This window comes from Micromonospora sp. HM134, from assembly GCF_007833915.1.
Classification (GTDB): domain Bacteria; phylum Actinomycetota; class Actinomycetes; order Mycobacteriales; family Micromonosporaceae; genus Micromonospora; species Micromonospora wenchangensis.
Map to the genome: position 1 here is coordinate 7,499,542 of NZ_CP041061.1, position 57,671 is coordinate 7,557,212.

General features: G+C 71.9%; 49 protein-coding genes and 1 pseudogene. 28 read left to right on the forward strand and 22 right to left on the reverse strand.

Annotation, left to right across the window (positions count from 1 at the left end; translation table 11 throughout):
* The first annotated feature begins 32 nt into the window (after positions 1-32).
* A complete protein-coding gene (locus FJK98_RS34920; protein ID WP_370517102.1) occupies positions 33-485 on the forward strand; it encodes a hypothetical protein in 453 nt (150 codons plus the stop codon).
* 136 nt (positions 486-621) lie between these two features.
* On the forward strand, positions 622-1,866 hold the full coding sequence (locus FJK98_RS32725; RefSeq protein ID WP_145922439.1) for an ATP-binding protein: 1,245 nt from the start codon (positions 622-624) through the stop codon (positions 1,864-1,866).
* 10 nt (positions 1,867-1,876) lie between these two features.
* On the opposite strand, the gene FJK98_RS32730 is transcribed toward FJK98_RS32725, so the two are convergent.
* Positions 1,877-2,422, reverse strand: coding sequence for a GNAT family N-acetyltransferase (locus FJK98_RS32730; protein WP_145922440.1), 546 nt, complete (start codon positions 2,420-2,422; stop codon positions 1,877-1,879).
* Positions 2,423-2,624: 202 nt separating this feature from the next.
* On the opposite strand from FJK98_RS32730, the gene FJK98_RS32735 reads away from it, so the two are divergent.
* Positions 2,625-3,170: a DoxX family protein gene (locus tag FJK98_RS32735; protein WP_145922441.1), complete on the forward strand. Its 546-nt coding sequence runs from the start codon at positions 2,625-2,627 to the stop codon at positions 3,168-3,170.
* A gap of 204 nt (positions 3,171-3,374) precedes the next feature.
* On the forward strand, positions 3,375-4,817 hold the full coding sequence (locus FJK98_RS32740; RefSeq protein ID WP_145922442.1) for a glycosyltransferase 87 family protein: 1,443 nt from the start codon (positions 3,375-3,377) through the stop codon (positions 4,815-4,817).
* Between the two features lie 98 nt (positions 4,818-4,915).
* Here the strand turns inward: FJK98_RS32740 and FJK98_RS32745 are convergent, their stop codons facing one another.
* The 4 genes from FJK98_RS32745 to moaC all read right to left on the reverse strand — a co-directional run bounded on the left by FJK98_RS32745 (position 4,916) and on the right by moaC (position 7,640).
* A complete protein-coding gene (locus FJK98_RS32745) occupies positions 4,916-5,347 on the reverse strand; it encodes a molybdenum cofactor biosynthesis protein MoaE (protein ID WP_240763105.1) in 432 nt (143 codons plus the stop codon).
* Positions 5,344-6,603, reverse strand: coding sequence for a molybdopterin molybdotransferase MoeA (locus tag FJK98_RS32750; protein ID WP_145922443.1), 1,260 nt, complete (start codon positions 6,601-6,603; stop codon positions 5,344-5,346). The genes FJK98_RS32745 and FJK98_RS32750 overlap by 4 nt, the downstream gene beginning before the upstream one ends.
* Positions 6,604-6,681: 78 nt before the next feature.
* Positions 6,682-7,152: a molybdenum cofactor biosynthesis protein B gene (locus FJK98_RS32755; protein ID WP_145922444.1), complete on the reverse strand. Its 471-nt coding sequence runs from the start codon at positions 7,150-7,152 to the stop codon at positions 6,682-6,684.
* The gene (gene moaC / locus FJK98_RS32760; protein WP_145922445.1) at positions 7,149-7,640 is read right to left on the reverse strand and encodes a cyclic pyranopterin monophosphate synthase MoaC; all 492 of its coding nucleotides are present in this window, start codon (positions 7,638-7,640) and stop codon (positions 7,149-7,151) included. Before moaC ends, FJK98_RS32755 begins: the two co-directional genes overlap by 4 nt.
* Before the next feature lie 669 nt (positions 7,641-8,309).
* Here moaC and FJK98_RS32765 point away from each other — a divergent pair.
* From FJK98_RS32765 to FJK98_RS32785, 5 genes and pseudogenes are all read left to right on the forward strand, one after another.
* Positions 8,310-10,856, forward strand: coding sequence for a bifunctional diguanylate cyclase/phosphodiesterase (locus tag FJK98_RS32765; protein ID WP_240762518.1), 2,547 nt, complete (start codon positions 8,310-8,312; stop codon positions 10,854-10,856).
* Positions 10,853-12,148, forward strand: a pseudogene (locus FJK98_RS32770) (glycosyltransferase family 87 protein); the annotation flags it as partial. The gene FJK98_RS32765 and the pseudogene FJK98_RS32770, both read left to right, overlap by 4 nt.
* A gap of 18 nt (positions 12,149-12,166) precedes the next feature.
* Positions 12,167-12,799, forward strand: a complete 633-nt coding sequence (locus tag FJK98_RS32775) for a phosphoribosyltransferase (RefSeq protein ID WP_145923133.1) — start codon at positions 12,167-12,169, stop codon at positions 12,797-12,799.
* A 29-nt stretch (positions 12,800-12,828) separates the two neighbouring features.
* On the forward strand, positions 12,829-13,254 hold the full coding sequence (locus FJK98_RS32780; protein WP_145922446.1) for a zf-TFIIB domain-containing protein: 426 nt from the start codon (positions 12,829-12,831) through the stop codon (positions 13,252-13,254).
* Positions 13,255-13,384: 130 nt separating this feature from the next.
* Positions 13,385-14,068 (forward strand): maleylpyruvate isomerase N-terminal domain-containing protein, encoded by a 684-nt coding sequence (locus FJK98_RS32785; protein ID WP_145922447.1) that lies wholly within the window; start codon positions 13,385-13,387, stop codon positions 14,066-14,068.
* A 25-nt stretch (positions 14,069-14,093) separates the two neighbouring features.
* Here FJK98_RS32785 and FJK98_RS32790 read toward each other — a convergent pair whose 3' ends face one another.
* Both FJK98_RS32790 and dnaB read right to left on the reverse strand, forming a co-directional pair.
* Positions 14,094-14,807, reverse strand: a complete 714-nt coding sequence (locus tag FJK98_RS32790) for a hypothetical protein (RefSeq protein ID WP_145922448.1) — start codon at positions 14,805-14,807, stop codon at positions 14,094-14,096.
* Positions 14,808-15,019: 212 nt separating this feature from the next.
* Positions 15,020-17,347, reverse strand: coding sequence for a replicative DNA helicase (gene dnaB, locus FJK98_RS32795; RefSeq protein WP_205789334.1), 2,328 nt, complete (start codon positions 17,345-17,347; stop codon positions 15,020-15,022).
* Between the two features lie 388 nt (positions 17,348-17,735).
* Between dnaB and FJK98_RS32800 the strand changes: the two genes are divergently transcribed.
* On the forward strand, positions 17,736-19,391 hold the full coding sequence (locus tag FJK98_RS32800; RefSeq protein ID WP_145922449.1) for a hypothetical protein: 1,656 nt from the start codon (positions 17,736-17,738) through the stop codon (positions 19,389-19,391).
* A 252-nt stretch (positions 19,392-19,643) separates the two neighbouring features.
* Positions 19,644-20,978, forward strand: coding sequence for a transposase (locus tag FJK98_RS34490; RefSeq protein WP_240762089.1), 1,335 nt, complete (start codon positions 19,644-19,646; stop codon positions 20,976-20,978).
* Between the two features lie 136 nt (positions 20,979-21,114).
* Here the strand turns inward: FJK98_RS34490 and rplI are convergent, their stop codons facing one another.
* The 4 genes from rplI to rpsF all read right to left on the reverse strand — a co-directional run bounded on the left by rplI (position 21,115) and on the right by rpsF (position 22,762).
* Positions 21,115-21,561, reverse strand: a complete 447-nt coding sequence (rplI, locus tag FJK98_RS32810; protein WP_088643629.1) for a 50S ribosomal protein L9 — start codon at positions 21,559-21,561, stop codon at positions 21,115-21,117.
* A gap of 14 nt (positions 21,562-21,575) precedes the next feature.
* On the reverse strand, positions 21,576-21,815 hold the full coding sequence (rpsR, locus tag FJK98_RS32815; RefSeq protein ID WP_007073789.1) for a 30S ribosomal protein S18: 240 nt from the start codon (positions 21,813-21,815) through the stop codon (positions 21,576-21,578).
* A gap of 41 nt (positions 21,816-21,856) precedes the next feature.
* Positions 21,857-22,393: a single-stranded DNA-binding protein gene (locus FJK98_RS32820; protein WP_194822166.1), complete on the reverse strand. Its 537-nt coding sequence runs from the start codon at positions 22,391-22,393 to the stop codon at positions 21,857-21,859.
* 78 nt (positions 22,394-22,471) lie between these two features.
* Positions 22,472-22,762 carry a 30S ribosomal protein S6 gene (gene rpsF / locus FJK98_RS32825; RefSeq protein WP_088643630.1) on the reverse strand — a complete coding sequence of 97 codons (291 nt, stop codon included), beginning with the start codon at positions 22,760-22,762 and terminating at the stop codon, positions 22,472-22,474.
* 527 nt (positions 22,763-23,289) lie between these two features.
* Here rpsF and FJK98_RS32830 point away from each other — a divergent pair.
* Positions 23,290-24,072: a deoxyribonuclease IV gene (locus FJK98_RS32830; protein WP_145922450.1), complete on the forward strand. Its 783-nt coding sequence runs from the start codon at positions 23,290-23,292 to the stop codon at positions 24,070-24,072.
* 372 nt (positions 24,073-24,444) lie between these two features.
* Entirely contained in the window at positions 24,445-26,472 is a 2,028-nt protein-coding gene (locus FJK98_RS32835; RefSeq protein WP_240762519.1) for a hypothetical protein, read from the forward strand.
* Positions 26,473-26,502: 30 nt separating this feature from the next.
* On the opposite strand, the gene FJK98_RS32840 is transcribed toward FJK98_RS32835, so the two are convergent.
* From FJK98_RS32840 to FJK98_RS32850, 3 genes are all read right to left on the reverse strand, one after another.
* Positions 26,503-28,011 carry a glycosyltransferase family 87 protein gene (locus tag FJK98_RS32840; RefSeq protein WP_145922451.1) on the reverse strand — a complete coding sequence of 503 codons (1,509 nt, stop codon included), beginning with the start codon at positions 28,009-28,011 and terminating at the stop codon, positions 26,503-26,505.
* A 165-nt stretch (positions 28,012-28,176) separates the two neighbouring features.
* Complete coding sequence (locus tag FJK98_RS32845; protein WP_145922452.1) at positions 28,177-31,116, reverse strand: transglycosylase domain-containing protein; 2,940 nt, start codon at positions 31,114-31,116, stop codon at positions 28,177-28,179.
* Between the two features lie 197 nt (positions 31,117-31,313).
* Positions 31,314-31,760 carry a DUF5318 domain-containing protein gene (locus FJK98_RS32850; protein ID WP_145922453.1) on the reverse strand — a complete coding sequence of 149 codons (447 nt, stop codon included), beginning with the start codon at positions 31,758-31,760 and terminating at the stop codon, positions 31,314-31,316.
* Between the two features lie 175 nt (positions 31,761-31,935).
* Between FJK98_RS32850 and FJK98_RS32855 the strand changes: the two genes are divergently transcribed.
* Together FJK98_RS32855 and FJK98_RS32860 are read left to right on the forward strand one after the other, a co-directional pair.
* On the forward strand, positions 31,936-32,574 hold the full coding sequence (locus FJK98_RS32855) for a PadR family transcriptional regulator (RefSeq protein WP_145922454.1): 639 nt from the start codon (positions 31,936-31,938) through the stop codon (positions 32,572-32,574).
* Between the two features lie 23 nt (positions 32,575-32,597).
* The gene (locus tag FJK98_RS32860; protein WP_145922455.1) at positions 32,598-33,677 is read left to right on the forward strand and encodes an inositol-3-phosphate synthase; all 1,080 of its coding nucleotides are present in this window, start codon (positions 32,598-32,600) and stop codon (positions 33,675-33,677) included.
* A 105-nt stretch (positions 33,678-33,782) separates the two neighbouring features.
* Here the strand turns inward: FJK98_RS32860 and FJK98_RS33480 are convergent, their stop codons facing one another.
* The 5 genes from FJK98_RS33480 to FJK98_RS32880 form a co-directional block, all read right to left on the reverse strand.
* On the reverse strand, positions 33,783-33,956 hold the full coding sequence (locus FJK98_RS33480) for a hypothetical protein (protein WP_168222601.1): 174 nt from the start codon (positions 33,954-33,956) through the stop codon (positions 33,783-33,785).
* The gene (locus FJK98_RS32865) at positions 33,953-34,348 is read right to left on the reverse strand and encodes a peptidase inhibitor family I36 protein (protein WP_145922456.1); all 396 of its coding nucleotides are present in this window, start codon (positions 34,346-34,348) and stop codon (positions 33,953-33,955) included. The genes FJK98_RS33480 and FJK98_RS32865 overlap by 4 nt, the downstream gene beginning before the upstream one ends.
* 442 nt (positions 34,349-34,790) lie before the next feature.
* Positions 34,791-36,359, reverse strand: a complete 1,569-nt coding sequence (locus tag FJK98_RS32870; RefSeq protein ID WP_145922457.1) for a hypothetical protein — start codon at positions 36,357-36,359, stop codon at positions 34,791-34,793.
* A 35-nt stretch (positions 36,360-36,394) separates the two neighbouring features.
* Positions 36,395-36,661 (reverse strand): hypothetical protein, encoded by a 267-nt coding sequence (locus FJK98_RS32875; RefSeq protein ID WP_145922458.1) that lies wholly within the window; start codon positions 36,659-36,661, stop codon positions 36,395-36,397.
* Between the two features lie 562 nt (positions 36,662-37,223).
* Complete coding sequence (locus tag FJK98_RS32880) at positions 37,224-37,703, reverse strand: methylated-DNA--[protein]-cysteine S-methyltransferase (protein ID WP_145922459.1); 480 nt, start codon at positions 37,701-37,703, stop codon at positions 37,224-37,226.
* A gap of 161 nt (positions 37,704-37,864) precedes the next feature.
* Here FJK98_RS32880 and FJK98_RS32885 point away from each other — a divergent pair, with 161 nt between their 5' ends.
* Genes FJK98_RS32885 through FJK98_RS32900 form a run of 4 tightly spaced genes read left to right on the forward strand, consistent with a single transcriptional unit; the run spans position 37,865 to position 41,568 of the window.
* Positions 37,865-38,386, forward strand: a complete 522-nt coding sequence (locus FJK98_RS32885) for a SigE family RNA polymerase sigma factor (protein WP_145922460.1) — start codon at positions 37,865-37,867, stop codon at positions 38,384-38,386.
* Positions 38,383-39,468: a hypothetical protein gene (locus tag FJK98_RS32890; RefSeq protein ID WP_145922461.1), complete on the forward strand. Its 1,086-nt coding sequence runs from the start codon at positions 38,383-38,385 to the stop codon at positions 39,466-39,468. The genes FJK98_RS32885 and FJK98_RS32890 overlap by 4 nt, the downstream gene beginning before the upstream one ends.
* A 9-nt stretch (positions 39,469-39,477) precedes the next feature.
* Positions 39,478-40,020 carry a hypothetical protein gene (locus tag FJK98_RS32895; protein WP_145922462.1) on the forward strand — a complete coding sequence of 181 codons (543 nt, stop codon included), beginning with the start codon at positions 39,478-39,480 and terminating at the stop codon, positions 40,018-40,020.
* 27 nt (positions 40,021-40,047) lie between these two features.
* Positions 40,048-41,568, forward strand: a complete 1,521-nt coding sequence (locus FJK98_RS32900) for a flotillin family protein (RefSeq protein ID WP_145922463.1) — start codon at positions 40,048-40,050, stop codon at positions 41,566-41,568.
* A 60-nt stretch (positions 41,569-41,628) separates the two neighbouring features.
* Here the strand turns inward: FJK98_RS32900 and FJK98_RS32905 are convergent, their stop codons facing one another.
* A complete protein-coding gene (locus tag FJK98_RS32905) occupies positions 41,629-43,086 on the reverse strand; it encodes a CCA tRNA nucleotidyltransferase (RefSeq protein WP_145922464.1) in 1,458 nt (485 codons plus the stop codon).
* Between the two features lie 126 nt (positions 43,087-43,212).
* On the opposite strand from FJK98_RS32905, the gene murJ reads away from it, so the two are divergent.
* From murJ to FJK98_RS32940, 7 genes are all read left to right on the forward strand, one after another.
* Positions 43,213-44,964: a murein biosynthesis integral membrane protein MurJ gene (gene murJ, locus FJK98_RS32910; RefSeq protein WP_145922465.1), complete on the forward strand. Its 1,752-nt coding sequence runs from the start codon at positions 43,213-43,215 to the stop codon at positions 44,962-44,964.
* A 445-nt stretch (positions 44,965-45,409) separates the two neighbouring features.
* Positions 45,410-47,005: a protein kinase family protein gene (locus FJK98_RS32915; protein WP_145922466.1), complete on the forward strand. Its 1,596-nt coding sequence runs from the start codon at positions 45,410-45,412 to the stop codon at positions 47,003-47,005.
* A gap of 43 nt (positions 47,006-47,048) precedes the next feature.
* Complete coding sequence (sigM, locus tag FJK98_RS32920) at positions 47,049-47,831, forward strand: RNA polymerase sigma factor SigM (protein ID WP_145922467.1); 783 nt, start codon at positions 47,049-47,051, stop codon at positions 47,829-47,831.
* A complete protein-coding gene (locus FJK98_RS32925; RefSeq protein ID WP_145922468.1) occupies positions 47,828-48,844 on the forward strand; it encodes a hypothetical protein in 1,017 nt (338 codons plus the stop codon). Before sigM ends, FJK98_RS32925 begins: the two co-directional genes overlap by 4 nt.
* Positions 48,845-49,021: 177 nt before the next feature.
* The gene (gene trxB, locus FJK98_RS32930) at positions 49,022-49,972 is read left to right on the forward strand and encodes a thioredoxin-disulfide reductase (RefSeq protein ID WP_145922469.1); all 951 of its coding nucleotides are present in this window, start codon (positions 49,022-49,024) and stop codon (positions 49,970-49,972) included.
* 36 nt (positions 49,973-50,008) lie between these two features.
* On the forward strand, positions 50,009-50,332 hold the full coding sequence (trxA, locus tag FJK98_RS32935; RefSeq protein ID WP_088643651.1) for a thioredoxin: 324 nt from the start codon (positions 50,009-50,011) through the stop codon (positions 50,330-50,332).
* A 191-nt stretch (positions 50,333-50,523) separates the two neighbouring features.
* On the forward strand, positions 50,524-51,678 hold the full coding sequence (locus FJK98_RS32940) for an N-acetylmuramoyl-L-alanine amidase (protein WP_145922470.1): 1,155 nt from the start codon (positions 50,524-50,526) through the stop codon (positions 51,676-51,678).
* Positions 51,679-51,707: 29 nt separating this feature from the next.
* Here FJK98_RS32940 and FJK98_RS32945 read toward each other — a convergent pair whose 3' ends face one another.
* On the reverse strand, positions 51,708-52,373 hold the full coding sequence (locus tag FJK98_RS32945; protein WP_145922471.1) for a GNAT family N-acetyltransferase: 666 nt from the start codon (positions 52,371-52,373) through the stop codon (positions 51,708-51,710).
* Between the two features lie 297 nt (positions 52,374-52,670).
* On the opposite strand from FJK98_RS32945, the gene FJK98_RS32950 reads away from it, so the two are divergent.
* On the forward strand, positions 52,671-53,978 hold the full coding sequence (locus FJK98_RS32950) for a PLP-dependent aminotransferase family protein (RefSeq protein WP_145922472.1): 1,308 nt from the start codon (positions 52,671-52,673) through the stop codon (positions 53,976-53,978).
* Positions 53,979-53,985: 7 nt separating this feature from the next.
* Positions 53,986-54,981 carry a D-alanine--D-alanine ligase gene (locus FJK98_RS32955; protein ID WP_145922473.1) on the forward strand — a complete coding sequence of 332 codons (996 nt, stop codon included), beginning with the start codon at positions 53,986-53,988 and terminating at the stop codon, positions 54,979-54,981.
* A gap of 35 nt (positions 54,982-55,016) precedes the next feature.
* Here FJK98_RS32955 and FJK98_RS32960 read toward each other — a convergent pair whose 3' ends face one another.
* Positions 55,017-56,057 carry a hypothetical protein gene (locus FJK98_RS32960; RefSeq protein ID WP_240762521.1) on the reverse strand — a complete coding sequence of 347 codons (1,041 nt, stop codon included), beginning with the start codon at positions 56,055-56,057 and terminating at the stop codon, positions 55,017-55,019.
* Positions 56,058-57,671: the final 1,614 nt, after the last annotated feature.

Below are 57,671 nucleotides of genomic sequence, written 5' to 3' on the forward strand. Positions count from 1 at the left end.
CCCCGCCACCGGCGAAGGGGCGGGGCGGTCGGATCGCGCTGATCGTCGGGCTCGTGGTGGTCCTGCTGCTCTGCCCGTGTCTCGGGGTGGGCGGCTGGTTCCTCCTGGCCTCGGATGACGGCGACGGCCCGGCACCCTCGACGAGCATCTCCGCCGCCCCCACCGGGGACGGGCCGACGGAGAGCACCCCGACGAGCGCGCCGGAGCCGACCGGGGAACCGACGACGGCCGAGCCGACCCCCACGCCGACCAGGGCGGATCAGATCGTCCGGGGCGACTGCGTGGTCAACGACGGTACGGCCAGCGACGCCGAACTGCGCAAGGTGCCGTGCGGCCCGAACACGTACGAGGTGCTGTTGCGGATTCCGGCGTCCACGAACGGGGAGCGGTGCCGGTCGCTGGCGCCGGAGTCGAACGCCAACTACGTGCACGACAACTCGGTGGACATCTTCGACTACGTGCTCTGCCTGCGCAAACGGAGCTGAACAGGAAAGTATGGGGCTGTCTAGCATTCACGCTAGACAGCCCCATATTCCGGTCGAGGGCGGGTCGGCGACACGCCGGTAGCCCTGTCTACGCATCTCTAGTCCGCAGGCTAGAACGCCCGATACTGTGCGATGCGTGGATCCGGTCCGCAACCCGTACGCCCCGGGCGCCGGTCAGCGCCCGCCCGAACTCGCCGGGCGGGGGCGGGAGCTGGACGTCTTCGACGTGGTGCTGGAACGGATCGCCCGGGGTCGCCCCGAACGCAGCCTGATGCTCACCGGCCTGCGCGGCGTCGGCAAGACGGTCCTGCTCAACACCCTGCGTTCGCAGGCGATCAACCAGCTCTGGGGCACCGGCAAGATCGAGGCCCGGCCGGACCAGTCGCTGCGCCGGCCGATCGCCGCCGCCCTGCACATGGCGGTCCGGGAACTGGCCCCCCGGCACCGCGCACCGGACCGGATCGACGCCTTCCTCGGCGTACTCAAGGCGTTCGCGCAGCGCAGCGCACCGACCACCGGGCGGGCCGGTGCGGCCCCCAGGTTGCGCGACCGGTGGCAGCCCGGCATCGACGTGCCGGCCAGCAGCGGTCGGGCCGACTCCGGCGACATCGAGATCGACCTGGTGGAGCTGCTCACCGACGCGGCGGCGGTCGCCGGGGACGTGGGCACCGGCATCGCCGTCTTCATCGACGAGATGCAGGATCTCGGCGCGGAGGACATCTCGGCGCTCTGCGCCGCCTGCCACGAGCTGTCCCAGCTCGGCGCGCCGCTGATCGTGGTGGGCGCGGGCCTGCCACACCTGCCGGCGGTGCTCAGCGCCGCCAAGTCGTACTCGGAGCGGCTGTTCCGCTACCTGCGGATCGACCGGCTGGACCGGATCGCCGCCGACCGGGCACTGTGCGCGCCGGCCGAGCGGGAGCAGGTCGAGTACGAGCAGAAGGCCCTCGACCTGCTCTACGAGTCGTCCGGCGGCTACCCGTACTTCGTCCAGGCGTACGGGAAGGCGACCTGGGACCACGCACCCCGCTCCCCGATCACCGACGCGGACGTCCGGGTCGCCGCCCCGGAGGCGGAGGCGGAGCTGGCGGTGGGTTTCTTCGGTTCCCGGTTCGAGCGGGCCACCCCGGCCGAACGCGAGTACATGCGGGCGATGGCGACCCTGTCCCAGGTGGCGGGCGAGGCCGACGGCGGCGGTCGGGACGACATGGACGCGGCGGTGCCGACCGCCGAGATCGCCCGCGCGTTGGGCCGCAAGCCGGCGAGCCTCTCCCCGGCCCGGGACGCGCTGATCAAGAAGGGGCTGATCTACTCCGGGGAACGCGGCACGGTCGCCTTCACCGTTCCGCACTTCGGCCGCTACCTGCGCACCCAGCCGGCCTGATCCGCCGGGGTCAGACCCGGGACCAGGGGGGCGGGAAGACCACCTCGCCGCGCGGTGGCGGCGGCGCGTGGCTGACCTCCGGCGGCAGGACGAGCGCCTGCCACGGCTCCCCCAGCCCCGACCAGGGGCTGACCAGTCCCATCCGGTCGGCCCGGGTGAAGCCGAACCGCCGGTAGTACGCCGGGTCGCCGAGCACCACCACCAGCCGTTCGCCCAGCTCGGTGGCGGCTTCCAACGCGGCCTGCACCACCGCCGTGCCGTGCCCGACCCGTTGCCGGTGCGGGGCCACCGCCACCGGCCCGAGCACCAGCGCCGGAACCCGGACCCGGTCGGCCTCGACCTGCACCCGGGTGAGCAGCGCGTACCCGACCACCTCGCCGCCGTACTCGGCGACCATCGCCAGTTCCGGCAGCCATGCCGCGCTGCCGCGCAACTCGTCGACGAGCGCGACCTCACCGGGGGTGGTGCGGTCGGGGCGGGCGAAGGCGGCGGCCAGCACCCGGCGGACCGGGCCGGCGTCGGCCGGGCCCTCGGGACGCAGCCGAAGGGTCGTCACCCGCGCGACGTTACCGGTCGGAGCCCGTCCATCAGCGACGGTCGCTTCGTTCGGCGTGGCGCACCGCCTCCGGCCGCCGGTACGCGTGACCGTCCCGCGACGTGACGGACGACGACGCACCGATGCGGACCGTCGACACGCGGACCACTGCGGATCGGCCATTGCCCGGATAGTGGGGCGTCAAACGGGGTATGACTGAGCCATGAAACCCGTGCGCTCCCTCGCCCGTGTCATGTTGAGCGGCATTTTCGTGGTCAGCGGCGCCCGCAACTTTCAGCACCCCCACCGGCTCGTCCCGGCGGCGAAGCCGGTCACCGACCGGGTCACGCCGCTGATCCAGCAGGTCGCCCCGCAGCTCCCCACCGACACCGAGACGTTGATCCGGGCCAACGCCGCCGTGCAGTTCACCGCCGGCCTGATGTTGGCCACCGGGAAGTTCACCCGCCCGGCCGCGCTGCTCCTGGCCGGCACGCTGGTGCCCACCACCGCCGCCGGTCACCCCTTCTGGAGCAACGACGATCCGGCGACCCGGAACAACAACCAGGTGCACTTCCTGAAGAACCTCGGCCTCTTCGGCGGTCTGCTGCTCGCCGCCGCCGACACCGAGGGCAGGCCGGGTCTGCGCTGGCGGGCCGGTCACCGCATCGGCCACTCCCGACGTTCGGTGGGTCGCGCGGTGCGTACGGCCCGGCGGGAGGCCCGGATCGCCGTCCGGTCGGCCGCCGCCGCCCGCCGGTTACCTGGCTGACCTGCATCTATTCGGCCATCACCCCCCGCAAGGCCGCGAATTACCTGAACCACCCGACAGCCGTTAACGCGGTGGAAATGTCAAAAACTGGTGTGGGATCGGACACGGTCGCATAACGCGGGAGGCAGCAACGTGAGGCACCGTTCTAGGCTCCGTACCGGACCTGGACGGGTAGGACGACCTTGGTACGGGGGTGGCCACGCCATGCCGACAACCGTCGGTAGACGTGCGGACCGCCTCGCCCCAGTCCGTCGCGCAACGCGTGGGATCGATCGTAGGACAGTCGTACGGACCGGCATCGTGGCCGCCGTCGCCTATGCCGCATGGCTCGCCATCGGTGCTTTCGGGCGGCCGTACAACTTCTTCGACATGAAGATCTACCACGGCGCGGTGGTGTGGTGGGCGAGCGGGCACGAGTTGTACGAGTTCATCGCGCCCACCACCACGCTGGGCTTCACCTACCCGCCCTTCGCCGCGCTGGCCATGCTGCCGATGGCGGGGCTACCGATCGAGGTGGCCGGGTGGATCAACGCGGCCGGCAGCATCGCCGCCCTCGCGGTGGTCCTCGCCGCGCTGCTGCGTCCGATCGTCGACCGGCTCGGCTGGCCGCTCTGGTTCACCGTGGCCATCGCCACGCCGATGGCCACGGCCATCGAACCGGTCCGGGAAACCCTGGGGTACGGCCAGGTCAACCTGCTCCTGTTCGCGTTGATCATGGCGGACCTGGTGGGCCTGCGCTGGCGTTCCCGGCGGGGCACCCACGGGCGCGACACCGACGGCCCGTTCCTGCGGCTGCTCTACAGCGGCTCCTGGGCGGGTGTCGGCATCGGCCTGGCCACCGCCGTCAAGCTCACCCCGGCGCTGTTCATCGCCTACCTGCTGATCACCCGGCAGTGGCGGGTCGCCGCCACCGCCGTCGGCACCACCATCGGCGTCACCCTGGGCAGCTTCGCGCTGGTCGGCACCGAGTCGCGCGCCTACTTCGGCGGGGTGCTGTGGCAGACCGAACGGGTCGGGGCCGCCGACATGACGCCCAACCAGTCGCTGGCCGGCCTGCTGGCCCGGCTGTACGACTCGATCGAGACGCCCGGCCTGCTCTGGCTGGCGTTCTCGGTGCTGATCCTGGCCGTCGGGCTGTCCCGGGCCGCCAACGCCCGCGCCGACGGCGACGAGTTGACCGCGTTCACCCTGGTCGGGCTGACCGCCAACGTGATCAGCCCGATCTCCTGGTCGCACCACCTGGTCTGGGTCATCCCGGCGATCGTCGTACTCGCCGACGCCGCCGTCCGCCGCCGTGAGGCGAGCCGGGGATTGTCGCTGCGTAGCGGCCAGCAGGCGTTCGGCGGGCCGCCCGGGGTGAACGGGCTGCGCCCGCCGATCTGGTACCCGACGCTGACCGGGCTGCGGCACGGGGTGGCGGCGCTCGGGTTGTACCTGCTCTTCCTGATCTCACCGATCTGGCCGTACGAGCACAAGCTCCCCGAGGTGTCGCACTACCAGGACGGCCTGTTCGGCGCGCTGATGGAGAACTCGCTCGCGCTGGCGCTGATCGTGCTGGTCGCCGCCCTGCCGTGGCGGCCCGGCGCCGAGCCCGCCTTCTACGCCGACCGGCTGGCCCGCGCCACCGCCACCGCCGGCCGCCGCTGACCCGTTCCGGCCCACCGGGACACGGGGGCAGCGGCCGGCCGCCGTCGCCCCTGGTCCACCCGTGTGCCGGGGCGGGGCTCCGACGTGACCGCAGCCGGTCAGGGGCAGTTGACCCATTCCTCGGTGCCGTCGGCGAAGACCTGCCGCTTCCAGATCGGCAGTCGCGCCTTCACCTCGTCGACCAGCCTCGCACAGGCCGCGAAGGCCGCCGCCCGGTGTGCCGTGCTCACCGCCGCCACCAGCGCCACGTCACCGATGTCGAGCCGGCCGATCCGGTGCGACACCGCCACCGCGTAGACGTCGGGGTCTGCGGCGATCTCGGCGGCCACCGCGCGCAGCGTCTCGACGGCGCTCGGGTGGCCCTCGTACTCCAGCAGGGTCACCGGTCGGCCGTGGTCGTGGTCGCGGACCACGCCCTGGAAGGAGACCACCGCGCCGGCCCGGCGGTCGGCCACCGCCGCCTCGTGCGCGGCCAGGTCCAGCGGCTCGTCGGTGACCGCGAGCAGGGCCGTCGTCGGGCCGGTCGTCACCACGTGCGCTCCCCGGGCAGCAGCGGCAGCGGGACGACCGGCACCCGGGCCCCGACCTCGCCGGAGGTGCCCGGCCGGATCACCGCGAACCCGTCCGCGCCGGCCAGCCCGCGCAGCATCGCCGACCCGACGTGCCGGACCGGGTGGGCGGTGCCGGCGGCCCGGTCCAGCCGGACCAGCGCCAGGTGGGTGTGGTCCCCCCGACCGGGCACCGGCTCGGCGAGGGTGGCCTGTGGCAGCGCCGGCAGCGCCCGGCCCTGGAGCCCGGCGAGCAGCGGCGCGACCAGCGACACCAGGGCGACGATCGCGGACTGCGGGTTGCCCGGCAGCCCGGCCACGAACCGCACCCGCCCGTCGGCGTCGACCAGCCGGGCCAGCAGCATCGGGAAGCCGGGCCGCACGGCGACCGTGTTCACCACGTGGTCGGCCCCGAGCGCCTCCAACGCGGGGTGCAGGTGGTCGACCGGGCCGTGCATGGTGCCGCCGGTGGTGCAGACCAGGTCGGCCCCGGCGAGCGCCCCGCGCAGGGCGGCCACATGGGCGGGGAGGGTGTCCGCCACCGGGCCGACCACGTCGGAGGGCCGGACCTGGCAGCCGTAGCGCCGCAACCAGGACGGCACCGCCGGGCCGAGCGCGTCGCGGACCCGGCCCGACCCGGGCGGCCCGGCGGTGAGCAGCTCGTCGCCGAAGACCAGCAGCGCGGCGCGCGGTTGGCGGCGCACCGTGAGCTGGTCGTGCCCGCAGGAGGCGGCCAGCCCGATCAGCGCCGGATCGACCGGGGTGCCCGCCGGCAGCAGTTCCTCACCGGCCACCGCCTCCTCGCCCGGCTCCCGCCACTCCGGGTGGGCCCGGGGCGTGCCGGTCACCCGCCCGTCCGGGGTACGCCCCGAGTCCTCGATGCGCAGGATGGCGGTCGTCCCGGTGGGGACCATCGCGCCGGTGGCGATCTCGACGGTGGTGCCGTCGGCGGTCAGCCCGGCCGGGGTCTGCCCGGCGAGCACCCGTCCCACGACGTCCCACGGGCCGGCCCCGCGCACCGCCCAGCCGTCGACGCTGGAGGTGGGGAAGGCGGGCAGGTCGGTCCGGGTGGTCAGCGGCTCGGCCAGGGTGTACCCGTCGGCGTCGGCCAACGACCGGCTGACCGGGGGCAGGGCGGCGGCGAGGCCGACCGCGTACACCCGGGAGCGGGCCTCCTCCCACCCGGCCGGTGGCGGCGCGGCGACCTGGGCCGCGGTGGCGGCGGTTTCCGTGCTCACCGGGGGCCTCCGTTCGGACGGGACGCGGCGCTCCGCGTACACCCCCGCGAGCCTAGCGCCGCCGCGCCGACCGTGCGGTCAGTGGTCGCCGCCGCGCAACTGGTCGACCGCGTGGCCGAGGATCGGGCCGAGCACGGCCAGCCCGTCCTTCGCGCCGCCCCGCGAGCCGGGCAGGTTGACCACGAGCATCCGGCCCAGCACACCGGCGAGCCCCCGGGACAGCGCCGCGGTGGGGACCCGGTCCCGGCTGTACGCGCGGATCGCCTCGGCGATGCCGGGGATCTCGTGGTCGAGCAGCGCCCGGGTCACCTCCGGGGTCCGGTCGGTGGGGTTGATGCCGGTGCCGCCGCTGGTCAGCACCACGTCGATCCCGTCGGCACGGGCGGCGCGCAGGGCCTCGCCGACCGGTTCGCCGTCGGGCACCACCACCGGCTCGTCGACCTGGCAGCCCAGCTCGCGCAGGCCGGCGACGAGCAGCGGGCCGCTGGTGTCGGCGTACACCCCGGCGGCGGCCCGGTTGGACGCCACGACGACCCGGGCCCGGATCACGGCCGGTCCTGCGGGCGGACCCACTCGCCGGTCTTGCCGCCGGTCTTGCGCAGCACCCGGACGGCGTCCACGGCGGCGGCCGGGTCGACCGCCTTGACCATGTCGACCAGGGCCAGCCCGGCGACGGCGACGGCGGTCAGCGCCTCCATCTCCACCCCCGTCCGGTCGGCGGTGCGGGCGGTGGCGGTGATCTCCACGGTGTCGTCGGTGAGTCGCAGGTCGACGGTGACGCCGTGCAGGGCGATCGGGTGGCAGAGCGGGATCAGGTCGGGGGTGCGTTTGGCGCCCATGATGCCGGCGATCCGGCCGACGGCCAGCGCGTCGCCCTTGGGCAGGCCGTCGCGGCGCAGCAGCTCCACCACCTCGGCGGTGGTGCGCAGCCGCCCGGCGGCCACGGCGACCCGGCCGGACACCGGCTTGGCGGAGACGTCGACCATGCGGGCCGCGCCCGCGGCGTCGACGTGGCTGAGCTGCGCGGGATCGGTCACGTCCGCGAGCCTAGCGGTGCGCGCCCACCGGAGCGTACGTCCGGTGCGCGACGACGACCGGGAACAGGAACGCCGAGCGCGTGGGGACGATTCGTGATCGGTAGTTCATCGTCGATTTCATCGGTCGCCACTAATAGGTTCTCGCGTCGACGACAGAGCGGGAAACACCATCGCGCGCGAGATCGTCACGCCCGAGAAACCCTACGTCGCGTCGTGACCGCGAATCGCCACCGGGCCACTTCGACGACGTTGGCACCACCGCGTCGACCCGACTACGCTGCGTTCCGCAATGGGGTGATCTGTCGCACTCGCACAGCCGGTCACCTCGACGTAACGGCAGACGGCACCTCTCGTCCGATGTCGCGAAGCCGCCGTCTGCACCATTATCTAGCGTTAACGAGAACCGTCGGGAGCGCTCAGCACTCCGTTTCCCCATGGAAACGGAAAGTCACCAAGACGCACTCAATTCTCATCTATCGCTCATAGTTACATTTATACCTCCAAAATCGGCCTAACCGCACTTAGGCTGTCCCCTGTCAGATCCCGACCGCAAGGGTCGGCGACAACGATCAGGGGAGGGCGAACGCGATGTCCGCACACGAGTGGCTCTGAACGATTGTGGTGGCGGCGTGACCCCACGTAGCCTTGGCCTCTGCTCAGCGACACGGAGTGGTTGTCGAGGACACGGTGGCGCGACCGGACGAAGGCAAGACGGAGGCCGAGCGGCAGCTGACGCTGCACGTCGGCCTCGTCTGCGTGGTGGCCACCGCAGCGGCGGTCGTCGCCCTCTACCAACTGGTCCACCTCGACCTCACCGGCGGCGACCTCACCCGGTCCGTCGCGCTGGCCTTCATGGCCGCGCTCGGCGTCCGGATCAACTGGCAGATCCGCATCCGGGCCACCGTCCACGCGGTCTCCTGGAGCGAGACGGCGATCGTCCTCGGGCTGGCCGTCGCACCGGCGCCCCTGGTCGTCCTGACCACCGGGACCGGCGTCGCGATCGCCCTGCTGTCCATGAAGCGCGCACCGTTGAAGACCGCCTTCGGCATCGCCAAGAGCATGCTGCTGGCGGCCGGCGGCGGCGTCGCCCTGCACACCCTCGGCTGGTCACCGCAGGACACCGACCTGCCGAAGGCCATCGGCATGATCGGGCTCGCCTACGTCGTCGCCGTGGTCCTCGACGAGTTGCTCACCCTGCCGGTCATCGCGATGGCCACCGGCACCCCGCTGCCCCGGCTCTTCTCCGACGACCTCGGCCTACGCCTGACCAGCGCGCTGGCCCGGTTCGTCCTGATCGCCGTCACCCTGGCCATCCTCCAGGCCGACCCCCGGCTCCTGCTCGCCGTGCCACCGCTGGTGCTCAGCCTGCACCTGCTCTACTCCAACCAGGTCAAGTCCCGCACCGAGCAGCAGGCCTGGCAGCGGCTGGCCCGCACCACCGACGCGCTCAACGTGGTCGACCTGGACAAGGTCCTCACCACCGCCGTCACCCAGGCCACCGAACTCTTCTCCGCCGACGAGGTCGAGATCGAGTTGCGCGACGCCGGCCGCACCGTCCGGGGCGCGAGCGGCACGATCACCTACGACGGCCCGTCCGGCACCCCGAGCGAGATCGAGGGCACCGTCCTGCCCGCCCGCCTCGAAGGCCACGACCGCACCGTCGACGTCGGCATCCTGCGGCTGCGGTTCCGTGGGCCGGTCCGGCTCAGCGAACGCGAGCAGTACACCCTGCGCACCTTCGCCTCCGCGCTGTGCACGGCCGTCCGCAACGCCCAGGCGTACGCCGAACTCGCCCGGGTCGCCGACGAACACGCCCACGCCGCCAGCCACGACGCGCTCACCGGCCTGGCCAACCGCCGGCAACTGCTCGACCGGGGCACCGAACAGCTCGGCACCCGGCACGCCGAGGGGGTGACCGCCCTCGTCCTGATCGACCTCAACCACTTCAAGGAGGTCAACGACACCCTCGGCCACGCCGCCGGTGACCAGGTGCTGATGCAGGTCGCCGACCGGCTGCGCGCCGCCGCCCGCGACGAGGACCTGGTCGCCCGCCTCGGCGGCGACGAATTCGCCGTGCTGATGCGCAACCTGCCCGCCCCCGCCATCGCCGCCCACCGGGCCGAAACCCTGCTCGGCGCCCTGCACGAACCGATCGACGTGGACGGCATGCGGATCAGCGTGGAGGCCAGCGGTGGCATCGCCGCGGCCCCCGCCACCGGCGGCATGCCCGAACTGCTACGCCGCGCCGACGTCGCCATGTACCAGGCCAAGCGGGCCGGCCAACGGATCGCCACGTACGCCCCCACCCGGGACACCGCCGACCTGCGCCGGCTCACCCTCGGCGGTGAGCTGCCCCGCGCGGTGGCCGACCACGAGTTCACCGTCAACTTCCAGCCCATCGTCGACCTGGGCACCGGTGAGGTGACCGGGGCCGAGGCGCTGGCCCGCTGGCACCACCCCCGGCACGGGGTGATCGACCCGCTGCGTTTCATCGAGGCGGTGGAACGCTCCGGCATGCTCCCCGCGTTCGCCGAGGCCATCCTCGACCAGGCGCTCGTTGCCGCCGTCAGCTGGCGGACCGCCGGCTTCGACCTGCCGGTCTCGGTCAACGTCTCACCCCGCAGCCTGCTCGACGCCCGGTTCCCCGGCGCGGTGCTGGCCCGGCTCCAGGCCCACGACTTCCCCCCGGACCGGCTCGTCCTGGAGCTGACCGAGACGCTCACCCTCAGCCAGCTCGACGTGGTCGACCGGGTGCTCAACCGGCTGCGCGACTCCGGCATCCGGCTCGCCCTGGACGACTTCGGCACCGGCTACTCATCGCTCTCCCTGCTCTCCCGCATCCCCGTGCACGAGCTGAAGATCGACCGCAGCTTCGTCACCGCGATGGAGAGTTCGGCCGAGGCGGCGGCCGTCATCCGCTCCACCCTCGACCTCGGCCGCAGCCTCGACCTGGCCGTCGTCGCCGAGGGCGTGGAGAGCGAACCGCAGCGCCGGGCCCTGTGGTCGCTCGGCTGCGCCGCCGGCCAGGGACACCTGTTCGCCCGCCCGCTGCCGGCCGGCGCGCTCCTCGCCGCACTGCAACGCGGCTCCGGTGGCCGCCCCGGCAGTCTCGCCACCCCGCTGCACGACACCGGCGCGGTCATCCGACTCAGCACCCCCGGCCGCCGCCAGCCCGCCCGGAACCGTTCGACGGGTCTGCCACACTTGCCGGCGTGACCGCCGCCGACCGTGCCGCCCGCCGCTGCCGGGCCGTCGACACCGCCGCCGGTGGACTCGCCCTCGATCTCGGCCTCTACCTGCTCTCCGCGATCTTCGCCGCCGTCACCGCCGTCACCTCCACCCTGCCGCCGCACCGGGCCTGGGGCGGCATCGCCGCCGTCGGCTACCTCGCCGCGACGGTCCTGGTCGCCGCCCAGTTCCTCCTCCGCCGCCACCGTCCCCGGCTGGCCGGCACCACCGCCCGCGCGGTGGTCACCGGCCTCGCCTGGGCCGGCACCGCCCTGCTCCCGCTGATCGTGCAGGCCGGGCAACGGGCCGCCGGGCGCACCGACCGGGCCCAGGAGGAGGTGGTGGTGGTCGAGCAGGCCGGCATCCGGCTCGCCGAGCACGGCACCCCCTACCTCGGGTCGGACGCCATCGCCGCGTTGCCCGCCGACGAACGGCTGCTCGGCTACACCCCCTACCAGCCGGGGATGGCGTTGTTCGGGCTGCCCCGGGCCGCCGCCGACACCTGGTGGACCGACTCCCGCGTCTGGTTCGCGCTGGTCACCGCCGCAGCCCTGGCGTGGGCCGTGATGGTGCTGCGCCGTTCCGCCCCGACCACCGGCGGAGCACCCGGGGCGCCGGCGGTGCTACGCGGCGTGCAGGCGGCCACCGTCCTGCCGATCTGCGCCCTCACCCTCGCCACCGGCGGCGACGATCTGCCCGTACTCGCGCTCTGCCTGCTGGCGCTGGCGTTCGCCGCCACCGGTCGCCCCGGTAGCGCGGGGCTGGCCGTCGGGCTGGCCGGCGCGTTGAAACTGTTCGCCTGGCCGGTCGCGCTGGTCCTGATCTTCTGGGGGGCGACCCGACGGGCCGGGCTGCGGGTGGCGGCCGGCGCGCTCGGGCTACCCGCCCTCGCCCTGCTCCCCGCCCTGCTGGTCGACCGGGACGCGCTGGTGGAGAACGTGCTCCGCTTCCCGCTCGGCCACGGCCAGGTCACCAGCCCCGCCCAGTCCCCGTTCCCCGGTCACCTGATCGCCACCGCCCTGCCCGGCGGCCGGGTCGTCGCCGCCACGCTGCTCGCCGCCGTCGGCGGCGCGATCACCGTCCGGCTCGTCCGCCGCCCGCCCCGCACCGCCGCCGCCACCGCACTGATCTGCGGGTACGGCCTGCTCGCCGCGATCCTGCTGATGCCGAACACCCGCTTCGGCTACCTGCTCTACCCGATCGCCCTGCTGGTCTGGGCCTCCGCCCTCGCCACCCGCCCGGCACCGGTTCCGCCGACTTCCCGCCGCACCCCGCCCGGACGGCGTAGACCTGAGGACATGAGCAGCTACCGCGACCGCGCCGACGCCGGCCGGCGACTCGCCGAACGGCTCACCGCGCTGGCCGGTCAGCCCGACGTCGTCGTGCTGGGCCTGGTACGCGGCGGGGTGCCCGTGGCCCGGGTCGTCGCCGACCGGCTCGGCGTACCGCTCGACGTGCTGGTGGTCCGCAAGCTCGGTCTGCCCCGGGCACCCGAGGTGGCCTTCGGCGCGCTCGGCCCCGGCGGCGTCCGGGTCCTCAACGACCAGGTCGCCGCCCCGCTCGACCCGGCCGACCGCGCCGAGGTGCAACGCCGTGAACAGATCGAACTCGACCGCCGGGAGGCCCGTTACCGGCACGGTCGACCCCCGCTCGACCTGACCGGACGTACCGCCCTGATCGTCGACGACGGGCTGGCCACCGGTGCGACCGCCCGCGCCGCCGTGCAGGTCGCCCGGCGGCTCGGCGCCCGACGGGTCGTGGTCGCGGTGCCGGTCGGCGCGCAGCAGGCGTACGAGATGCTCGCCGCCGAAGCCGACGAGGTGGTCTGCCCGCAGCACCCGGTCGACTTCACCGCGGTCAGCGCCTACTACGACGACTTCCACGAGGTCGACGACGACGAGGTGACCTCGGCGCTGATCGCCACCGCCTGAATGCTGCGCCGACCGGGTACCGTCGAACGATGCAGCTCACCTGTCCCAAGTGTCGCGGAGATATGCGCCAGTACGAGCGCAGCGGAGTCGTCATCGACCAGTGCGGCGAGTGCCGGGGAATCTTCCTGGACCGCGGCGAACTCGAAAAGCTGTTCGAGGCCGAGGCGAACTGGAACCGGCAGCGCAGTGCGGCCGCACCCGGTCAGCCCGGAGCCGTCCCCGGTCAGCAGCACGTCCAGGTGCCGGGCGGGTATCCACCCCCGCCCCCGCCGCCGCCCGCCCCGAGCCACCAGCCGGGCTACGGTGCCGTGCCGCCGCCCCCGCCCCCGCCGGGTTACCCGCCGCAGCCCGCGTACGGCGGCCACGGTGGCTACGGCCACCCGCAGCACCACGGCTACCACGGCCACTACAAGCGCAAGAAGCACAAGGGTTTCCTCGACGAGATGTTCGGCTGACCGGTTCCGTCGACGGCCGGGCCGGGCCCTCCCGCGCCCGGCCCGGTCCCGCCGCCGCCCGCCCGGGGTTCCGGCCGGCGGGTTCCGGGTCCGGATGCCGGGCCGCGCCGGGCGTGCGACGCTGCACGGCATGACGTTCGTCCGGCAGCACACCGCGTTGGCGCAGGCCTACGACGGCATCACCCGGGTGGTCGCCGACCTCGACGACGACGCCCTGCAACGCCCCACCCGGTGTCGCGGCTGGGTCGTCGCCGACCTGCTCTTCCACCTGCTCGGCGACGCCCAGCGGGCGCTGGTCACCCTGGCCGGCCCCGCCGACGGCCCGGCCGACACCGACGACGTCAGCTACTGGCGGTCGTTCCCGGCGGGTGGCGATCCCGACGCCGCGGCCCGGCACGCGTGGTGGGTCCGCCGCTCGGCCGCCGCCTTCGACCGGCCCACCGGCGTGGTCCGGATCTGGGCCGACACCGCCCCAGCCGCCGTACGCGCGGCGGGGGCCGCCGACCCGCAGGGCCACGTCACCACCCAGGGGCACGTGCTGCGGGTGCCCGACTTCCTGGCCACGCTGACCACCGAGGCCGTCGTGCACCACCTCGATCTGGTGCACGACCTGCCCGCCGCGCCGCCGCCCGGTCCGCTGGCCGTCGCGGTCGCGGTCGCCACGATGGACGGCCTGCTCAGCGACGACACCGTCCGGCCCGCCGACTGGGACGACCTGACGTACCTGGGCAGGGCCACCGGTCGGGAGCCGCTGACCGACCGGGACCGGGTGGCGCTGGGCGAGGCCGCCGGCTGGTTCCCGCTGCTCGGCTGACCTCGGCGCGCACGGAATTAACGCGCTATCGCTGCCGGACGATCATCCGTGCGGCAATTTCCGCCTTCCGCGCCAGCGCCGGTTCGGCGTTAAGGTAGAGCAGGGAGGCTATCCTCTCAGCCGGCCCGCAGGTGGTTCCGACAGCGCAGATGCTCTTGTGTGGACGCACCGACAGACCCCTGATGCCGTTCCTTTCGAGGAAAGCAACGAATGCGGTCATGACATGCCGCCTTCCGACCACCTTGAACTGAGCGAAAGTCCGACCACTCGGGGCTGCCCTTTTGTAGATCCCCAGCGAGCCGTCACCATCGACGACACCACGCCAGAAGTCGCGCGAGACAACCAACCGCTCGTCGATGGAATCACCGTACCTACCCAATTCAATGAGCCGGTCCGCCAAGCTCCGCGACCGCACGGAGAACTGGCACGAACCTTGGGTCGGATTTGTTTGGGAGATGCTGTTACCACAGCCCAGGTAATCCCGCAGCGCGACCAACTGCCCTCGGTCTCGCTCAGCCAGTCCTATCGATATCTGCGGTATGTGACCTGGCCGGTAGCTGACGCATCCGTCAGCGAACAGAAATCCGATCCAGTAGCAAGCATCAGGCGTCAGGCTGTCGAAGGCCTCGTGCCGCAGGCCCTGTGAGACTGAGGGAATCTTGATTCCTCGACGGGAGATCAGGCCGCGGACAGCCGGAACCGTGACACTGAAATCGGTGGCGATCTGTCCGAGATCCACTCCGTCGAGAAATCGGTTTATCACTTCCTCCCGCTGCGCGTCCGTCAGCTTCCCAGTTCGACGTGCAGGTACGCCACAACGACGGAGCATCCCCCGGATCGCCTGCCTTGTCACCCCATGACGTACGGCGATACTCGTGATGCTCTCCCCGCTCTCCGCACGCGCGACCACGTCTCGTCGTCGCTCCGCCGCGAGTTGCGTCCCGACATCGGTCACCCGATGGCCATATCGACGAATCGAGAGAGATGGAGCTGCGCCGCGACCGTTATGCTGTCGGTCGGACCATTTCTGTGCTTGGCAATTATGAAGTCCGCCTCCCCGGCGCGCGGCGACTCCTTGTCGTAGTAGTCGTCGCGGTGCAACAGGATGACGACGTCAGCATCTTGCTCGATCGAGCCAGATTCGCGCAAATCGGACAATTGGGGTCGCTTGTCGGTGCGTTGCTCCGGGCCACGGTTGAGCTGGCTCACCGCGATCACCGGGCACTCGACCTCCTTGGCCAGCAGCTTCAGGCCACGGGACAGGTCCGCGACCTCCTGCTGACGGCTCTCGGTGCGCTTCGGTGAGGTCATCAGCTGGAGGTAGTCGACGACGATCATCTTGAGGTCGTGCTTCTGCTTGAGCCGCCGCGCCTTCGCCCGGATCTCCATCAGGTTCATGCTCGGGGTGTCGTCCACGAACAGCGGCGCCTCGCTGATCTCACCCATGCAGCGGGCCAGCTTGGTCCAGTCGTCGTCGGAGAGCTGCCCGCTGCGCAGCACGTGCAGCGGAACCCGCGCCTCGGCCGAGAGGAGCCGCATGACGATCTCGACCTTGCTCATTTCCAGCGAGAAGATGGCGGCGGCCTGGTTGGCCCGGATCGCCGCGTTGCGGGCGAAGTCCATGCTGGCCGTGCTGTTGTGGGTGGGGATCATCGACCGGCCGGCCAGGTAGAGGTGGTCCGGGTTGTCGACGGTCACGCACCGCACCGGCACGCTCGCCACCGGCCGGACGTCCACCACGTACCGGACGCCCGGGTCGGTGCGCGGGCGGACGGCCTCGGCGGACGCCCTGGGTTCCCGGCGGAAGACGGCGTCCGGGGTGGCGAAGGCGACCGTGTACGTCGTCCCGGTCCGACCCTGCGCCGGCCGCTCGGTCAGCGTGCACCGGTAGCCGAGACCCACCACGAGTTCGCGCACGTCGCCGGCCAGCCGCCGCGAGGTCGAGGTGTACCGGTGCTCGCCGGTCGGGGTGAGGGTGCCGGCGGTGTCCATCAGCCCGGCGAGCAGCGCCCGACGTTGCGCCTCGGAGCCGCGCAGGTAGTCGCGGGGGATGTGCTTGTCCGCGAGGACACCGATCTCCCGCAGCGTCGCCAGGAAGGACCCGGCCAGGTGCCCCGGGTCGGCCCGGCCGTCGCCGAGCCAGCCACCCAGGCCGTACGGGGGGATGGGCACCGCCCGCTCGGGCAGTTGCAGGGGGGCGCAGGTGGCGACGGCGTGCCGGGGTCGTCCCCCGGGCCCGGTACGCAGCGTCGCCGCGATCTGCTCCGTGGTGCGCACAGCCTCGCCGTCGCCGGCCTCGGCAGCGCCCTGAGCTGCGCCTACCGGTGCACGGGTGCGCGTCCGGGTGGTGGTCCGCCACAGGTGCTCGGCGTCGGCGACGATCACGCTGCCGTCGGAGAACTCGACCTCGTAGCAGGGTCGCCCGTGCCGCACGGCGAAGGCGGCGGTGACCGTGGTCGGTGTGCCGTCCGCGGCGAGCAGCCGGTCACCGACCGCGACCTCACCCATGGTGGTCCAGCCGTCGGGGGTGGGCAGCGGCGTGTCGAGCGCCAGCGCCTTACCGAGACCGGGACGGCCGGCCACGATGATGAGCTGACCCGGGTGCAGGCCGTTGAGCAGCCGGTCCAGGTCGGTGAAGCCGGTCGGCACCCCGGTCATCACGCCGCCCTGCGCGCCGACCGCCTCGATCTCGTCCAGGGTGGGCTGGAGCATGTCGGCGAGCACCGCGAAGTCCTCGCTGACCCGCCGTTCGGTGATCTCGTAGACCGCCTGCTGGGCCAGGTCGACGACGTCGTCGACGTCCCGGCTGCCACCGGCGGCGGTGCCGTAGCCGAGCTGCACGATCCGGGTGCCCGCCTCGACCAGGCGGCGCAGCACGGCGCGTTCGCCGACGATCCGGGCGTAGTAGGAGGCGTTCGCCGCGGTCGGCACGGCCGCCATGCAGGTGTGCAGGTAGGGGGCACCGCCGACGCGGGCGAGGTCGCCGGAGTCGGCGAGGGCCGCCGCGACGGTGATGCCGTCGGCCGGCTCACCGCGACCGTAGATGTCGAGGATCGCGTCGAAGATGGTGGCGTGGACGGGCCGGTAGAAGTCGGTGGACTTGAGGATCTCGACGACGTCGGCGATCGCGTCCTTGGAGAGCAGCATGCCGCCGAGGACGCACTGCTCGGCGGCGACGTCCTGTGGTGGGGTCTTGTCGAACTGGCCGTCGCGGGGCGGCGGGGCGGACGACTGCCCCGCGACCCGGGGCTCCGCCCGCATGTCGTCGGTGATCGACACGGTTCCCCCTCCACAGCGTCGCGGTTGCCCCGGCGGTACGCCGGCGGTGACACCGTCCGGTCAGGTCGATCGGGGGGCCATCGCGCGACCGGTCGGTGCCCCACGATACGGACCCCGAGGTCAGACCCTCAACCGGCGCGGTGGACGAGCCTCGGGACAACCTGTGGACGCGCGTGGACAACCATGTGCGCAGCGTGTGCACAGCCTGTGGAAAACTGTGGGGGAATTCTGAGCCCCAGCGCTGTGAGCTGCTAGTTCACTATCCACACCCTGTGGACGAATATTTTCCGGTAAGGCTCTTGGGTCGGTCTTCCCGTACTATCTCTGCGAAACGGCTACACCTGGACAGCGGATTGCACTTTCGGTTGAGAAGGGTCACGCTCCGGCCGTGAGTTACCGGGACTGGGAGCGCGGGGAGGGCAGCCCGCGCGCGCGTCAGCCGATCGCCCCGTGGGACGACCTCGGCGACCCGGTTCCGTCGGATTCATACTCCTCGACGGACCGCTACCGTACGCCGAGTCGGCGTCGGGCGGTCGAGCGTGGCCAGCAGGAACCTGTCGACGCCTACCTGCCGCGCTGGGCGGTCGAGTCGGGCATCGCGCACGCCGACGGCCGGGGCCGGCACGCCGCCCCGGACGACGACGAGGACGACACCCGCCGGGCCACCGGGGTGGGCCGGCGGGCGGCCCGGCGGCGGCGGGAGAGCGAACGCCGGGAGGCACGGGCGATCGGCGCGGGCCCCGGGTCCGACGACCACACCCGGGAGTGGACCTTCGACCGTCCCCAGCAGGAGCAGGGGTACGTCGGGAGCCGGCGGGCGGACGCCGACGAGGGTGAGCCGGTTTCCGGGGCGGCCCCGACGGCCCGTCCGCGCCGGGCGTCGTCCCGCCGTCCGGAGGTGATCTGGTCCGGCGGTGACGATTCCGACCTGCCCGTGGAGGCCGTGCCCGAGCAGCCGCCCCGCCGTCGGCGACGCAACACCGACGAGTCGTGGGCCCGGCCCCTGACCGACCCGGCGAGCCGCCCGGCGGCCGACCCGTGGAGCCGGTCGGCCGAGCCGGAACCGGAGTACCGCCCGGCGGTGGACCCGTGGGACGCCTCCGGCGTGCACGGCTGGCAGAGTCCCGCCACCGACGACCGGTGGGACCGCCTCGGCGGGTCGTCGCGGTGGGGGCAGAGCGACAGCACCGGCCAGTGGGACCGGTTCACCGACACCGCCCAGTGGGACCGGACGGACGTCGGCCGGTGGGGTCCGGTGACCACGGACCGTGACGGGTGGGACGGCCGGGACCCGGGCCGGGTCGACCGCCCGGGCCGCGACGACGTCGGCCCGTGGGACCGGGGTGGGATCGACCGGCGGGACGCGGGCGACGTGGACCGGTGGGAGCGGTCGGTGCCGCCCCGGTCGTCGCAGCCGGTCACCGGTGAGGGTTGGCCGTGGGGTGAGCAGCCGGAGGGTTTCTGGTCGGGTACCCGCCTGGCGGGCGACGATCCCCGCTGGATGGACCCGCCGACCTCGGCGCCCCGGTCGCCGGTGGTGGGTTACACCGCGCCGCGCCCCCGGGCGGCCCCTCGCCGTCGGGCCGAGCCGGTGTCCGGGCGGGCGGCGGCGCCGTCCTCGCTGCGGGAGCGGATCGGCTCGGTGGGTGCCGGCTCGTGGAACCGTCGCCTGGAGGACGATCTGCTCGACCCGGACCCGGGTGGTCCGCTGCGTCCGTTGGTCTACACCGCAGCCTGTTACCTGGTGCCGGCGGTGTTGGTGTTCCTGTGGCTGTTGACCCTGGACGGTCAGCCGCCGGCCGGTTGTGTCACCGACATCAGCGGTGGCGGGTGCGAGCCGCCCCGGGCGCACGCGCTGGGTTCGCTGGTCGCGGGTGGTCCCCGGTTCGGCCTGTCGTTGCTGAGCAGTCTGGTGGTGGCGGTGCTGTTGCGCCGGGTCGGGACGACCTGGCGGCCGGCGACGGTGGCGCTGGCGGCGGCGGTGGTCGGTGGTGGCCTGTCCACCGTGATGATCAGCGCGATCACCGGTCAGCCGATCGGCTGACCGGCGTACGACAGCCGGCCCGGCCGGTGTGCGACGTCCTCGTGGGAAGTGCGTAGTGGCCCGCACCGGATGCCGGTGCGGGCCACTACTCGTGTTTTGACCATCGGGGGGATTTTCGGTGGTCGAGGTCTAGCGGATTGGGGAGGACCCTGTTCATGATCTGAGTTCTCACGCAAAGATCATCAATGAACAGGGTCCTCGATGAGCAGGGTAGCGGTCGCCGGTACCGGTCATGGTGAGCCGGGCAGGATCTTGTTGGATTCATGGCGGCGGGAGTTGTACGAGGGCGTCCTGACCGCACGGTCGCGGACGTTGTTCGCCCTGGTCGACGAGCTCGCCGCCGATCAGGGCCGGTGTGGGTGCCCGGCGCATCTGTCGCTGGGCACGGTCACCGGGCATGCCGCGGCCTATCGGGCGTTACGCGACGGCGAGGTCGACACCGGCCGGGCGTTACGGGCGGCATGCCGGATCGCCCGGACCTGCGGTCTGCCGCGGATATACGCCGTCGACACCACCGCCTGGCCACGGCCGAACGCAGCCACCAGCCCGGACCGGCAGCCGCAGTACACCCCCGGCGGACCCCGCGGATCGGCGCTGATCAAAACCGGGTGGCGGTATCAGCACGTCGTCCGGTTGACCCTGACCCCGGACTCGTGGGTCGTCCCGGTCCTGACCGACCGGGTCGCCTCCGACGAGGACCTGGCAGAGGTCACTGTGCAGCACATCACGCGGGTCTGCGCGGGTGACGGCGCGACCAGGGCCGACCCGTCACTGTTCCTGCTGGACTCCGGCTACCCCGCGGCCCGGATCACCCATCTGCTACGCGACCGTGGGACTCCCGCGGACGTCCTGGTCAGGCTGGCGACCTCACAGACCATGTGGACCCGACCCGAACGCCGGGCCGCTCACCCCCTGGGCGGTCGCCCCCGACGACACGGGTTCCGGCTGGCCCTGCGCGAACCCGACCTCACCCCGGACGCCGGCGTCAGCGGCCCGATCGACATCTACGGCACCGTCACCGTCCGGGCATGGCACCAGGTCCACCCCAAACTCACCCGCGCCAGCCGCGGATTCACCGGCCAGGCCACCCTGCCGATCGTCGAGGGCACCGTCCTCCTCGCCCGGGTCCAGCACCTACGCCCCAGCCGCCGCGCCGGCGACCTCGCGCTCTGGTACTCCGGCACCCGCCGCGACCTGCTCACCCTGGTCATGACCTACCTGGCCCGCTTCGACATCGAACACTACTTCCGCTACCTGAAGACCACCGCCCACGCCGGTGACTTCCACCCCCAGCAACCCGGCACCCTGACCACCTGGCTACGCCTGCACGCCTACGCCTACCTGCACCTGTTCTGCACCCGCAACCACATCACCCACCACCGGCTGCCCTGGGAACCCACCGCCACCACCAGCCCGACCCCCGGTCAGACCCGCCGCCAGGTTTCACCCGCTCTGCGCAACGCCTGGCACCCACCAGGCCACCCGAAACCCGGACACCCCGGCCCCGGCCGACCCGCCGGCCGACGCCGTAAACGCCGAACCCGCCACCCAGTGATCCGCAAGAACGTCGTCCACAAGGGCAAATGACAGCCCTAACCCCGCCACCACCAACACCCACACACCGCGCTACCAAACCACCCTGCCCACAAACGGTCAAAACACGAGTAGTGGCCCGCACCGGATGCCGGTGCGGGCCACTACGGATGTTGCCTGGTGCTTGAGGTCAGCCCTGGACGACGTTGAGGTCGAACGTGGCGGACACCTCGGGGTGCAGCTTGATCTTCACCGGGTAGGAGCCGGTCGACTTGATGTGACCGGGCATCTCCAGCCGACGACGGTCGAGGACCGGGCCACCGGCCGCCTTGACGGCGTCGATGACCTCGGCCGGGGTGACCGAGCCGAAGAGCCGACCGCCGTCACCGGCGCGGACCTTCAGGCTGACCTTGAGACCTTCGAGCTGGCCCTTGACCTCGTTGGCGTGGCCGAGGTCGCGGATCTCCCGGGCCGAGCGGGCCCGCTTGATGACCGTGACCTGCTTCTCCGCACCCTTGGTCCAGCTGATCGCGAAGCCCTGCGGCAGCAGGTAGTTACGGCCGTAGCCGTTCTTGACCTCGACGATGTCGCCGGGGGCACCAAGACCGGAAACTTCCTGGGTCAGGATGATCTTCATGTCGGTGCCTCCTCTCAGCGGGCCGTGGCGGTGTACGGCAGAAGCGCCATCTCGCGGGCGTTCTTGACCGCACGGGCGATCTGCCGCTGCTGCTGGGAGGTGACCCCGGTCACCCGCCGAGCGCGGATCTTGCCGCGGTCGGAGATGAACTTGCGCAGCAGCGCGGTGTCCTTGTAATCGATATAGGTGATCCCGTCCTTGTCGAGCGGGTTCACCTTCTTCTTCGGCTTGCGAAGTGCCGCAGCCTTGGCCATTGCACGTGCTCCTGGTTTGCGATCGCGGGCGCTCGGCGCCATTAGAACGGAGGCTCCTCGTCGAAGTTGCCGCCCGAACCACCGCGGGAGGAGGGGGCCGGAGCAGCAGACGCCCAGGGGTCGTCGAAGTTGCCTCCGCCGCCGCCCTGGTTGCCACCGCCACCGGAGCCGAAGCCACCACCGCCGCCACCGGAGCGCGACATCTTCTGCACCTTCGCCGTGGCGTAGCGCAGCGACGGGCCGATCTCGTCGACCTCAAGCTCGATGACGGTGCGCTTCTCGCCCTCGCGGGTCTCGTACGACCGCTGGCGCAGCCGTCCCGAGACGATCACGCGGGCGCCGCGCTGGAGCGACTCGGCGACGTGCTCCGCCGCCTGCCGCCACACGGTGCAGGCCAGGAAGAGCGGCTCGCCGTCCTTCCATTCGTTGGTGGTCCTGTCCATGAACCGGGGCGTCGAAGCGACCCGGAACTTGGCGACCGCCGCACCGGACGGGGTGAACCGCAACTCGGGGTCATCGGTCAGATTGCCGATGACCGTGATGGTGGTGTCTCCTGCCATGACCATCTCCTCGCGCACTCATCGTTGCGTCGTACAGGTTCTCAGAACCGTGCGACATCTCCGATGAGGCTGATCCGGGCGAACCGGGTTGAATGCTTAGCGCATCTCCGGCCGGATGACCTTGGTGCGCAGCACGGACTCGTTCAGCCGCAGCTGGCGGTCGAGTTCGGCCACCGCCTCCGGCGTCGCCTGAAGGTCGACGACGGCGTAGATGCCCTCGGCCTTCTTGTTGATCTCGTACGCGAGGCGCCGGCGGCCCCACACGTCGGTCTTCTCCACCGAGCCACCCGCGGTCCGGATCACGTTCAGGTACGTGTCGAGCGACGGGGCGACGGTGCGCTCCTCGAGACTGGGATCGAGGATCACCATGACTTCGTAGTGACGCAAGACGTGCTCACCTCCTGTGGGCTAGGCGGCCACGGTCCTTCCGTGGCAGGAGGTCGTGCGTCGTGCCCGCCCCACGCCGGGGGAACCCGGCCGGACGCGGACAACCGGACCAGGATACCCGGTCCCGACGATCACCCCCGGGCAGGTCGACCCGGGCGGTCGACGCAGGGGCGGGCGGAGACGACAGGGGCCCGCCGCGACACCCGAAGGCCGACGGCGGACCCCTGTCCACGGGGCCGCGGGGCGTCCCGTCCGCATTCCTTGGGTGGGACCTGGGGAGGAACGACCACACCGATGAGGTTGGATCGAGGACACCCCGCGGAGCTTCATCCTGTTGTTATCTGACGATACAACGGCGATCGTCACGTGATAGCCGAATTGAAACTATTCGTCCGGCTGTTCCACTCCCCTCAACGATCGCCGGCCCCGACCGGTGACGCCGCACGCCCCGCGCGGGGGCGGACGGGCGCGACTTGCCCACGACCGTCACCCCTCGCACGTCGGGGGCGGGACGTAGGCTCGCCTGCATGCGTATCGGAGCCCACGTCGACCAGGCCGACCCGTTGGCGGAGGCGGCCACCCGCGCCGCCGAGGCGGTGCAGTTCTTCCTCTCCGACCCGCAGGGCTGGAAGGCCCCGAAACCCCGGGAGGACGCCGACCGGCTGCGCGCCGCCGAGGTGGACATCTACGTCCACGCCCCGTACGTCATCAACGTGGCCACCCTCAACAACCGCATCCGCATCCCCAGCCGCAAGCTCCTGCTGGGCCACGCCACCGCGGCGGCGCAGCTCGACGCCCGGGGGCTGATCGTGCACGGCGGCCACGTCAACGCCGGTGACGACCTCGCCGTCGGCTTCGACAACTGGCGCAAGACCTTCGCGTACGCCGCCGACGCCGGTGGCTTCCCCGTCCCGGTCCTGATCGAGAACACCGCCGGTGGCGACAACGCCTGCGCCCGACGGCTCGACGCGCTGGCCCGGCTCTGGGACGCCCTCGGTGACTACGAGGTGGGCTTCTGTCTCGACACCTGCCACGCGTACGCCGGTGGCGAGGAACTGCTCGACCTGGTCGACCGGGTCAAGGCGATCACCGGCCGGATCGACCTGGTGCACGCGAACAACTCCAAGGGCGGGTTCAACTCCGGGCAGGACCGGCACGACAACCTCGACGGCGGCACCATCGACCCGGAGCTGTTGGTGGCGGTGATCCGGGCGGCCGACGCACCGGTCATCGTGGAGACCCCCGGCGGGGCGACGGGCCAGGGCGCGGACATCACCTTCCTCCGCGAGCAGCTCGGCACGGGGAACTGAACTCCGATGACCACCAACGCGACGGGCGGCAGCCAGCCCCCACGGCAGCCCGGCGGCACGGAAGCCACCCCCGGGGGTGGGGCCGGGTCGCCGCAGGACCGGACGGCGTCCGACGCGCGGGACAGCTCGAAGCCGGGCAGGACCGACCCGCCCCCGCCCGCCGGACCCGACCCGAAACCCGCCGGACCCGACCCGAAACCCGCCGGGACCGGCGCGGAACCCGCCGGATCGGGCGCGGGGCCCGGCGGAGCCGGCGCGGCGCCCGCCAAGGGTGGTCAGGTATCCGCCGAGAGCCGGGCCGGGGGCGGGAAGGCCGGGGCTGAGGCTGAGGCTGGGCCGGCCGGGGCGGAAGCCCAGCCGGCGGGGACGACTGTGGAAAAGGCCGCGGCGACCGTGGTAGCGGCCGACCAGGCCGGCACGACGCCTGACCGGACCGGCAAGCGCCGGACCTGGAAGGACACGTTCCGCAGAAGCAGGGCCGAAAAGGACGAGGCCGGGAAGGACGAGGCCGGGAAGGACGAGGCCGGGAAGGACGAGGCCGGGAAGGACGAGGCCGGGAAGGACGAGGCCGGGAAGGGCCGGGGCGACGAGCCGGCCGGGGGCGGAGCGGAGCAGCCGGAGCCGGCCGCCGAGGCCGATCCGTGGACCTCGTTCGCGCCCGCGCCGGAGCCGGTGCCCGGCCGCCCCGGGCGGGCCGTCCGCGCCACCGGCCGGTTCCTGGTGCACGAGTGGACGCTCGCCGCCCTCGCCTCGCTCGCCCTCGCCGTGGGGCTGACCTGGCCGACCCTGCGCTACCCGCGCTACACGCTCCCCCAGGACTACTGGGACCCGAGCCTCCAGGCGTGGCAGATGGCCTGGTCCGGGCACGCCCTGCGGACCAATCCGGGGCAGCTGTTCCAGTCCAACACGTTCTTCCCGGAACCGTGGAGCTTCGCATTCTCCGACATGCTGCTCGGGTACGCCCCGGCCGGCCTGCTCGGCACCGGCCCGGACGCCGCCGTGCTCCGCTACAACATCATGTTCGTGCTGGCCCACGCGATGGCCACCTTCGGGGCGTACGTGCTGGCCCGGCAGTTGGGTGCGGGCCGGATCGGTTCGGCGGTCGCCGGGGTCAGCTACACGTACGCGCCGTGGCTGCTCGCCCAGGCGGGGCACCTGCACATCGTCTCCAACGGCGGTATCCCGCTGGCGCTGGCCATGCTGGCCCGGGGCCACGGCTGGTCACTGCGGCACGGCTACCGCCCCGAACGCCGCCGGGTCGGCTGGGCGTACGCCGGGTGGGTGGTGGCCGCCTGGCAGCTCAGCCTGGGCTTCGGCATCGGCCTGGTCTTCGCGTACGTCCTCGCGCTGACCCTGCTGGTCTCGGCGGCGGTGTGGTTCTGGCGGCGGCGACGCGTGCGGCGGCCCTTCGGTCGTCGGTTGTTCGTCGCCGACCTGGTCGGCGGGCTGCTCTTCGCCGCGGTAGGCGCACTGCTGGCGGTGCCGTACTTCAAGGTCGCCGAGCTGCATCCGAACGCGGAACGCACGCTCGGCGACATCGGCGTCTACTCGCCACCGGCCAGCGGTTTCTTCACCGCGCCCGCCGAGTCGTGGATCTGGGGCGGGCTGCACGAGGGGGCGCGGGCCGCGCTGCCCTGGCACCCGGAGATGACCCTCCTGCCGGGCTTCGTGCTGTACGCGCTGGCGGCCGGTGGGCTCTTCTTCTCGGTGTGGCGGCTGCGGCACCGGCTGCTGATGCTCGCCGGGGTGATCGTCACCATGGTGCTCGCGATGGGGACCCGGTTCTTCGACGGCACCTTCACCTACGCCCCGCTGTTCGAGCACCTGCCCGGGTTCAACGGGCTGCGTACGCCGGGGCGGATGATGCTCTGGACGACGCTGCTGCTCGGCCTGCTCGCGGCCGGTGCGGTGAGCGCCTTCGCCCGGCGGGTACGCGAGATCAGCGCCGACCGGGTGCCCGCCCGGCCGTCGCCGTGGCTGCGGGCGGTCACCCTGCTGCCGCTGCTGCTGGTGCTGGTGGAGGGGCTGAACAACACGCCGCACCCGGTGGTGCCCGAGCAGCCGGTGGCCATGCGCACGGTGGACGGTCCGCTGCTGGTGCTGCCCAGCGGCCAGAACCAGGACCAGCCGGTGATGCTCTGGTCGACCACCCGCTTCCAGCAGGTGGTCAACGGGGGCAGCGGCTTCACCCCGAAGCAGCTCGACGACGTACGCCGGGTGTCGGCGGCCTTCCCCGACCAGACCAGCGTCGACTACCTGCGTACCCTCGGCGTCCGCAACGTGGTGGTGCTGCGGGACCAGATCGTCGGTACGCCGTGGGAGGTGACCGTGGACGCGCCGGTCGAGCAGTTGGGCATCACCCGTCAGCAGGTCGGCAACGCCGTGGTGTTCCGTCTCTGAGGTCGGGGTTGCGGCGGGGGTTGAGTGGTTTCAGGCGGGGGTGGGGGCTGGTTCCGGTTCGGGGGTGAGGGCCTTGCGGCGGAGTTTGGACAGCCAGGGGGCGTCGGGGGCGCCGTCGAGCAAGCCGCCGTCCGGGTCGTCGAGGTAGGTCTGGCGGACCGCGTCCCGCTCCGGGTGCAGGATGTCCTTGACGATCAGGACGCAGAGCACCACCACCGTGCCGAGCCGCAGCGACGAGGCCAGCACGAAGACCCCCTCGGGGAAGACCGGTCGGCTGGTGGCCGAGCCGAGCAGCTCGCCGTAGAAGGCGACGAAGTAGCACACCTCGGCGAACTGCCAGGCGAGGAAGGCACCCCAGCGGGGACGGGCGAGCACCGCCAGCGGCAGCAGCCAGAGCACGAACTGCTGCGACCAGACCTTGCTGAAGATCAGGAAGGCGGCCACCACCAGGAACGCGAGCTGGGCCAGCCGGGGCCGCCGGGGTGCCCGCAGGGCCAGTACGGCCACGCCGATGCAGGCCAGCCCGAACAGGGCGTACGACAGGTTGTTGAGGGTCGGGATGTTGGCGTTCAGCCACTGGAACGGGCCCTGGTCGCCGGGGCCGCCGGTGTTCACCTTGCCGTCGAGGTACCGCCCGATGTACCAGAGCGTGCCCCAGTCGATGGGCCGGGTGGTGTTCAGCTCGAAGAACCGTCCCCAGTTGTCGGGGTAGCGGATCGCCGCCGGCAGGTTCACCGCGACCAGCGCGACCAGGCCGGTGGCGACGGCGGTGAGCGCGGCCCGTAGCCGACCGGCGCGCAGGCCGAGGATCAGGATCGGGCCGAGCAGGAACAGCGGCCACATCTTCGCCGCGCCGCCGAGGCCGAGCAGGATGCCGGCCAGGGCGGGTTGTCGTTTCGCCCAGGCGGCCAGCCCGAAGGCGGCCAGCCCGATGGCGAGGAAGTCCCAGTTGACGGTGGCGGTGAGGAACAGCGCCGGGGCCAGGGCGAACAGTGCCCCGTCCCACGGTCGTCGGCGGCGCAGCGCGAGGATCACCCCGACGGTGGCGACGGCGAGCGCGCCGAGGGTCAACGCGTTGGCGTTGTAGAACCAGCGTCCCTGGTTGATCGTCGGGTCGTCGACGCCGAGCGAGTGCACCGGCAGGCCGAGCGCGCCCATCATGTAGCCGGTGAGCACCGGGTACTCGACCGGGTGGTCCCGGTAGGGGACCTTGCCCTCGTGCAGGCCCTCGGCGTAGTAGAGGGCCAGCACGTCGGTGTAGCACATCCGGGTGTACTGGATGTTGTTCTGCCAGGCGCCGTTCTGGCAGGGCGCCTTCTGCACCCAGTGCAGGGCCAGGGTCAGGCACGCCAGGGCCAGCACGATCCGGGCGGCCGTCCAGAACCGGCTCTCCCGGCCGGCGGGCCGGTCGAGGGCGACGGCGTGGTCGCCGAGCGGTCCACCGATCGCCTCGGAGGCGCCTCGGACGAAGCCGTCCGATCGGGACGGGTGGTCGCTGCTCCCGGCGTCGTCGATGCCGGCCGTCGGCTGGGTGCTCATGAGAATGCATCCTGCCCTATGAATGGCTCCTGGACGAGCAGCATGTTGCGGTGCGGACTCCGTTCGCCCGACGCGGACCATCCCACCCGCGACATGCCGCTGCCGGCGACCGCAGGTCTGCGGGTCGCCGGCAGCGGCATAGACGCTCGTCGGTACGGGGTCGGCTCAGTCCCGGGCGCGTGGGGTCGGCAGCAGGCCGCCGCCGTTCCCGCCGTTCTGGCCGGGGAGGTTCTGGTTGGGCGGGGTCAGCGGATTGCCGCCCGGGTTGTTACCTCCCGGGTTGCCGCCCTGGTTACCTCCGGGGTTGCCCCCCTGGTTCCCACCCTGGTTGCCGCCTTGGTTCCCACCCTGGTTGCCACCGCCGAGGAGGCACTGCAGGTCGGTCGGTGCGCAGTTCTGGCCGTTCGGGTTCGGCGGCGGCGGCGGGGGCGGCGGCGGGGTGCCGTTGCCGGACTCCGGGTCGCCGACGTTCGCCGCTGGCGGGAAGTCCAGCTTGTCCTCGCCCTTGAGCGCGCCGTTCATGACCCGTTCCCAGATCTCGCCGGGCATGGTGGCACCGCTGATGTTGTCGCCGTTGTTCAGCTTGATCGCTTCCCGCTTGCCCTTGTTGCCCACCCAGACGGCGGTGGCGAGCTGCGGGGTGTACCCGACGGTCCAGGCGTCACCGTTCTGGGTGGTGCCCTCCTTGAGCTCCCAGGTACCGGTCTTGGCGGTCGACTTCCGGCCGTCGGCCAGGGTGTGGTTGATCCGGCCCGGGTAGGCCTCCAACACGTCGGTCACGTCGGCGACCACGTCCGGGTTGATCCGCTTCTGCGGCTTGAGCTGCTCGCCGCCGAGCTTCTCCCACTTGCCGGTCTCCTTGTTCTGCTTCTCGGCGGAGATCAGGAAGTGGGCCTTGTTGTAGATGCCCTTGTTGGCGAAGGTGGCGATGCCGTTGGCGTGGTCGAGCACGGTGATCGGGTACTGACCGTAGGCGACCACGTGGTAGAAGGGGTCGGGCGCCAGGTCGGCGGCCTTCTCCTTGGTCAGGTCGTGCCCCTTGGGCGGGCTCACGTTGGTCTGCCACATCATGCTGACGCCGGCCTTGGCCGCCATGTCGACGATCTTGTCGGGGCCGATGTCCAGGCTGACGTGGTAGAACGGCACGTTCAACGACTTCAACGTCGACTCCCGTAGCGTGCAGGAGTCACCACAGCTGGGGTTGTCGGTACCGGCGTTGCTGACCCGGAACTTCACGCCCTCCGGGGTGAACGCCCGGCCCTTCCAGCGCGACTCGACGGACTTGCCGGCCTCCAGCGCCGCCGCCAGCGTGTAGATCTTGAAGCTGGAGCCGGGCGAGTGCCCACCGGTGACGTTGCCGTTGGTGTCGGTGTTGGTGCCGGCGTAGTCGGTGCCGGTGCCGTCGTCCCCGCCGTAGTAGCCGAGCACCCGGCCGTTGCGCGGGTCGATGGAGACCACGGCGGCCATCAGGTTCTTGCGGGCACCGTCCAGCTCGGAGCCCTTGGTGCTGCGCTGGGCGGCGCTGGTGACGGCCTTCTGCACCTTGTTGTCGATGGTGGTCCTGATCCGATAACCACCCTCGCGGAGCATCGCCGAACAGCGCGGCTTACGCTCGGTCACTTCCGCGTCGTTGTCGGTGCAGAGCTTCTTCTCCCGCATCTCCGCCGACACGTAGTTGATGACGTTGCCGATCGGGGTGTTGACCCCGAACTTGACGCCCGACCGGGATTCCTTGGGGGTCTGCAACGTCTTCGTCGGGTACTCCGTCGGATGCGCCGGCCGGCCGGGGGCGTCGACCCAGCGCATCTCGATCATGTTCTTGATGACGTAGTCCCAGCGGCTCTTGGCGTCGGTGGGGTTGATCGACGGGTCGAAGCCCTTGTGCGTGCTGCTCGGCTCCGGCTGCTTGATCAACGCAGCGAGCACGGCGGCTTCCGCCACGTCGACCTTCGAGACCGACTTGCCGAAGTACGTCTGCGCCGCCGCCTCGATGCCGTACGCGTTGCGACCGAAGTAGATGGTGTTGAGGTAGTGCTCCATGATCTGTTCCTTGGTGAACTGATCGTTGAGCTTGGAGGCGACGATCGCCTCCTTCACCTTCCGCGCGTACGAGTCGTCCTGGAGGTTCTCGTAGGCGTTGCGGGCGTACTGCTGGGTGATCGTCGAGGCACCCTGCTTGTCGCCGTTGGAGAGGTTGTTCCAGGCGGCGCGGGCGATGCCCTTGTAGTCGACACCGGCGTGCTCGTAGAAGTTCTTGTCCTCCGCCGCCGCCACCGCGTCCCGCATGTGCTGCGGGATCTGGTTGATCGAGACGAAGGTGCGGTTCTGCTCGCCGACCTTGGCGATGACCGTCTTGTTGTCGCTCGCGTAGATGGTCGTGGCGAGCGGCAGCTTGATCTGGTTCGGCAGCACCACGGTGGTGGAGTAGTAGGTGAACCCGACCACGCCGAGGCCGGCGAGCATGATGAAGACCGCGAAGCCGGCGATCAGCAGGTTGATCCGCTTGCGCCGCTTCGCCCGCGCCATCGCGTCCGGGTCACCCGGGCCGCGTCCGCGTCCGCCGCCACCGCCGTAGCCACGCCCCGGCCCGTTCGGCCCGTTCGGGCCACCCGGCCCGCCGCCGACCTGTGCGACGCCGGCCCGGGCCACGGAGGCCCGCCCGGCGGAGCCGACCGAGGCCGCGCCGACGCTGGCCCGGCCCGCGGAGGCCGTTCCCACCGACGCCCGGCCGGCGGGTCCGCCCGCTGGCGAGACGGGCACCGACGCCCGACCCGGGCCACCCCATCCCGGCGAGGCCGGGGAGACCGGCACGGAGGCCCGACCCGGCCCGGCCGGCGAGACCGGCACCGAGGCCCGGCCCGGGACGGCCCGGCCGACGGAGGCCGATCCGGCGGCGCCACCTGTCGCGCGCGGCGGCGGGACCGCCGCCGAGGCCCGCCCGGTGGGCGCGGCACCGCCGACCGGGGCCCGGCCCGCCGGGGCCGCGCCCCGGGCGTCACCGCCCCGTCGGGGGTACCCGTCGTCCGCCCCCGGTCCGGGGCCGCCGTTCGAACCCGGTACCTGGGCCCGCGCACGCGGGGAACTGGGATCGCCGTACGAGTTCATTCCTCACACCCTGCCGGTCGCGGTGGGACGCGGGGGCGTCACCACCGGGTTGCCGTGAGTTGACACACGCGTCGGGAGGCCGGCGCGGAGCCGGGGACGCGCTGCAAATTCCACATCTTTCGGGCCATTCGGGCCGAGGGACCGCCGGTCACGGTGACTGTGTCGTACGCCACCCGAGTCGACCGGATCAGCCAGGTTCACCGTTGCGCCTCTCGCCTTCGTCCCTGCGTCGCAGCGGTGGCGGCCTCCGCCGCACCCTGCTCCGGGCCGCCCTCGGCCAGCCCGTCCCGGCCGAGCAGGAACTGCTCGACGAGATGGTTCCAGTCACAGCCGAGGCACACCTCCACCACGAAGACCTGAAACTCACGCAGCGTCATCGCCAACACGGGCAATTCGGCCAGGGAACGCGCCTGGCCGGCCGACTGCCTGAGTTCGTCCCCGTAAATGTAGTGGACGTGGATCAGGTTCTCGCTCCGGCAGATCGGACACCGCTGCTCGGTCGGTTCGCCGTGGAAGCGGGCCGCGTTCTTCAGGTACGGCGACGCGTCACAGACGTCGTACGTGCCGACCCGCCCGGCGTGGAGGTCACGCAGTACTGCCCGCTTCTGGAGCGAGTAGTCGACCACCTGGCGAGACGTACGCATGCGGCAAAGGGTACGCGCTCCGGTCGGGTGGGGCGACCACCGTCACGATCCGTGAAGAGGTCGGCGCGCAACGGGGGTTTGCCCGGACGCCGATCGAGGTACTAACGTGCGATGTATCGGTCCGATACATCGAGGCGGTTGACCTTCCGCCCCGAGAGCAGGGGAAGGGTGGCCCGTGCTGGAACTCGCCATCCTCGGCCTCCTCCAGGAGTCCCCGATGCACGGCTACGAACTCCGCAAGGAGCTCGCCGCCAAGCTCGGCGCCATCCGGGCGGCGATCAGCTACGGATCGCTGTATCCGACCCTGCGCCGGTTGCAGGCGGCGGGTTGGATCACCGAGGCGGCCGGGACACCCGCCACCGCCGAGGAGGTCCCCGCGCTGACCAGCCGGCGCGGTCGGGTGGTCTACAAGATCACCGCAGAGGGCAAGGAACGGTTCGCCCAGCTGATCGCGCAGGCCGGGCCGGAGACGTACGACGACACGGGTTTCGGCGTGCACTTCGCGTTCTTCGCCCGCACCGACCAGGCGACCCGACTGCGCATCCTGGAGGGTCGCCGCCGCACGATCGAGGAACGTCGCGAAGGACTTCGGGACGTGCTGGGCCGGGCGGCCGAGCGGCTCGACGCGTACACCCTGGAACTGCAACGCCACGGCCTCGACGCCTGCGAGCGTGAGGTCCGCTGGCTGGAGGAGCTCATCGCCAACGAGCGCTCCGGCCGTGCCCCGACCGCCCCGCGACCCGGGGTGGCCGACGGTCCACGAGACAACAACAGCCCGCCTCCGCCTGGAGAATCCAGGAAAGAGCGGCCGTGATGAAGAAGAAGGAGGCAGACGCTATGGGCTCCGTCCGCGTCGCCATCGTCGGTGTGGGTAACTGCGCCTCGTCCCTCGTGCAGGGCGTGGAGTACTACCGCAACGCCGACCCGAACGACCGCGTCCCGGGTCTCATGCACGTCACCTTCGGCGACTACCACGTCTCGGACGTGGACTTTGTCGCGGCGTTCGACGTGGACGCCAAGAAGGTGGGCATGGACCTCGCCGAGGCGATCGTTGCCAGCGAGAACAACACCATCAAGCTCTGCGACGTGCCGCCCACCGGCGTCACCGTGCAGCGCGGCCCGACCTTCGACGGCCTGGGCCAGTACTACCGCGAGATCATCGAGGAGTCGGACGCCGAGGCGGTCGACGTGACCAAGGCGCTGCGCGACGCCCAGGTCGACGTGGTCGTCTGCTACCTGCCGGTCGGTTCCGAGCAGGCGGCCAAGTTCTACGCCCAGGCCGCGATCGACGCCGGCTGCGCCTTCGTCAACGCGCTGCCGGTCTTCATCGCCTCCGACCCGCAGTGGGCGCAGAAGTTCACCGACGCCGGTCTGCCGATCGTCGGTGACGACATCAAGAGCCAGGTCGGCGCCACCATCGTGCACCGCGCGCTGGCGAAGCTGTTCGAGGACCGTGGGGTCGAGCTGCTGCGCACCTATCAGCTCAACTTCGGCGGCAACATGGACTTCATGAACATGCTGGAGCGCAACCGGCTGGTCTCGAAGAAGATCTCGAAGACCCAGTCGGTCACGTCCCAGATCCCGCACGAGATGGTCAAGAGCGACGTGCACATCGGCCCGTCGGACCACGTGCCGTGGCTGGACGACCGCAAGTGGGCGTACATCCGCCTGGAGGGTCGTTCCTTCGGTGACACCCCGCTGAACGCCGAGCTGAAGCTTGAGGTGTGGGACTCGCCGAACTCGGCCGGTGTCATCATCGACGCCGTCCGGGCCGCGAAGATCGCCCTGGACCGCAAGATCGGTGGTCCGATCCTGTCGGCCTCCTCGTACTTCATGAAGTCCCCGCCGGTGCAGTACGCCGACCACGACGCGCACGCCGCCGTCGAGTCCTTCATCACCGGCGACGTCGAGCGCTGACGCGCCGACCACCGCACCGTCGAGGGCCGGGTCCGCACGGACCCGGCCCTCGCGTGTTCAGTGCGCCATCTCCAGGTACGGCGACAGCCGCAGCGCCAACTGCGATCACCCCTCGGGCAGCCAGGCGCGGCGCAGCGCCACCCCCGCCTCCGGTTCCAGCAGCGTGACCTTGCGGGAGTGATCGCCGGAGGCTGTATCTCCTGGCTCCGGCGCGATCTCGACCCGGGCCATCCCGGGGCGGCGCCGGTGGTCCGATCCGAGGAATTGACCCACGGTCAACAGGCCCGGTAGACCTTGTCCGCTCTGTTCTGCTTCGGATAGACGTCGCTTATGGATCTCGCCGCCGAACTCACCGTGAAAAGCCAGGTGCCGTTGCTCTCGTAGAATGCCGCCGACCCGCTGGGCAGGTTGTAGAAGACCGCTTCGGTGCGGTTCTGCCAGCCCCAGGTGGCCAGGTTCTGCCAGCCGCAGTCGGAGAGCTTCCCGTAGGGGGTGCCGAATCGCACGTCGTCGTAGAAGCAGAACCACCCGCTCGGGCAACTGGGGGCGGCGAGCACACCTGGCGAGGTCCTCGATGCAGCGGCCGCAGGGGCAGCAGCCGAGAAGCTGCCGAATATGATCAGAAAATTGATCATCACGCCGGCCAGCAGGCGGCGAACGGCACGGATCATGGTGGCTTCCCTCCCTCGGGCGAGCGGCAGCAGGGCAGGCCAGGAGCATCGACATCAACAATCCGAGATCGAGTGGCGACGCTCAGTGACGCCCATAGGCTCAGGGTAGGGTCGTGCCACGAATGATCGCCAGGCCGGAATACGATCTTGATCGATCACACGACGGTCATCGATCATCGATTTCCGCTACACTTTTTGCCGCCTCGGATTGGGCGGACCAGACCCCTCCCCGGGGATCAAGGGCAGGACCATGTGGGATCGGCCGGCCAGCAGTCGATCAACGGAGCCATCCGTGCCGGAAACCGCCCACCATCGACGTCATTATTCACATGACGCACTGTCGGTTTGCCTTTCCGGGCCGCGTTTCTGACAGCTCGTCGCGACGGTGCTGCCGCCCGGGGCGGGTTTCGCAGGAAACCTACCCGCCCCGGGCGGACACTCCTCAGTCGCGCCCCTTTCTGAGCTCGCAGTCGAGAAACGTGGTTCCGGATTCGACCACCGGCACCGGCGACTCGGGACGTACGGCCAGCTCGTGGAGCAGAAGCCCACCGTGATCAGGGTCGATGACGAGCGTGTCCCGGGTGTCCACAGCCTTCTTCGGGGCTTCGCCGTCGATGCTGAACGCCAGCCCCTGCCGACCCATCGCGTCCGTCGACCAGTCACGAAAGACCAGACCAGGCAGATCGGCGAGCACCCGCAGGACCGCCGCGCGTTGTGCGGAGCCGAGACAGTGCTCCTTGTTGAGGTTGGCTATCCCGCGGAGCGTGGCCAGCGACTCAGCCTTCGATCCCGGTTCGGCTCCCTGATCGACCAGGAGTTGCCGGCTCAGCTCCTGGGGGTCCGTCGACGGATCAGGGACCCGCACCCGGGTCTGCGTGGAAGCAGTGCACTGGGTCGGCTCGGGCTCCCTCCGGTCATCCGGATGGATCAGCGTGCTGGACTCACAGTCCTGCCCGTCAATGACGGTCCTTCGGAACTCCCGTTTCTCATAGGCGTCCACCTGGGACGAGGTGATCGTCCGGGACACCACCAGCCGTGTGATCACCGCATCCTCCCGGCCAAACGCCGGCTGCGGTGTGACCACTATCCGCTGTCCCAGCACGAAGATCTCGTCTTGACCGTCCGTCGCGTCCTCCACCGCCGGACCACCGGCCCGCCCGTTGTCCGGCGAGACCCGGTCACGCCTGCGGTCGGCCGTCGCCATGCCCAGGAGGACCAGGGAAACGGCGGCCAGTGCCACCGCCGCCAGCCTCTGCCACCGCCGTCGGGGCAGTCGCGCGATCGAGGGACCAGGAGTCCCCTCGGCCGCCGCACCCGAGGCGATCACCCCGTCAGCCGCCGGGGCCGACGCGACGAGCGGATCCGACACCAGGTCGCGCGGTTCCGCCTGCTGTTTGCCGAGACGATCGGTCAACGTACGCCAGGCACGGACCTGGCTCTCGTGTGCACCGAGGCAGAGGACGAGGTAACCCAGCGCATCCGGATCGAGATCGACCTCGCCGGCCAGGATGGCGTCGACCTGCGCCCTTCTCGGCACCGAACCCGACAACGCGCCCTTCAGTCGCTCTCCACTCACCGCATCGAGTCGCCGTTCGAGTTCCTCGTCGGTCAGCCGCTGCTCCGCCCTGAGCCGACGCAGCGCGACGAGCAGGCCTGACGACGAGGCGATGCGGCCGTCCGGATCGAACCGCTCGGCGGCCTCAGCTGCCTCCTCGCGAAGTCGTCGCCAGTCACGCGCGACCTCGTTGGTGACGCCGATGCCGATGAGGAAGGCGTTCAACGCACGCAACGAAGGGATCTTCCGACCGCCTAGGTTCTCCGACAGCGTGCTCCTGCCCACGTCGCCCTGGCGCGCCACGCGTTTCATGGGCGGCTCACCAGCGGCCAGGTACGCGTCACGCAGCTTCTGAGCGAGTTGGGCGGCCGGGCCGAAGCCCACCACCGGATTCAGCGGCCGGCCCGTCCTCTTGGTTGTCCCGTGTTCGGTCGGCGGCGCCGCCGGGCTTTGCACTCTCGTTCTGACCTTCCTGCGTCGTAGGACGACCGTCACCGGCCTTCGGGAGTCTGTCCGTCGGATCGACCCGCCAGTTCTGCGACGTCCTGGCCTCCGGGTCTGGTCTCCGCGCCCAGGATGTCGAACAGTCGGCGCAGCGTCCGCCGATGGCTGCGGCTCCAGGTCTGCGACGTCCGGCGGGCCATCTGGACCGCGACGATCCCCAGGATCGCCGGCATGGCCACCGCCACCCGCCAGGACCCGCCGTCGCGCATCACCAGCGCCGAGTAGATCATCAGCATGGCCAGCAGAACGGCCACCAGGGCACCACCGTCGGTCCCACGCCGCCTCGGACGGCCGCCATCCAGCTGGTGTTGAGAAGACATGTCGGAACTCCTTGCCGGCACGACGATGTCACGTCGCGCATTGGTTCGTTGGAAGATTCGGAGCAGGGAGTCGGATCCGACGGAACACCGTCGTCGAACTCCCGCCCGCACCTCCGATCTTGCTCCCCCCACTCACCGAATCTCAATGCCGGACTGAGTCATCACGCAGCTCAGATAATTGCTTGCGGGAACAACATGATGATTGTTCGGAAGGCGGCGGAGGCGGGTTCCTGCTATTCGGGCAGGCCCGCCGAAAAACTCGCCAGATATCTGTGAGCTGGGAATTCACCAACCAACGACGGGCATGTGCCCGGCTGGCCGACCACCACCCCAGCCAGGGACCAGGGTTGTCCGGCGGAGATTGCACAAGCGCCCCACACCCGGCACGCACTCCCGCCCCCGCACCTCGTCCCGCTGCCGCTGGCCACCCAGAAAAACCGAAAAACACCGCCGTCCCCGCCACCCGGCCCTGCCGCACGGATCGGCAACCTAATCGTCACGACCAGGCGCGGCGCAGCGCCACCCCCGCCTCCAACTCCAGCAGGGTCACCTTGCGCGGCAGGCCGCCGCCGAAGCCGACCAGCTTGCCGCCCGCGCCGACGATCCGGTGGCAGGGCACGATCACCGGGACCGGGTTGCGGTTGCAGGCCACCCCGACCGCCCGTGCCGCGCCCAGGTCGCCCACCCGCCGGGCCACCTCGCCGTAGGTGAGCGTCTCCCCGTACGGGATGCGGGTCATCTCCTGCCACACGGCGTGCTCGAAGGCGGAGCCGCGCGGCACCGTCACCGGCACGGTGAACCCGGTCAGCTCACCGGCGAAGTACGCCCGCAGTTCCGCCACCGCCCGACCGGCCAACCCGTCGGCGGGCTCGTCGGCGGCCGACGCGACCCGGCCGAAGTGCGTGCCGCAGACCGCCGTCCCGTCGGTGGCGACGGAGAATTCACCGATCGGCGAGTCGAGCACGGTCCAGCGCATGCCGACCATTCTTCCCGGCCCGACCGACACGGGGAGCGGGGGCCGGGACCGAGGATGACGCGGGATCGGCCCACCATGTCGGACCAGCCGGACGTGCCGTCCGTCGTCGCCGGGGTGCAAGGTTTTCCCGCCGCCGGGCGTCTTCGGTACGGAGGTGAGCGGTGACCGAAGGCACCGACGGGGAGTTCACCGCGTTCGTCAACGAACGGGGGGACGCGCTGCTGCGCGTCGCGTACGCGCTGGCGGGCAGCCAGCACGCCGCCGAGGACCTGTTGCAGAACGCGCTGGCCAAGGCGTACGCCCGGTGGCCCCGGATCCGGGGTGACGCCGAGCCGTACGTGCGCCGGATCCTCTACCACGACCAGGTCTCCGGCTGGCGACGGCTGGCCCGGCGACGCGAGGTTCCGGTGGCGGTGCTGCCGGAACGGCCCGGCGAGCGCAACAGCAGCCACGACAGCGAGCTACGGATGCTGCTGCGCGACGCGCTCCGGACGCTGCCGCCCCGGCAACGGGCGGTGTTGACGCTGCGCTACCTGGAGGACCTCAGTGTCGAGCAGACCGCCGCGATTCTCGGCTGCCGGGCCGGCACGGTGGCCAGCCAGGCGTCCCGCGCGCTGGCCCGGCTGCGGGAGCTGGTGCCGTCCTTCGACGATCTCGTCAGCAGCCCGGAGGTGAAGCGATGAGCCGGCGGGCGGAGGACACGCTGCGGGCCGCCGTACACGATCTCGCCGACGAGGCGCGGCCGTCGCCCCGGCTGGCCCTGGCGGCGCTGGCCCGGGGCCGTCGGCTGCGTACCCGACGCCGGGTCGCGGTGGTCGGCACGGCGGTGGTGGCGGCGGTGGCGCTGGTGGTGCCGTTCGTGCTGCTCCGGCCGGAGCGCCCGGTCCAACCGGTGCGGCCCACGCCGAGCCCGACGCCCGGCACGACGCTGCTGCCGGTGCCCGGTGCCGACTGGCCGGCCCGGCCGTTGGCGCTGCCCGGTGGCTGGGTGATCACCGGCGGCGTGACCGGCGGCACCGGGTACGTGCTGGACCGCACCCGGTCCCGCTACGTCCGTGCCGGCGGACACGCCGAGGTGTGGCCGGCCCCCACCGGCACGGTCACCGCCGTGCGGGACGGGCAGCGCCCCGGCCAGCTCGGTCTCGCCGACGCGGCCACCGGGAAGCTGCGCTGGCAGCGGGTCCCGGGTGCGCTGGACGTCCAGTGGTCGCCGGACGGCCGCCGGTTGGCGGTGACCGTCCTGCGGGGCGGGGTGCACCGCCTCGGCGTGCTGGAGGTCGGCGGGCGGTACCGGGAGCACCGGATCGACCCGGTCAGGTACCGCTGCACCGACCACTGCGCCTTCACCTGGACCCGGGACGGGCGGGAGGTGACGTTGCCGTTGACCGACAGCTTCGCGCCCCGGTCCGAGCAGCTCCGCCACCCGCGCTGGGGAGTGCAGTTCTTCTCCGCCGACGACGGGCGGCCGACCCGGTTCGTGAAGATCCCCGGCGACCCGGCCGGCCCGTGGTCCTGGTCGCCGGACGGAAGCCGGGTGGTGGTCCAGGGGCAGCGGGAGCCGCTGCTGGTCGACGCGGTCACCGGGACGGTGCTCGGCACGCTGCCGGTGGCCGACGTCGCCTGGGTCACCGACGACCGGCTGCTCTACCGGCGGCCGGGTGGTCACCGGGACGTCGTACTCGCCGACCCCGCCGGACACGAGCTGCAACGGCTGCCGTTGCCGAGGGAGTTGGCCGAACGGACGGTGTCCATCGCCCCCGAATGATCACGCGGGATGTTGCGTCAGGTCGCTACCGTGCAGGTCGTGGCCACGGGGACGCTCATCTTTCTGATCATCGGTGGGGCGGGCGTCGGTGTGCTGGCGCTCGCCCTGCTCGGCGGCGAAATCCTGCATTTCGGTCATCCCGACGTCGACGGTCCGGTCTCCGTCGAGGCGGTCGCCGGCTTCCTCGGCGCGTTCGGCTTCGGCGCGGCCATCGTCAACGAACTGCTCGGTGGGGGTACCCCCGGGATGATCGCGGCGGCGGTCGGTGGCGGCACGCTCGCCGCGGTGCCCACCGCATGGCTGGCGGGGCGGCTGAGCCGGGCGGCGCGCAACATGCGCACCGACGCCACCCCCACCCGGGACGACCTGGTCGGCGCGCTCGGCCTGGTGGTCACCCCGATCCCGGCCGACGGCTACGGCGAGGTACGGGTACGCGTCGCCGGCCAACCCGTGAAACTCAACGCCCGCGCCGACCGGCCCATCCCGCTCGGCGCGCAGATCTTCGTGGTGCAGACGCTGAGCGAGACCAGCGTGCACGTCGAGACCTACTGACCCCTCTTCTCGCAGAGACGGAACCTCATGCCACTGCTCATCGCCATCGTCGGCGCGGTCGTCCTCGTCCTCGTCCTCGTGTTGTTCGTGCTCTCCCGGATCAAGGTGGCCGGCCCGAACGAGGCGTTCATCGTCACCGGCCGCAAGGGTCGGACCACGCAGACCGCCGACGGCGGCCGGTCCACCGACAACTCCGGCCAGAAGGTCGTCCTCGGCGCGTCGGTCTTCGTCCTGCCGGTGGTGCAGAAGCTCCAGTCGCTCGACCTGTCCAGCCGCCGCATCGACGTCGGCATCCGGGGCGCGGTCAGCAAGCAGGGCATCCGGGCCGACCTGCACGGCGTCGCCATCGTCAAGGTCGGCGGCACCGAGGACGCGATCCGCGCCGCCGCCCAGCGCTTCCTGCACCAGCAGGACGAGATCGACAACTTCACCCGCGAGGTGCTGGCCGGCGCGCTGCGCTCCATCGTCGGTCGGCTCACCGTCGAGGAGGTCATCCGGGACCGGGCGGCGTTCGCCAACGCGGTCGCCGAGGAGGCCGAGCACTCGATGACCAACCAGGGGCTGGTGCTGGACACCTTCCAGCTCCAGGACATCCTGGCCGAGGGGTCCTACCTCCAGGACCTCGGTCGGCCGGAGGCGGCCCGGGTGCTCAAGGACGCGGCCATCGCCGAGGCCCGCGCCCGGCAGCAGGCCGAGCAGGAGCGGCTGCTGGCCGAGGAGGCGATCGCCGAGGCCAACCGGAACCTGTCGCTGAAGCAGGCCGGCATCCAGGCCGAGATCGACGCAGCGAAGGCGAAGTCGGCGGCGGCCGGGCCGCTCGCCCAGGCCGAGCGGGACCAGGCGATCCTCTCCGAGCAGCAGAAGGTGGCCGAGCGAAACGCGGAGCTGAAGCAGCGTCAGCTCGACACCGAGGTCCGCAAGCCGGCCGACGCCGCGCGGTACAAGGTGGAGCAGGAGGCGGAAGCGGCCCGCAACGCGGCGGTGCTGAACGCCGACGCGCAGCGGCAGGCCACCATCGCCGCCGCCCAGGCCGCCGCCGAGCAGGCCCGGCTCACCGGTGAGGGTGAGCGGGCCCGCCGGGCCGCGCTGGCCGAGGCGAACGCGATCGAGGGCGCCAAGGAGGGCGAGGCCGAGCAGCGTCGGCGGTCCGCGATCGCCGAGGCGGTCGAGCGGGAGGGGCAGGCCGAGGCCAGCGCCATCCTCGCCCGGGGCCAGGCCGAGGCCGATGCGATGGCCCGCAAGGCCGAGGCGTTCGCCGCGTACGGCGAGGCGGCCGTGCTGGACCTGCTGGTCAAGGTGCTGCCGCAGGTGGTCGAGGCGGCCAGCGCCCCGATCGGCGCGATCGACAAGATGACGGTGATCTCCACCGACGGGGCGTCGTCGCTGACCAAGTCGGTGGCCGGCAACGTGGCCCAGGGCCTCCAACTCGGCTCCGACCTGACCGGCATCGACCTGGCCGGCCTGCTCGCCAAGCTGGGCGCGGCATCGGCCGGGTCCCCGGCCAACGGCAAGCCGCCGGTCGAGGGCAGCGCGGTCGAGACCCGCTGACCGTACCCCGCGACGAGGGGCCGTCCGGCGTGCGCCGGGCGGCCCCTCGCGTGGTTCAGGTCAGCTCAGGCCCTGCTCGGCGGCCCAGCGCCGCAACTCCGCCTCGGCCTCGTCACGGTCGAGCGGGCCGCGTTCCAGCCGCAGTTCCTTGAGATGTTGCCAGGCCCGGCCGACCACCGGCCCCGGCGGCACCCCGAGCAGCTCCATGATCGCGTTGCCGTCCAGGTCGGGCCGGACCCGGGCCAGGTCCTCCTCGGCGGCGATCCGGGTGATCCGCTCCTCCAGGGCATCGTAGTCGGCGGCGAGCTGGGCGGCCTTGCGCCGGTTGCGGGTGGTGCAGTCGGAGCGGGTCAGCTTGTGCAGCCGGTCCACCAGGTCACCGGCATCGGTGACGTACCGGCGGACGGCCGAGTCGGTCCACTCGCCCCGGCCGTAGCCGTAGAACCGCAGGTGCAGGCCGACCAGCTTGGTGACCTGGGCGGTGACGTCCTTCGGGTAGCGCAGCGCCTTCATCCGGTTCTTGGTCAGCCGGGCGCCGACCACCTCGTGGTGGTGGAAGCTGACCCGGCCGTCCGACCCGACCGCCTTGGTGGCCGGCTTGCCCACGTCGTGCATGAGCGCGGCCATCCGCAGCACGAAGTCGCAGCCGTCCGTCTCGTACGACACCGCGTTGCTCACCACGGTCAGGGTGTGCTCGTAGACGTCCTTGTGCTGGGCGTGCTCGTCGATGGTGAGCTTGAGGCCGGTCAGCTCGGGCAGGAACCGGTCGGCCAGCCCTGTGTCGACCAGCAGCCGCAGCCCGGTGATCGGGTCGGTGCCGCACAGCAGCTTGGTGAACTCGTCCCGGACCCGCTCGGCGGTGATCCGGTCCAGGTCGGCGGCCATCGCCACCATCGCCGCCCGCACGTCGGGGTGGACGGCGAAGCAGAGCTGGGCGGCGAACCGGGCGGCCCGCAGCATCCGCAGCGGGTCGTCGCCGAACGACTCGGCGGGCGTGCCCGGGGTACGGATGATCTTCGCGGCCAGGTCGTCCAGCCCGCCGTACGGGTCGGTGAACCGGTGGTCGGGGAGGCTGACCGCCATCGCGTTGACGGTGAAGTCGCGCCGCTTCAGGTCGTCGGTGAGGTTCGTGCCGTACTCGACGACGGGGTTGCGGCTGACCTGGTCGTACGCCTCCGCGCGGAAAGTGGTGACCTCCAGCCGGAGGCCGTCGCGCTGGCAGCCGATGGTGCCGAACTCCCGACCGGTCTCCCAGATCGACTCGGCCCAGCCCCGGACGATCCGTAACGTCTGCTCGGGGTGGGCGTCGGTGCAGAAGTCCAGGTCGTCGCCGAGCCGACCGAGCAGGGCGTCGCGTACGGAACCACCCACCAGGTGCAGCTCGTGCCCGGCGCTGGCGAACCGGCGGCCCAGTTCGTCGGCGACTGGGGAGACGCGGAGCAGTTCGGCGACGGCGTTGCGCTGCACGGTGGTCAGTTCACGGCGTGCGGCGGCGTGGGGTGTGGAGGCTTCGGACATGGGATCGCCAGCCTATCGGGCGGGGACGGGAACCGATCCGCCGGGCGCGGGTGTCGGGTGCGGGTTGACTATGGTCATGGACGTGCGGACCGGTGCCGGCTCCGACGTACCCCGGGGAGGCTGGAGATGAGCGGCGGGCTCTACCGCAGCGCGAACGCCGCGCAGGGGGGCGACGGGCCCCGGCCGTACGACGGGGCGACCTTCATCTCCGCCGAGCCGTTGAACCAGCCGGGGGTGGAGGCGACCGCGCCGCCGCAGGAGGTGGTCGCCGAGACCAGCGCGGCGGCGAACAGCGCGGTGATGGCGATCGGCAGTCTGGTCAGCCGGGGCACCGGCTTCGTCCGGAACCTGATGATCGGCGCCGCGCTGGGCAGCGCCGTCGGCGACGCGTTCACCACCGCCCAGTTCCTGCCCAACCAGGTGTACGAGTTCCTGCTCGGCGGCGTGCTGACCAGCGTGCTGATCCCGGTGCTGGTACGCCGCCGCAAGGCCGACCCGGACCGGGGCGAGGCGTACGCCCAGCGGCTGCTGACCCTCGCGGTGCTGGCCCTCGCGGTCACCGTGATGCTGGCCCTGCTGCTGGCCTCGACCCTGACCACGCTCTACGCCGGCGGCAAGAACGAGGCCTACACGAGCCTGGTCACCAACCTGTCGTACCTGATGCTGCCGATGCTGTTCTTCACCGGCGTCAGCGCGTTGATCGCGGCGGTGCTGAACACCCGGGGGCACTTCGCCGCGCCGATGTGGGCGCCGATCCTGAACAACCTGGTCGTCATCGGCACGTTCGGCCTCTACATCGTGGTGTACGGCGCGCAGGCGCTGGGCCCGGAGGACATCGGCTGGGACCGTATCCTGCTGGTCGGCGGGGGCACCCTGCTCGGCGTGGCGGTGCAGGCGGCCGGGCTGCTGCCGGCGCTGCGCAAGGTCGGGTTCCGGTGGAAGCTGCGGTTCGACTTCCGCGAGCTGGGGTTGCGCGAGCTGGCCCGGCTCGGCGGCTGGATGTTCTGCTACGTCGCGGTCAACCAGCTCGGCCTGTTCGTGGTGGTCAACCTGCTCACCCGGGCCGCCGGTGGCGACGAGAACAACGCCGGCCTGCTGATCTACAACAACGTCTTCCTGCTGCTGATGATGGCGCACGGCATCATCGCCGTCTCGATCATCACGGCGCTGATGCCCCGGATGAGCGCCGCCGCCGCCGAGGGCCGGTTCACCGACGTCACCGCCGACCTGTCCCGGGGCACCCGGATGGTGACGGCGGTGCTGGCCCCGATCGCGGTCTGCTACGCGGTGCTGGCCGGCCCGGTCTCCGTGGTGGTCTTCCGCTACGGCGCGTTCACCGGTGACAACGCGCTGGCCACCTCGCTGGTGCTGCTGGTCGCCGCGCTGGGCCTGGTGCCGTTCGCGATCAGCCAGCTGTTCACCTTCGCCTTCTACGCGCTGCCGGACACCCGTACCCCGGCGCTGGTCAACATCCCGGTGGTGATTTTGCGGGTGGCGGTCCAGATCGGGGTCTTCGTCGCCTTCTCGGCCACCTTCGCGGCGGCCGGCATGATGCTCGGCAACGCCATCTCGTACGTGGCGGCGGCGGTGCTCTCGGCGATGCTGCTGCGGCCCCGGGTGGGCCGGATCGGGCTGGGCCGGATCATGCGGACCATGGGCAAGGTGCTGGTGGCGGCGCTCGGCGCGGCGCTGGTCGGCCTGCTGGTGGTCAACCTGCTCCCCGGCGACCCGGGCAACCTGAGCTGGACGGCGGCGGCGGTGCGGCTGGTGCTCGGCGGGGTGGTGATCGGCGGGACGTACCTGGGCCTGGCGATGGTGCTGCGGATCGGCGAGATCACCGAGGTGGTCGCGATGGTGCGGCGCCGGCTCGGCCGCTGACCCACCGGCCGGACCGGGGCCGGGCAGGGGACACACAGGGTGAACGAGGATCACCAGCCTGGGGACACGCCTGTGGATAACTTGATGATTGCCCGCTCAGTCACCGTAAAGGGCTGTGGATAACCAACCGTAAGGCTGAGCATGTACGACCGTTCGGCGGGAACGAGACCTGCCGACACCGGATTGTCACCGGCGGGTCGGCCCGGAGGTCGACGGTTTGCGACGGGCGTCTAGATTGGCCAGTACATGTGTCAGCAACGTGGGAGAGAGTGGCGTTAACCGGACTTATCACCCCATACACGACAGGCCGTCGAGCGCGGCGGGAAGATGACATGTCGGTATGACGGGCGGTCCGGGTAAGGTCGCTGTCGACGGACACGGCAGGTGGCCGACGCCCGAGTCGACGCCGCCGGTCGGTTCCATCGACGGCGGAGCGGGAAGCCACATGCCCAGCAGCGCGGGTCCATCGATCGACACGATCACCGAGGGAGGACGGGTGACCCAGGTCGGCGAGGGTCAGGAGGCGGAGGAAACTGCTCCTCCGGTCATGACCTTCGGTGCTCCCATGGCCGGTGAGATCCTCGCCGAGCGGTACGAGCTGGTCGAGCACATCAACAACGACAGCGCCGGGCGCCTGGTCTGGCGGGGGGTCGACGTCATCCTGCGCCGGCCCGTGGCGGTGGTGCTCCGCTACCCCGGCGGCGACTCGGCCACCGAGATGCTCCAGGCCGCGGTGGCGGCCAGCCGGGTCATCCACCCCAACCTGGTCGGCGTCTACGACGCGATCGACGAGGACGTCCGGGCGTACGTCGTCCGGGAGTGGGTCGACGGCCGGTCCCTGCGTGACCTGGTCGCCGACGGACCGCTGGACCCGGCCCGGGCCACCGCCGTCGGCAACGCGGTCGCCAGCGCCCTCGCCGCCGTGCACGCCACCGGGATGGTCCACGGCAACGTGCACCCCGGCACCGTGATGATCAGTGACGACGGCCGGGTGGTCCTGGCCGACGCCCGTACCGACGGCGACGACAGCCAGGAAGCCGACATCCGCGCGGTGGGTGGCGTCCTCTACTTCGCCCTCACCGGGCACTGGCCGCACGCCGAGGCCCCGCTGCGCGGCGCGACCGCCGGCCACGGCCGGGCCGCCATCCCCGACGCCGTACGCGACGCCAGCGGTGCCATCGCCGCCCCCCGGCAGGTCCGGGCCGGCGTGCCGGCGTACCTCGACGACCTGACGATGGACCTGCTCGACGCCGAGATCGCCCCGCCGTCGTCGGACGTGCTCTCCGCCGAGCTGGGTCGGCTCGACATCCCCGCCGAGGACCATTTCCTCGACCAGACCGGCACCATCCGGTTCACCGCCGACGGCGTCGAGGACCGTTCGCCGCTGGCCGCCGCGGGCGGCCGGAAGGTCGCGATCGGCATCGCCGGGCTGCTGGCGGTCGCCCTCGTCGGCCTGCTCATCGGCATCACCACCCTGGGCGGCGGCGACAGCCCGGAGACCGAGCCGGTGGCCCGCCCCTCCAGCAGCGCGCCGGCCGGCGACGCCACCCCGGCCCCCGTGGTGCGCAAGCTCGCCATCCAGGACATCCGGATCATCGACCCGGACAGCCGGCAGCGCAACGAGCTGGGCGACGCCGAGAAGATGATGGACGGCGACGAGGACAAGGGTTGGGAGACCGACACCTACTACTCGGCCAACTTCAGCAACTACAAGAAGGGCATGGGGGTCTGGATCGACCTCGGTGCCCCGCACACCGTCAAGTCGCTCACCGCCACCCTGTCGGACTCCGGCGTCTCCGCCGCGCTGTTCACCGGCAGCGGCGACTTCCCGTCCACCTCGCAGGGCGACAAGAACCTGGTCAAGGACTTCAAGACCCGGATCGGTCAGCCGTTCGAGCAGCACGACGGCACCAAGATGGCCTTCGACGGTTTCGACCCCGAGCAGAAATACCAGTACCTGCTCTTCTGGATCACCGAGCTGCCCTCCACCGAGCGGGGCTTCAAGCTGGGCGTCCAGGAGATCTCGGTCCAGGGATCGTGATCCGCCGGCCGCGACCCCGTCACCGCCTCCGCCGGACGTGGTGATGGTCGGTCGCGGCGGGCAGTCACCCGACCCGGCGACCGGTGGGCCGGCGTCGGTCGTGGTGTCGCACCCCGAGACCACCGACCTGGACCTGCTCCGCGCCCACGTCGCCGGTGACCGGGACGCCTTCACCGAACTCTTCCACCGGCACCGCGACCGGCTCTGGGCGGTGGCCCTACGGACCACGGGCGACCGCGAGGAGGCGGCCGACGCCCTCCAGGACGCGCTGCTCTCCGCCCACCGCGCCGCCGGCCGGTTCCGGGGCGATGCCGCCGTCACCACCTGGCTGCACCGGATCGTGGTCAACGCCTGCCTGGACCGGCTCCGCCGCCGGCAGGCGCACCCCACCGTCCCGCTGCCCGACGGCAACCACACCGACGACGCCCGGGGAACCGGTGGTGTCGAACCCACCGCCCCGGCCACCGACCACGACACCGCCCTGGTGGTACGCCAGGCGCTGGCCGGGTTGCCGGTCGAGCAGCGGGCCGCGCTGATCCTGGTGGACGTGCAGGGCTACCCGGTCGCCGAGGTCGCCCGGATCCTCGGCGTGGCCGAGGGCACGGTGAAGAGCCGGTGTGCCCGGGGCCGGGCCCGGCTGGCCGGCGTGCTGGGGCACCTGCGTACCGGCGGGGAGCAGCAGTCGACCCGACCGACCGGGGTGGACGGGTCCCGCCGGACGGGTCGGGGCGTTCCCGACGTCACACCCGGGAACCGGCAGCCGGCCACCGGCGTCCGATCGGGGTCGGGGCAGGCCCGGCGGGACGCCATCCAGGAGGAGCCGTGACGGGCCGGGAGTTCAGGGAGGTCGACCACGACCTGCTCGCCGACTACGTGGGCGGGGCACTGGACGGCACCCCGGAGCACACCGTCGTCGCCCGCCTGGTGACCGAGGACCCGGCCTGGGCCGACGCGTACGCCGTCCTGACGCCCGCCGTGGCCCGGGTGCACGACGCGTTGGCCGGTTGGGGCACCGACGCACCGGAGATGCCCCTGGCCGTGGTGGAACGGCTCACCGCCGTGCTCGCCGGTGCCGGTCCGGCCGTCGACCCGCCCGTCGACGACGACGCGACGCCCCGCCGGGCCGCGCGTCCGGCCGCACCGGGCGACATCCGACCGGTCGGGGCGGGTGGCCCGGTGCCGACACAGCCGGGCGGTCGGCGTACCCCCGGCGGTCGACCCGACGAGGGGCGTGCCGATCCGTCGGGCCCCGGCCGGCGGCGGCGCTGGGCGCGGCTCGCCGGGCCGGTCACCCTCGCCGCGGCGTCGCTGGCCGCGGTGGGCTTCGGCGTCGCCCACCTGGTCGACGGCACGACCGACCGGGACGCGCCCACCTCGATGGCCGGCCCGGTGCAGGAGAGCGCGGAGCGCGGGTTCCGGTTCAGCGGCGAGACCCGGCGCAGCGGCGTCGACTGGTCCCCGTCGACGCTGCGGGGCACCACGGACGCCCCGCTGGCCCAACCCGTCACCCCGCCGGGTCTCCAGCCCGGTGACGAACCGGGGGTCACCACCCAGATCAGCCCCGGCGCACCGGAGAACAAACGGCTCGCCGCCCCCGCCGGGCTGGACCGGCTGACCGGGCGGGCGGCGCTCGACGCCTGCCTCGCCGACATCGCGTCCGCGCACCAGCGGGGGCCGGTCAGCGTCGAGGTCGTCGACTACGCCACGTTCAACGGCGAGCCGGCGCTGGTCGTCCACTTCGCCGATTCCACAGGCGCGCGGTGGGCGTGGGTGAGCGGCGCGGAGTGCGGTGTGCCAGGGTCCGGCGCGGACACCCGCTACCAGTCGCGGGTAGGGTGAGGGCCCGGTCACCACTCGTCCCGCATCGCGTGACGTGACCCACCGGACGACCGGTCCGGGAATCCCCGGTTCGTACGATGACGTTCTGCAAGTCAGCCGCCGACGTCGTTGAACCGTCGGCGCTCGGATCGACGTCGGTGCGCCGCCGATGTCGTACACACACATCGGGAGACGGCAGTGGACGAGGTCCGCAACCTGATCATCATCGGCTCCGGGCCGGCCGGGTACACGGCGGCGGTCTACGCCGCACGCGCCAACCTCAAGCCACTCGTGATCGAGGGTGTGCAGTCCGGCGGTGCGTTGATGACCACGACCGAGGTGGAGAACTTCCCCGGTTTCGCCGACGGCATCCTCGGCCCCGAGCTGATGGACAACATGCGCAAGCAGGCCGAGCGGTTCGGTGCGGAGTTCCTGACCGACGACGTCACCCGGGTCGAGCTGAAGGACACCGGCGACACCGGTTCCGACGCGGTCAGCACCGTGTGGGTCGGGCAGACCGCCTACCGGGCCAGGGCCGTCATCCTCTCCACCGGTTCCGCCTGGCGTCCGCTGGGCGTGCCGGGTGAGCAGGAGTACCTGGGCCACGGCGTGTCGTCCTGCGCCACCTGTGACGGGTTCTTCTTCCGCAACCAGCACATCGTGGTGGTCGGCGGCGGCGACTCCGCGATGGAGGAGGCCAGCTTCCTCACCCGGTTCGCCGAGTCGGTCACCATCATCCACCGGCGCGACTCGTTCCGGGCCAGCAAGATCATGGCCGACCGCGCGCTGAGCAACGACAAGATCCGGGTGGAGTGGAACAGCACCGTCGAGGAGGTGCTCGGCGACGACGGCAAGGTGACCGGTGTCCGGGTCCGCAACGTGCACACCGGCGACGTCAAGGTGCTCGACGTGACGGGCGTCTTCGTGGCGATCGGCCACGACCCGCGCAGCGAACTCTTCCGCGACCAGGTCGAGCTGGACGACGAGGGTTACGTGAAGGTGCAGTCGCCGAGCACCCGCACCAGCGTGCCGGGCGTCTTCGCGGCCGGTGACGTGGTCGACCACACCTACCGGCAGGCGATCACCGCCGCCGGCACCGGCTGCGCCGCCGCGCTCGACGCCGAGCGGTTCATCGCCACCCTGAGCTGAACGACTGCAACACCACAACCGAGAAGGAGGGTCATAGTGGGAGCGACCAAGGTCGTCACCGACGCCAGCTTCACCGCTGACGTGCTCAAGTCCGACAAGCCGGTCCTGGTGGACTTCTGGGCCGAGTGGTGCGGGCCGTGCCGCAAGGTCTCGCCGCTGCTGGAGGAGATCGCCGGCGAGATGGCCGGCCAGGTCACCATCGTCAAACTCAACATCGACGAGAACCCGGAGACCGCCCGCGCCTACCGGGTGATGTCCGTACCGACCCTCACCATCTTCAAGAACGGCGAGCCGGTGCAGTCGATCGCCGGCGCCAAGCCGAAGGGCGAACTGGTCCGGCTGATCGAGTCGGCGCTGTAACCCCGCTCCACCACCGGGAACCCCGCACCCCCACCGGGTGCGGGGTTCCGGCTGTTCGGGCCGCTGACCTGCACGAACCACCGGCCGGCGGCAACCGGTCACGGTACGCTCCGTAAGCGCTGGTCCTACCGGACGCGCAAGCGTGGCCGTCAGCGAAGGTGCCCGGCAGCCAACCTCTGAGGGGGTCCTGCGTGCGTCCGATCCGACCCGGTGACCGCGGACCGGCAGTGACCGAGATCCGTGCCGTCCTGACCGGCCTGGACCTCCTCGCCGCGCCCGGCGACGAGTTCGACGCCGCCACCGAACGGGCCGTGCGGGCCTTCCAGCAGTCCCGTGGGCTCAGCGCGGACGGGCGGGTCGGTGCCGAGACCTGGCGGGCCCTGGACGCCGCCCGCTGGCGGCTCGGCGCCCGCACCCTCTACCACGCGGTGCCCGACCCGCTGATCGGCGAGGACGTCCGGTCCCTCCAGGAACGCCTGCTGGAGATGGGGTACGACGTCGGCGGCGCCGACGCCGTCTACGGCGTACGCACCTCGCGGGCGGTGGCGCAGTTCCAGCGTGAGGTGGGGCTGAAACCGGACGGCTCCTGCGGCCCGTACACGATGGGCGCGCTGCGCCGGCTCGGCCGCAAGGTGGTCGGCGGGCGACCCCAGTGGCTGCGCGAATCCGACGCGATCCGGCAGTCCGGGCCCACCCTGGTCGGGCGGACGGTCGTCATCGACCCCGGCCACGGCGGCACCGACCCGGGGGTGGTGGTGCCCGACGGGACGCTGCGCTGGACCGAGGCGGACCTGGCACACGACCTGGCCAGCAGGCTGGAGGGGCGGCTCGCCGCAGCCGGCGTCCGGGTGCAGCTGACCCGGGGCCCCGCGCCCCGGACCTGCCTGCCGGACATCGACCGGGCGGAGCTGGCCAACTCCCTCGGCGCCGACGTGTTCATCTCGCTGCACACCGACGGCCACGCCAACCCGGCCGCCGACGGGGTCGCCACCTACCACTACGGCACCGACAACGGCGTCACCTCGGCCACCGGGGAACGGCTCGCCGGGCTGGTGCAGCGGGAGATCGTGGCGCGGACCGGGCTGCGCGACTGCCGTACCCACGCCAAGGCGTGGGACCTGCTGCGGTTGACCAGGATGCCCGCCGTACGGGTCGAGGTGGGTTACCTGACCTCGCCGCAGGACCGGGCCCGGCTGGTCGACCCCCGGTTCCGGGACCGGATCGTCGAGGCGCTCGTGGCGGCCGTACAGCGGATGTTCTTCCCGGTCGAACGGGACGTGCCGACCGGCTCGATCGACGTCAGCGCGCTCCGCGCGGTGGTGGCGGCCGGCGCGGCCCGCGACTGAGCCGGGCGCGGCCCGGGTCGGCGGCCCGCTCAGCCGGCGCTGGAGCGGGTGGCCGGGGCGGGGCGCACCGGCCGCAGCAGGCTCTCCGGGCTCATCGAGCCGAGCAGCTTCTCCAGCGCGTACTCGACGTCGGACTTCCAACTCAGCGCGGTACGCAGCTCCAACCGCAGACGCGGGTAGCGGGGATGCGGGCGGACCGTCTTGAAGCCCACCGAGAGGAAGAAGTCGGTCGGGGCGACGCAGGCCCGGGACCCGTCCGGCTCGTCACCGAACTTCGCGTCCCCGAACGCCTCGATCGCCTTGATGCCCCGCTTCGTCAGGTCCCGGGCGACGCCCTGCACCAGCATCCGACCCAGCCCACCCCCGGCGAAGGAGGGCACCACGTTGGCGGTCATCAGCAACGCGGCGTCCGCCGACACCGGCGAGGTCGGAAACGCCATCGAGCGGGGCACGTAGGCCGGCGGCGCGTACATCACGAACCCGGCGGGCATCCCGTCGACGTACGCCAACTTGCCGCAGGAACCCCACTCCAGCAGCGTCTGGGAGACCCAGGCCTCCTTCTCCAGCCCCGGGTCACCACCGGCGCAGGCCCGCTCGGCGGAGACCGGGTCCAACTCCCAGTAGACGCACTGCCGGCACGGGCGAGGCAGGTCTTCCAGGGTGTCGAGGGTCAGACTGACCAGACGTCGCGACATCAGAGCATCCCCACACTTAGGCTCGGAGGCGAGACCAGCCCGAAGCGGCAGCGTCGCCCGCTGCGTCCCCGACGAGCGATCGTACGCCGCCTGCCGACCGTACGGGAGGGGACGCGCGAATGGCCACCCGGGACGGGGACGGGGCGTCCGGGATGTGGACCCGACCCGGATCGTGACCGACGACCTGCCGAGCGGGGACTACGATCGGCCGACCGGCGTCCCGCGCCGCCATGGTCGCCGGCACCGCGGGTACCCCAGCGGGCGGGAGCCCGACCGACACCCGATCGAGGTGATGTCATGACCGGAACGACGCTCGACGACTACACCGACCGGTACGCCCGGCGGGTCCGGGGCATGACCGCCTCGGAGATCCGGGCCCTCTTCGCGGTCGCCAGCCGGCCGGAGGTCGTCTCGCTCGCCGGTGGCGCACCCTACATCGCCGCGCTGCCGCTCGACGCGGTCGGCGAGATGCTCGGCCGGCTCGGCGCCGAGCACGGCTCAACGACCCTTCAGTACGGCATCGGCCAGGGCAGCCTGGAGCTGCGCGAACGGATCTGCGAGGTGATGGCGCTCTCCGGCATCGACGCCTCCTGCGGCGCCTCCCCCGACGACGTGGTGGTCACCGTCGGCGGGCAGCAGGCGCTCGACCTGGTGGCCCGGCTCTTCCTCGACCCGGGTGACGTGGTGCTCGCCGAGGGCCCGACGTACGTCGGCGCACTCGGGGTGTTCCAGGCCGCCCAGGCCCAGGTCGTGCACGTGCCGATGGACGACGACGGGCTGATCCCGGAGGCCCTGGAGGTGGCCATCGCCGACCAGGCCCGCGCCGGCCGGCGGGTGAAGTTCCTCTATACCATCCCCACCTACCAGAACCCGGCCGGCGTGACGCTCAGCGACGAGCGGCGGGAACGGGTGCTCGACATCTGCGAGCGGGCCGGCCTGCTGGTGGTCGAGGACGACCCGTACGGCCAGCTGGGTTTCGAGGGCGACGCGCCCGCGCCGCTGCGGGCCCGCCGCCGCGACGGGGTGTTCTACCTGAGCACCTTCTCCAAGACCTTCGCCCCCGGGCTGCGGGTGGGCTGGATCCTCGCCCCGCACGCCGTCCGCGACAAGCTGGTCATCGCCAGCGAGGCGCAGATCCTCTGCCCCAGCGCCTTCGCGCAGGCCGCCGTCTCGACGTACCTGTCGACGATGCCCTGGCGCGAACAGCTCAAGGTCTACCGGGAAATCTACCGGGAGCGGCGGGACGCGCTGCTCGGCGCGCTGCACGACCAGATGCCCGAGGGCACCACCTGGACCAGGCCCACCGGCGGGCTGTTCGTCTGGGCCAGCCTGCCCGACGGGCTGGACGCCAAGGCGATGGTGCCGCGTTCGATCGCCGCCCGGGTCGCCTACGTGCCGGGCACCGGTTTCTACGCCGACGGCACCGGCACCGGCAACATGCGGCTCAACTTCTCCTTCCCCACCCCGGAGCGGATCCGCGAGGGGGTGCGCCGGCTGGCCCGGGTGATGGAGCAGGAGTTGGCCATGCGGCAGGTCTTCGGGGCGGTCACCCCGACCGGCAGCCGACGGGGTGGTCCGGACGTCCCCGGCCCCGACTTGGCATGATTCCGGCATGGCTGCCACCCCCGTCGAGCGCTCCCTCGTGACCGGTTCCACCGCCGCCGACCTGCACGTGCTCGTGCTCGCCGGTGGCCTGTCCTACGAGCGGGACGTCTCCCTGCGGTCCGGCCGGCGGGTCCTCGACGCGTTGCGCAGCGCCGGGGTGGAGGCGGAGCTGCGGGACGCCGACGTGGCGCTGCTGCCCGCGCTGGCCGCCGACCCGCCCGACGCGGTGGTGATCGCCCTGCACGGCGCGACCGGCGAGGACGGTTCGCTGCGCGGCGTGCTCGACCTCTGCGACGCGCCCTACGTCGGTTGTGACGCGCGGGCCGCCCGGCTGGCCTGGGACAAGCCGTCGGCCAAGGCGGTGCTGCGGGAGAACGGCATCCCCACCCCCGACTGGGTGGCCCTGCCGCACGACCGTTTCTCCGAGCTGGGCGCGGTGGCGGTGCTCGACCGGATCGTGGACCGGCTCGGGCTGCCGCTGATGGTCAAGCCGACGCAGGGCGGTTCGGGCCTCGGCGCCGCCGTGGTCAAGGACGCCGCCGCCCTCCCAGCCGCGATGGTCGGCTGCTTCGCGTACGACTCGACGGCGCTGGTCGAGCGGTACGTGGCCGGCATGGACGTCGCGGTGTCCGTGCTCGACCTGGGCGACGGCCCGCAGGCGCTGCCGCCGGTGGAGATCGTCCCCCGCAACGGCGTGTACGACTACGCCGCCCGTTACACCGCCGGCCGTACCACCTGGCACGCGCCGGCCCGGCTCGATCCGGCCGTGGCCGGTGCGGTGGCCGAGGTGGCGTTGGCGGCGCACACCGCGCTCGGGCTGCGTGACCTGTCCCGCGTCGACCTGATCGTCGACGGGGACGGCCAGCCCCACGTGCTGGAGGTCAACGTCTCGCCCGGCATGACGGAGACGTCGTTGCTGCCGTTGGCGGTCCAGGCGGCCGGGCTGGACCTCGGTCGGGTCCTCGGCACGCTGGTCGGTCGGGCCGCCGCCCGCCGCTCCTGACCCACCGCTGTTCCCGGCTCGCGGCCGGCGCCCGGTCAGCGTCGGACGGTGTCCGGGGTGACGGTGTCGCCGCTGTCCTGCCCGGTTCCGGCCGGGTCGTCGGTCGCGGTGGTCCCGGCGGCGTCATCGTCGGGGCCGCTCGTGGCCGGATCGGTGCCGGGGTTCCCTGCCGGGCTTTCCGGGTGGGCTGCGGCCCCGGCAGGTTGACCGTCGGCGTCCCGATCGGTTTCCGGGTCGAGGCCGTCGCCCGGCGTGCCGTCGTCGCCCGGCGTGCGGCTGCTCGGCGTCTCCGCCGTAGCCTTCCCCGTCGCGGTGTCCTCCGCTGCGGCGTCGGCCGGCACTCCGGGCGGTGTGGGCAGGTCCGGGCCGGCCTCGTTCTCCGTGACCGGGAGCGGGAGCGGGGTTTCCTCCTCCGACTCGATCACCGACACGGCTTCCACGGCGGCTGCCGCAGCGGCCTCGGCCGACGACTGCGCGGCGATGCTGGAGGGCGTCTGCCACTGGATGCGCGGCGGCTCGGCGAGCGGGCGTCCACCGAACTCGGCCAGCCAGGCCGCGACGTGCGCGAGGTTTTCCCGCCACTGGGATTCCGAGATTGGAGGCAGGATCGAATCCCAGAGCGACAGGAACGTGCCGCGCAGCTGGAGCCGACCGTACGGCCGGGCCAGGAACCACATGTGCAGATGGGCGGACCCGTCGCCCCACCGGTTCACGTGCACCCGGGCGACGCCGTCCAGCGAGCGGATGGCGCGCTCCAGCCGGACGGTCATCACCCCGAGTTCGGCGGCGAGCAGGTTGGGCAGGTCGCCCAGGTCGAGGTGGGACCGCGACTCCAGGATGAGCACCATCGGCAGGCCGGTGGGACGGTCCATCGCCCGTACCCGCCAGCGCTCACCCACCCAGATGTACGCGTCGTCCGGCGCGTTGCAGGCGATGCATTCCCGGAGCCCTTCGCCCTTGCGGGGAGGCTCGACCGCTACCGGCTCGTCGAGCTGCTTGACCCGGAGGTCACCTTCGAAGGGAAACGACGGCCACTGGGTGAAGTCCGGAACTGAGGGGGGAGGGGTGTCGTGCACGACGCTGACCCTAACCGAGACGAGGACCGCTGTCCCTACCCCGAACGCCGCTGATCATGAGGGGATTTCGGCCAACGGAAGGCGGTCGACAGGCGCGCGCGGAGGGACGCCACGACGGTTGTCCACAGGCTGATGAGATCACCACCACACCCCGTCATCCACAGGCTGGAGAGGGTTCTGACGCGCTGTTTCACGTGAAACGGGTGCGGCCTGTGGAAAACTCCTGTGGATAACTCTGGCGCTTCATCCACAGCACTGTTCACAGGAACCAGGGGTCCGTTTTCCTCAACGATCGAGGGCTCCGCCGGGCTGCTGGGTGACCGCCGTTTTTCCTCGGCGGGTGCCGGAGATCGTCGGTCTCAGGGGTCCGCTACCGGGCCGGTTCCGGCCTCTGTGCGCGAGTGGCGGACGGTCAAGAGGTGATCCCGGTGAGGAGCGACCTACACCACGCCACCGCTTCGCTCTCTTTGACGGGGTGGCGTGGCGGCGCCGAGGCTGCGGTGACCCGGTCGGCGGGTTTCACGTGAAACGGGACCCGAGTTGTGCGGCCGGGGCTCGTGTGAGGGCTGACGTTGTGTCCTCGGCGGCGCGGTTGGCCACCGTGAGCACCACCCGCCCCTTGGCGATTTCGACGTCAGCCGTGTCGGCTTGCCGCTGCCGTGGGCTTCCGCACCGGCGTCGGTTAGCGGCTCGCAATCAGCGGTGAGGCAGACCCGAAGGCAGGGCCGGTCGGACCGCTCGGGAGACGTAGTGGGCAACACCGCGGATGGTCGACAGGTCGGCGGTCGGGCGCGGGAAGCACTCCCGGCGCTCAGGTGGGTGAGCGGTGGCACGGGTGTTGACCAGAGGTGTGTGCGAAGGTCGCGTCGACCGACCCCGGGCGGCGGGCGGCGGGCGGCGGGCGGCGGGCGGCGGGCGGCGGGCGGCGGGCGGCGGGCGGCGGGCGGCGGGCGGCGGGCGGCGGGCGGCGGGCGGCGGGCGATCATGCACCCCGAGTGGCTCTCTGTTCCACGTGAAACGGTGCGGCGGCGGACACTTCCGGTCGCCTCCTCGACGCCCCTCGGGTGTGGCCGCCCGCTGGGGCCCCTCAGATCAACCGTGCCGGCCTCTACGCCTTCCGGACGCACCCACTTGTGGATCGCGGCGTTCACCGTGGCCCGGGCGATCTGAGCGGCCAGCACGACACCCCCGACGGCGAACTGATCCCTATGTGGCAGTTTTCACTTTCGGCGTCCCGCCGAACTCGGCCCGGCCCTCGCAAGGCTCAACCGCTCAGGTAGTGGGTGAGGCGAGACTCACCGCAGGCCGCACGACCAGCCGGTCGGCGCGGGAGACGAAGCTACGGCTGGGCGGACCGGGCAGTTGCAGACCTTGTTTAGCCCTATCCGCCTCGTCTCACCGCTCCGGCACCAGTCGCCCCGGCACCGAATTCCACTGGTGCCGGAAGCACCGAATCGGACCTCTCGCCTCTCGGGCCCGACGGCTCCGATCGGCTCCGGGTGGTCCTTCCCGGGGGCATGCCTTACCCCATGGAGGCGGCGGGCCGAACGCCGCCGCAGCGCCCCCGGTTTCACGTGAAACCGGTCCCCTCAGGGTGACTCGTAGGCAGTCGCC

Excerpts from the sequence above, each read along its gene's own strand:
- FJK98_RS32735 (WP_145922441.1), top strand. The coding sequence starts at position 2,625 with ATGAAACCCGTGCGCTCCCTCGCCCGTGTCATGTTGAGCGGCATTTTC.
- FJK98_RS32740 (WP_145922442.1), top strand. The coding sequence starts at position 3,375 with ATGCCGACAACCGTCGGTAGACGTGCGGACCGCCTCGCCCCAGTCCGT.
- FJK98_RS32775 (WP_145923133.1), top strand. The coding sequence starts at position 12,167 with ATGAGCAGCTACCGCGACCGCGCCGACGCCGGCCGGCGACTCGCCGAA.
- FJK98_RS32780 (WP_145922446.1), top strand. The coding sequence starts at position 12,829 with ATGCAGCTCACCTGTCCCAAGTGTCGCGGAGATATGCGCCAGTACGAG.
- FJK98_RS32785 (WP_145922447.1), top strand. The coding sequence starts at position 13,385 with ATGACGTTCGTCCGGCAGCACACCGCGTTGGCGCAGGCCTACGACGGC.
- rplI (WP_088643629.1), bottom strand. The coding sequence starts at position 21,561 with ATGAAGATCATCCTGACCCAGGAAGTTTCCGGTCTTGGTGCCCCCGGC.
- rpsR (WP_007073789.1), bottom strand. The coding sequence starts at position 21,815 with ATGGCCAAGGCTGCGGCACTTCGCAAGCCGAAGAAGAAGGTGAACCCG.
- FJK98_RS32830 (WP_145922450.1), top strand. The coding sequence starts at position 23,290 with ATGCGTATCGGAGCCCACGTCGACCAGGCCGACCCGTTGGCGGAGGCG.
- FJK98_RS32840 (WP_145922451.1), bottom strand. The coding sequence starts at position 28,011 with ATGAGCACCCAGCCGACGGCCGGCATCGACGACGCCGGGAGCAGCGAC.
- FJK98_RS32845 (WP_145922452.1), bottom strand. The coding sequence starts at position 31,116 with ATGAACTCGTACGGCGATCCCAGTTCCCCGCGTGCGCGGGCCCAGGTA.
- FJK98_RS32850 (WP_145922453.1), bottom strand. The coding sequence starts at position 31,760 with ATGCGTACGTCTCGCCAGGTGGTCGACTACTCGCTCCAGAAGCGGGCA.
- FJK98_RS32860 (WP_145922455.1), top strand. The coding sequence starts at position 32,598 with ATGGGCTCCGTCCGCGTCGCCATCGTCGGTGTGGGTAACTGCGCCTCG.
- FJK98_RS32865 (WP_145922456.1), bottom strand. The coding sequence starts at position 34,348 with ATGATCCGTGCCGTTCGCCGCCTGCTGGCCGGCGTGATGATCAATTTT.
- FJK98_RS32880 (WP_145922459.1), bottom strand. The coding sequence starts at position 37,703 with ATGCGCTGGACCGTGCTCGACTCGCCGATCGGTGAATTCTCCGTCGCC.
- FJK98_RS32890 (WP_145922461.1), top strand. The coding sequence starts at position 38,383 with ATGAGCCGGCGGGCGGAGGACACGCTGCGGGCCGCCGTACACGATCTC.
- FJK98_RS32895 (WP_145922462.1), top strand. The coding sequence starts at position 39,478 with ATGTTGCGTCAGGTCGCTACCGTGCAGGTCGTGGCCACGGGGACGCTC.
- FJK98_RS32900 (WP_145922463.1), top strand. The coding sequence starts at position 40,048 with ATGCCACTGCTCATCGCCATCGTCGGCGCGGTCGTCCTCGTCCTCGTC.
- FJK98_RS32905 (WP_145922464.1), bottom strand. The coding sequence starts at position 43,086 with ATGTCCGAAGCCTCCACACCCCACGCCGCCGCACGCCGTGAACTGACC.
- murJ (WP_145922465.1), top strand. The coding sequence starts at position 43,213 with ATGAGCGGCGGGCTCTACCGCAGCGCGAACGCCGCGCAGGGGGGCGAC.
- FJK98_RS32915 (WP_145922466.1), top strand. The coding sequence starts at position 45,410 with ATGCCCAGCAGCGCGGGTCCATCGATCGACACGATCACCGAGGGAGGA.
- sigM (WP_145922467.1), top strand. The coding sequence starts at position 47,049 with ATGGTCGGTCGCGGCGGGCAGTCACCCGACCCGGCGACCGGTGGGCCG.
- FJK98_RS32945 (WP_145922471.1), bottom strand. The coding sequence starts at position 52,373 with ATGTCGCGACGTCTGGTCAGTCTGACCCTCGACACCCTGGAAGACCTG.
- FJK98_RS32950 (WP_145922472.1), top strand. The coding sequence starts at position 52,671 with ATGACCGGAACGACGCTCGACGACTACACCGACCGGTACGCCCGGCGG.
- FJK98_RS32955 (WP_145922473.1), top strand. The coding sequence starts at position 53,986 with ATGGCTGCCACCCCCGTCGAGCGCTCCCTCGTGACCGGTTCCACCGCC.